Annotated in this window: 45 protein-coding genes and 1 riboswitch; of the genes, 10 read left to right on the top strand and 35 right to left on the bottom strand. The window is 50.1% G+C overall.

Annotation, left to right across the window (positions count from 1 at the left end):
• Nucleotides 1-54: 54 nt before the first annotated feature.
• The 15 genes from M3650_RS22010 to M3650_RS21940 form a co-directional block, all read right to left on the bottom strand.
• Nucleotides 55-957, bottom strand: coding sequence for a restriction endonuclease (locus M3650_RS22010; RefSeq protein ID WP_251577817.1), 903 nt, complete (start codon nt 955-957; stop codon nt 55-57).
• 179 nt (nt 958-1136) lie between these two features.
• Nucleotides 1137-1790, bottom strand: a complete 654-nt coding sequence (locus tag M3650_RS22005) for a hypothetical protein (RefSeq protein WP_251577815.1) — start codon at nt 1788-1790, stop codon at nt 1137-1139.
• Between the two features lie 1572 nt (nt 1791-3362).
• On the bottom strand, nt 3363-3959 hold the full coding sequence (locus tag M3650_RS22000; protein ID WP_251577813.1) for a hypothetical protein: 597 nt from the start codon (nt 3957-3959) through the stop codon (nt 3363-3365).
• An 853-nt stretch (nt 3960-4812) separates the two neighbouring features.
• Nucleotides 4813-6429 (bottom strand): glycoside hydrolase family 13 protein, encoded by a 1617-nt coding sequence (locus M3650_RS21995; protein WP_251577811.1) that lies wholly within the window; start codon nt 6427-6429, stop codon nt 4813-4815.
• Between the two features lie 121 nt (nt 6430-6550).
• Nucleotides 6551-8641, bottom strand: a complete 2091-nt coding sequence (locus M3650_RS21990) for an amylo-alpha-1,6-glucosidase (RefSeq protein WP_251577809.1) — start codon at nt 8639-8641, stop codon at nt 6551-6553.
• Between the two features lie 235 nt (nt 8642-8876).
• On the bottom strand, nt 8877-9701 hold the full coding sequence (locus M3650_RS21985) for a carbohydrate ABC transporter permease (RefSeq protein WP_251577807.1): 825 nt from the start codon (nt 9699-9701) through the stop codon (nt 8877-8879).
• A gap of 101 nt (nt 9702-9802) precedes the next feature.
• Nucleotides 9803-10654, bottom strand: a complete 852-nt coding sequence (locus M3650_RS21980) for a carbohydrate ABC transporter permease (protein WP_251577805.1) — start codon at nt 10652-10654, stop codon at nt 9803-9805.
• A 91-nt stretch (nt 10655-10745) separates the two neighbouring features.
• Nucleotides 10746-11984 (bottom strand): ABC transporter substrate-binding protein, encoded by a 1239-nt coding sequence (locus M3650_RS21975; protein WP_251577803.1) that lies wholly within the window; start codon nt 11982-11984, stop codon nt 10746-10748.
• Between the two features lie 478 nt (nt 11985-12462).
• Nucleotides 12463-13038, bottom strand: a complete 576-nt coding sequence (locus M3650_RS21970; protein WP_251577802.1) for a hypothetical protein — start codon at nt 13036-13038, stop codon at nt 12463-12465.
• Between the two features lie 52 nt (nt 13039-13090).
• On the bottom strand, nt 13091-13423 hold the full coding sequence (locus tag M3650_RS21965) for a GNAT family N-acetyltransferase (protein ID WP_311295118.1): 333 nt from the start codon (nt 13421-13423) through the stop codon (nt 13091-13093).
• A gap of 472 nt (nt 13424-13895) precedes the next feature.
• Nucleotides 13896-14450 (bottom strand): hypothetical protein, encoded by a 555-nt coding sequence (locus tag M3650_RS21960; protein WP_251577800.1) that lies wholly within the window; start codon nt 14448-14450, stop codon nt 13896-13898.
• A gap of 110 nt (nt 14451-14560) precedes the next feature.
• Nucleotides 14561-15343 (bottom strand): hypothetical protein, encoded by a 783-nt coding sequence (locus M3650_RS21955; protein WP_251577798.1) that lies wholly within the window; start codon nt 15341-15343, stop codon nt 14561-14563.
• A gap of 721 nt (nt 15344-16064) precedes the next feature.
• Complete coding sequence (locus M3650_RS21950) at nt 16065-16523, bottom strand: helix-turn-helix transcriptional regulator (RefSeq protein ID WP_251577796.1); 459 nt, start codon at nt 16521-16523, stop codon at nt 16065-16067.
• Nucleotides 16423-17607: a response regulator gene (locus M3650_RS21945; RefSeq protein WP_251577793.1), complete on the bottom strand. Its 1185-nt coding sequence runs from the start codon at nt 17605-17607 to the stop codon at nt 16423-16425. Before M3650_RS21945 ends, M3650_RS21950 begins: the two co-directional genes overlap by 101 nt.
• Nucleotides 17585-19411, bottom strand: a complete 1827-nt coding sequence (locus M3650_RS21940; RefSeq protein WP_251577791.1) for a sensor histidine kinase — start codon at nt 19409-19411, stop codon at nt 17585-17587. Before M3650_RS21940 ends, M3650_RS21945 begins: the two co-directional genes overlap by 23 nt.
• A gap of 861 nt (nt 19412-20272) precedes the next feature.
• On the opposite strand from M3650_RS21940, the gene M3650_RS21935 reads away from it, so the two are divergent.
• The 7 genes from M3650_RS21935 to M3650_RS21905 all read left to right on the top strand — a co-directional run bounded on the left by M3650_RS21935 (nt 20273) and on the right by M3650_RS21905 (nt 26717).
• On the top strand, nt 20273-21199 hold the full coding sequence (locus tag M3650_RS21935) for an ABC transporter permease (RefSeq protein WP_251577789.1): 927 nt from the start codon (nt 20273-20275) through the stop codon (nt 21197-21199).
• Between the two features lies 1 nt (nt 21200).
• Complete coding sequence (locus tag M3650_RS21930) at nt 21201-22148, top strand: ABC transporter permease (protein ID WP_019420929.1); 948 nt, start codon at nt 21201-21203, stop codon at nt 22146-22148.
• A 12-nt stretch (nt 22149-22160) separates the two neighbouring features.
• Nucleotides 22161-23195 carry an ABC transporter ATP-binding protein gene (locus M3650_RS21925; protein WP_251577787.1) on the top strand — a complete coding sequence of 345 codons (1035 nt, stop codon included), beginning with the start codon at nt 22161-22163 and terminating at the stop codon, nt 23193-23195.
• The gene (locus M3650_RS21920; protein ID WP_251577785.1) at nt 23176-24129 is read left to right on the top strand and encodes an ABC transporter ATP-binding protein; all 954 of its coding nucleotides are present in this window, start codon (nt 23176-23178) and stop codon (nt 24127-24129) included. Before M3650_RS21925 ends, M3650_RS21920 begins: the two co-directional genes overlap by 20 nt.
• 64 nt (nt 24130-24193) lie before the next feature.
• The gene (locus tag M3650_RS21915) at nt 24194-25852 is read left to right on the top strand and encodes a peptide ABC transporter substrate-binding protein (protein ID WP_251577783.1); all 1659 of its coding nucleotides are present in this window, start codon (nt 24194-24196) and stop codon (nt 25850-25852) included.
• Nucleotides 25853-26236 carry a DUF3899 domain-containing protein gene (locus tag M3650_RS21910; protein ID WP_251577781.1) on the top strand — a complete coding sequence of 128 codons (384 nt, stop codon included), beginning with the start codon at nt 25853-25855 and terminating at the stop codon, nt 26234-26236.
• Nucleotides 26237-26558: 322 nt separating this feature from the next.
• Nucleotides 26559-26717, top strand: coding sequence for a hypothetical protein (locus M3650_RS21905; protein ID WP_251577779.1), 159 nt, complete (start codon nt 26559-26561; stop codon nt 26715-26717).
• A gap of 494 nt (nt 26718-27211) precedes the next feature.
• On the opposite strand, the gene M3650_RS21900 is transcribed toward M3650_RS21905, so the two are convergent.
• From M3650_RS21900 to M3650_RS21840, 13 genes are all read right to left on the bottom strand, one after another.
• Nucleotides 27212-27811 carry a response regulator transcription factor gene (locus tag M3650_RS21900; RefSeq protein ID WP_019420923.1) on the bottom strand — a complete coding sequence of 200 codons (600 nt, stop codon included), beginning with the start codon at nt 27809-27811 and terminating at the stop codon, nt 27212-27214.
• Entirely contained in the window at nt 27808-28944 is a 1137-nt protein-coding gene (locus M3650_RS21895; protein WP_251577777.1) for a sensor histidine kinase, read from the bottom strand. Before M3650_RS21895 ends, M3650_RS21900 begins: the two co-directional genes overlap by 4 nt.
• 54 nt (nt 28945-28998) lie before the next feature.
• Nucleotides 28999-30066 (bottom strand): Delta(5) desaturase DesA, encoded by a 1068-nt coding sequence (desA, locus tag M3650_RS21890; RefSeq protein WP_251577775.1) that lies wholly within the window; start codon nt 30064-30066, stop codon nt 28999-29001.
• 232 nt (nt 30067-30298) lie between these two features.
• Complete coding sequence (locus M3650_RS21885) at nt 30299-31663, bottom strand: MATE family efflux transporter (protein ID WP_483311777.1); 1365 nt, start codon at nt 31661-31663, stop codon at nt 30299-30301.
• Nucleotides 31626-32537: a metallophosphoesterase family protein gene (locus tag M3650_RS21880; protein ID WP_251577773.1), complete on the bottom strand. Its 912-nt coding sequence runs from the start codon at nt 32535-32537 to the stop codon at nt 31626-31628. Before M3650_RS21880 ends, M3650_RS21885 begins: the two co-directional genes overlap by 38 nt.
• A gap of 9 nt (nt 32538-32546) precedes the next feature.
• A complete protein-coding gene (locus M3650_RS21875; protein WP_251577771.1) occupies nt 32547-33437 on the bottom strand; it encodes a CehA/McbA family metallohydrolase in 891 nt (296 codons plus the stop codon).
• 25 nt (nt 33438-33462) lie between these two features.
• Nucleotides 33463-34332 (bottom strand): carbohydrate ABC transporter permease, encoded by an 870-nt coding sequence (locus tag M3650_RS21870; RefSeq protein WP_483311779.1) that lies wholly within the window; start codon nt 34330-34332, stop codon nt 33463-33465.
• 126 nt (nt 34333-34458) lie between these two features.
• Nucleotides 34459-36183, bottom strand: a complete 1725-nt coding sequence (locus M3650_RS21865; RefSeq protein ID WP_251577767.1) for an extracellular solute-binding protein — start codon at nt 36181-36183, stop codon at nt 34459-34461.
• Between the two features lie 71 nt (nt 36184-36254).
• A complete protein-coding gene (locus M3650_RS21860; protein ID WP_251577764.1) occupies nt 36255-37226 on the bottom strand; it encodes an ABC transporter permease in 972 nt (323 codons plus the stop codon).
• A 33-nt stretch (nt 37227-37259) separates the two neighbouring features.
• Nucleotides 37260-38000 carry a glycerophosphodiester phosphodiesterase gene (locus M3650_RS21855; protein WP_251577762.1) on the bottom strand — a complete coding sequence of 247 codons (741 nt, stop codon included), beginning with the start codon at nt 37998-38000 and terminating at the stop codon, nt 37260-37262.
• Nucleotides 38001-38341: 341 nt separating this feature from the next.
• Entirely contained in the window at nt 38342-39154 is an 813-nt protein-coding gene (locus tag M3650_RS21850; RefSeq protein WP_251577760.1) for a DeoR/GlpR family DNA-binding transcription regulator, read from the bottom strand.
• Between the two features lie 35 nt (nt 39155-39189).
• A complete protein-coding gene (locus M3650_RS21845) occupies nt 39190-39369 on the bottom strand; it encodes a hypothetical protein (protein ID WP_251577759.1) in 180 nt (59 codons plus the stop codon).
• Between the two features lie 734 nt (nt 39370-40103).
• Nucleotides 40104-40211: riboswitch (SAM riboswitch) on the bottom strand.
• A gap of 13 nt (nt 40212-40224) precedes the next feature.
• Nucleotides 40225-43695 (bottom strand): DPP IV N-terminal domain-containing protein, encoded by a 3471-nt coding sequence (locus tag M3650_RS21840; RefSeq protein ID WP_251577757.1) that lies wholly within the window; start codon nt 43693-43695, stop codon nt 40225-40227.
• Nucleotides 43696-43980: 285 nt separating this feature from the next.
• On the opposite strand from M3650_RS21840, the gene M3650_RS21835 reads away from it, so the two are divergent.
• The 3 genes from M3650_RS21835 (at nt 43981) to M3650_RS21825 (ending at nt 47221) form a co-directional block, all read left to right on the top strand.
• Nucleotides 43981-44547 carry an RNA polymerase sigma factor gene (locus M3650_RS21835; protein ID WP_251577755.1) on the top strand — a complete coding sequence of 189 codons (567 nt, stop codon included), beginning with the start codon at nt 43981-43983 and terminating at the stop codon, nt 44545-44547.
• A gap of 130 nt (nt 44548-44677) precedes the next feature.
• Nucleotides 44678-46162 carry a hypothetical protein gene (locus M3650_RS21830; RefSeq protein WP_251577753.1) on the top strand — a complete coding sequence of 495 codons (1485 nt, stop codon included), beginning with the start codon at nt 44678-44680 and terminating at the stop codon, nt 46160-46162.
• Nucleotides 46163-46354: 192 nt separating this feature from the next.
• A complete protein-coding gene (locus M3650_RS21825) occupies nt 46355-47221 on the top strand; it encodes a hypothetical protein (RefSeq protein ID WP_251577751.1) in 867 nt (288 codons plus the stop codon).
• Between the two features lie 795 nt (nt 47222-48016).
• Here the strand turns inward: M3650_RS21825 and M3650_RS21820 are convergent.
• The 7 genes from M3650_RS21820 to M3650_RS21790 form a co-directional block, all read right to left on the bottom strand.
• Complete coding sequence (locus tag M3650_RS21820) at nt 48017-48457, bottom strand: OsmC family protein (RefSeq protein WP_019420903.1); 441 nt, start codon at nt 48455-48457, stop codon at nt 48017-48019.
• 558 nt (nt 48458-49015) lie between these two features.
• The gene (locus tag M3650_RS21815; protein ID WP_251577749.1) at nt 49016-50227 is read right to left on the bottom strand and encodes a VWA domain-containing protein; all 1212 of its coding nucleotides are present in this window, start codon (nt 50225-50227) and stop codon (nt 49016-49018) included.
• A gap of 1 nt (nt 50228) precedes the next feature.
• Entirely contained in the window at nt 50229-52604 is a 2376-nt protein-coding gene (locus tag M3650_RS21810; protein ID WP_251577747.1) for a DUF5682 family protein, read from the bottom strand.
• Nucleotides 52562-53665 (bottom strand): ATP-binding protein, encoded by a 1104-nt coding sequence (locus M3650_RS21805; RefSeq protein ID WP_251577745.1) that lies wholly within the window; start codon nt 53663-53665, stop codon nt 52562-52564. Before M3650_RS21805 ends, M3650_RS21810 begins: the two co-directional genes overlap by 43 nt.
• Nucleotides 53666-53749: 84 nt before the next feature.
• Nucleotides 53750-55618 carry a HEAT repeat domain-containing protein gene (locus M3650_RS21800; RefSeq protein WP_251577743.1) on the bottom strand — a complete coding sequence of 623 codons (1869 nt, stop codon included), beginning with the start codon at nt 55616-55618 and terminating at the stop codon, nt 53750-53752.
• A gap of 12 nt (nt 55619-55630) precedes the next feature.
• Nucleotides 55631-57070 carry an SWIM zinc finger family protein gene (locus M3650_RS21795; RefSeq protein ID WP_251577741.1) on the bottom strand — a complete coding sequence of 480 codons (1440 nt, stop codon included), beginning with the start codon at nt 57068-57070 and terminating at the stop codon, nt 55631-55633.
• Nucleotides 57071-57293: 223 nt separating this feature from the next.
• On the bottom strand, nt 57294-57446 hold the full coding sequence (locus tag M3650_RS21790; RefSeq protein WP_251577739.1) for a hypothetical protein: 153 nt from the start codon (nt 57444-57446) through the stop codon (nt 57294-57296).
• Between the last annotated feature and the right edge of the window lie 225 nt (nt 57447-57671).

Here is a 57671-nt window from a genome sequence, read left to right as displayed (position 1 = left end):
TGTCCGCAACGTGTAATTATCTTAATACGGACACTTCTCTTTTAAATGTTCATCTTAATCTTCAAAGAAATCAATATTAACCTTCTTCACACTATAACGTTGTTCCTCAGCAACACCGACGTCATACTGATACATATATCGTGTGAGATCAATACCATTAAGCAAGATAATCTTTTTCTCGATCCGCCGAACATACTCCAATGCTTCCTTTGTAAAGTCAGACGTTGTGATAAAGACTCCTTTTCGTGCCCGATTCCCTTCCAGGCTACCAACAAATCGTTGAATCTCAGGTCGTCCCACAACACTCTTCCAGCGCTTCGCTTGGATATAGATCATATCAAGGCCTAATACATCTTCCTTAATGATACCATCGATACCGTCATCCCCGCTTCGTCCTATCGCTCGTCCTGCATCTTGAATCGAACCACCATAGCCCATCGATACTAGCAATTCAACAACTAATCGCTCAAAGAATTCAGATGTACAAGCCATAATCCGTTCTAATAGCTCTTCACACACCTGACTCTGTACGAGCTCATAATTTTCTTCCAACAACTCACGTGGTGATAATTGCGATTGGGGAACGAACTTCTCAAGGTCATATGTTTTATTCCCCTGTTTAAATGTTAGAAACTCTTCATATCTCATCAAGTAGTTTAAGTTCAAAGAAGAAGCCTCTGGGTCAGTTAATACTTCCCTTCCCCGTTCGGTTATACGGAAAGTACCACGCTTAGGACTAGACAGCAAATGGGCTTTCTTCAAGTACGTACGTGCCCATCCAATTCTGTTGTGGTACACTAACTGTTTACCGCTTGGAATTAACTCCTCCCGATCTTCCAGAGATAACTGAAAATAATTGGCCAAAGCTTCGTATGCTTCTTGCAGTGTATGATCCTGTCCGTCCTCTAATAATTTTAGAAACGGATACATAAAAGCCTGATAATCCGGTACTGCCATCGTCTAACCTCCCATAGAGTACTATTTATGCACCTCAGCTTATTGCTTCATCTGAAATTGAAGCAGTTCTATCGCACTTTCCTCTGTTTGAGCGTTTGCTACCAGCTAAACCTTGGGAAGCTTTATTGATAATGGACTATCGTAATGAACCGAGATAATTTGATATTATTTAGCCACTCTTAACGATACGTATACGTATACTCTTCCCCATTGCAAGAAATAATGACTTTAATAGGTTTCTTATCTTTCGCTACCTCTGCTGGAACTTCGGCTAGAAAATGCAATGTGCCTGCTTTTAATGGTTCAATCCGTGTAATATTGGTATACGTAAAGTCACCACCGCCATCCTTCTCGATCACAGAAAAAGCGTTATACTCATACTTGTCATCGTACATCACTTTGACCGACACAAAATCATCTGCCGATTTGCCGACAGTCAGCAAGCTCTTCACTTTAATCACTACGTCAAAGTAGGTGTTCGAGGCGTCTTTCACTTCGTAATACGAGTAAAAGCTGTTTGGTTTGGGCGGCTCTATTTTGGTTGCGAACTTCGCGCCTTTAATGGTGAGATCGGTGAAATCCGCAATTTCCTTCGCCTTGTTTACTTCAATGATTTTGTTATCTGCTCCCGGCGCCTTAGCAGGCGGAACCTCTTCCGTAACAGCCTCTTCTTTTGTTTTATCGTCTGCATTCGCCTTCTGGCCGCCAGCATTCTTGGCTAAGTCTTCCTTGAGCTCTGCATTTTCCTTTTCTAAAGCTGCTATTTTCTGTTCCAGTGCCTCTGTCCACGTGTTGTTACTGCTGCATCCAGTTATAGATAGCGCTAATAACAATGATGCTAAAAGTACAGCTATTGGTTTCTTTCTATTTGTTTCTCCTCCTTTTATATTACTTAAATATACTATCATATGAATATATATAAATATAAAGGTGGTCAATTATTTATGAAAATTGTCTTAATTGTAACTAGTAATGCAGTCATCCCTCTGTGTTGGACAGGGGGAACTATGGCACTCAACAGCACGTAAGCATAGCATCCCACCTTTCTCGCTTTACAAGTAGATGAAACAAAGATCGAGACAAGGTGGAGATTACCATGAGTAAAAAATAGGTAACCCGAGTTCACCATAGACGACAGAAAAATGAATAGAAAAATATGAACAAGGAACAAGTTGCTAGGCGAGAAAGATATAAAGAGCACCAGTCTGCGTGAACTTGCAGAAAAAGCATCCGCACATTCAATGGAAGTGGCCCGAAGATGGATCGCATTAGGTTATCAGGTACAGAAGGTGCTAAGAGTCTGTAATATTGCTCATTGCACTTACTCTACCAGCGTCAGGTTAGTCCGAAGCAAAAGCGTTTCTACAAAAGAGGCCTTCCAGTGCCCGGGTACTCCCTTACGTTTAGAGGAGGAAAGGTGCCCGATTGGCTGATAAAGAAGCATATTGAGCATATACTAGAAGTTGAAGAGGCCTCCTACGGTACCTTAAGATAACAATACGTCGCATTCACCACATTCAGAAAGATTAACAAGTAGAAGGTTTACCGCCTGTGCAAAGGAATGGGGATACGAGAAAGGAGTCCCGTCCACATCGCTTAGCTAGCCAACAACATGGGAGACCGGGCCCAACCAATTGTGGCAGTTGGACGTGAAAGACGGATGCGTAGCTGACTTGCAGTGCTACCTCTATACGGCGAATATGATTGATGTCTTCGATCGTAAGATACCACTGGGGAAAAGACTGTACCACCAAGGATATCTTGGCAACCGCGTCCAGAAAGCGCTGCTGAGTCGAAACATCTTCTTACAATACTTTTAGTCATTCGAACGGATAACGGACCATAGTTTAAAAGCAACAAATTCAGAGAATTTTACAAGGTCGTAGAAGGACGACGTATCAATGAATAAATGCCCTCCAAAATGCGTATGTAGAGTCGTTTCACAGCATTTTGGAACGTGAATGCTTTAAGCGACATATGTTCATGAGCCTCGGGGAATCCTTTGACGCAGTGGGCCGGTATATGACTTTTACAACAACCGAAAAATCCACATGAATTTGTACGGCTATTTTCCTGTGGAAATTCTAACGAAACTCAAAAAACAAAATGAGCATTTAATATGCGCTTTATTAAGATAAGTATTTTTTATCTCTGGAAGTGTCCAAAATTAAGGACGGGTCTGATTCATTGGATTTAGAGGAGACATCATTAAGCAACGAGTCGTAGAAGTATTTCCATAACAGCATGAGAATTTATTCTTTTAGGATATGGGATTTTATTTTATCTGATCGCACCAACCACAACAACTTATTATGCATAATAAAGGTGAAAAAATTAATAAGAAAAACATGCATAGAAAAAAGTGCCGCTTAGGAACAAGCGACACTCGGCAAATATTCATATGTTTAATTCCTGAATTCACCTCTAACCTCTGTACCGTCAAAGGAGGCTTTTGGATAATAATAAATCATTATTGGCCATCCAGTGAATGAAGCAGATTTTTTCAAATTCACTGCAATTTGTTTACCATCAGATGATTCACTTACTGTTTTATTGAATATTTTTCCGATTTTCCCGTCCGATATATTAATAACTCCCAGACAGTCAACCGTAACTTCTGCTTTAATATTTCTTTTGGTATTTGTAGTATCCCATGCGGTCATATAAAAGTCCCATTCATTCTTACCAAGTACATTATGCTCGTAGTCAACATAACCTGTAAGTGCATATATTCCCTCTTGGCCTTGAAAGAATTTCCTATCTTCAGTTGTTAGGGTTGTGAAATCTTCATTTTTTGGCAGAATGTATTCTCTTACGAATTGTTCGTCTTCTGCCGAAAAAGGAACATTTACAGCATATCTATTTAAAATGTTTTCAAATTTATTAAGTATTTCTTCTTTAGACATATTGGGTTCGGCAGTAGTAGAATTGTCAGCAAACGCAGAGATTGGAAGAATCAGAAGCAAAAACGTCATGAACAAGATTATTACTTTTTTATTCATGTAAATAACCTCCAAAATAGTATATTATAACTTACAAAGGGGGTGATTTTTTGAGCTTCGTTTTTGAAAACTTTCTCTTCTCGCTCTTCATTCTTGCTGTCCTAATTGTAGCTGTCGTTGGAGCGGTAATAGTTATAGCAAAAAAAATAAATAAATAACAAATTAGATCATAACATCACATCCCAATATATGTAATATGATACAAATAAATTATAACCACCTCATTATTTAAATTCAATGTATTTTTTTACATTTCTCAATATTGCGACTAAATTTATTGAGAAATCAGTTGTAATCAACACATACAAATGTTTTTTATTTGAAGCCACTTTATTGGCTTCTTTTTGTTTGTATGGAAACACATCTTCTCGTATATCTAACTCAATGGTTCAAAAATGCTTCACCACCATAGTCTGCTTTGAGGCTACAATCATCCAATAGGTCAATCAGAAAAGCCGACTCGAACTTCCCCCTGATGACGTGAGAATTGTTTGACTTGCTGACCTAGATGATACCCCTATGAAATGAACCACTCTTCTGTGTTTGTCTTACCATTCCCAGTGTCAGCAAGATTAAAGATTATAGCGGCATGCTTCTTGGCAGATGCGGATCGAATAACCACGGAAAATTCCGTCTCTTAGCTTGAAAGCAGGAGAAGCCGCAAAATCTATTTCATTTAATTTTATTCGACTACCTCCGGCCAAGGCTTGACTCGACCCTCGGATTGCTAATTCTTTCTACCAGTAGCGTACATAAAATGATACATCAACATTTTAATCAAACTCATCTCAAAAAAACATCCCCTACCAAAGCTTCCGCCCCAGTAAAGGATGTTCTCCACTCTATTCAACTTCTACGCCAACCGATACACCCGCGCCTCATACGGCTTCAACCGCAGCTCACCTGCATTCGATTCCACCGCATAATTCCCTATAAGCAGCTCCGCTCCCTCTAATGACACAGAAGCAGGCAGTTCACACGCCACCACCGTTTGCTCCGAAATGTTCAACACAACCAGCCATTTCTCCCCATCCAACGAACGGATGTAAGCATAGAGCTGCTCATGCTCCTCCAACAATGGCTCGTAGCTGCCGTAGACCATCACCGGATGCTGCTTCCGCAGCTGGATGAGCGTCTTGTAGTAGTAAAAGACAGAATTCGGATCGGACAGTGCCGCGCTTACGTTAATATCCCGATAGTTCGGATTCACCTTAATCCATGGGGTGCCGTCGGTGAAGCCGCCGTTCGCTGAATCGTCCCACTGCATCGGCGTGCGGGAATTGTCCCGCGCCAGATGGAGCAGGCTCTCGAACACTTCCTGCGGATCGCGGCCCTTGCCGACTTCTTCCTTATATTTGTTTTTCATCGCTATGTCGTTGTAGTCATCGATGGAATCGAAGCGGACGCCGGTCATCCCAATCTCTTCCCCTTGATAGATGTACGGCATGCCGGGCAGCGTATGCAGCAGCGTCGCGAAGCACTTCGCCGACTCCACGCGGTGCGTCGTATCGTTGCCGAACCGGGTGACGACGCGGGTATGGTCATGGTTGTTCAGGAATTGGGAATTCCAGCCCTTCCCCCACATGCCTTCATACCAGCGCTTCTGAATCTCCTTGAAGCGCTGCATATCCCAATGCGCCATATAGTCGCACACTTCGAAGTGGAATAACGTATGCAGCTCGCCGCGCTCTTCGCCCACATACAGTACGCCGTCTTCCGGCGTAACGAACGGGATTTCCCCGACCGTGAAAATGTCGTAATGCTTCAGCACCTTGTCGTGCATTTCTTGCAGGTATTCATGAATACCGGGGTTGTTGCCCAAGTATGAAATGTCGTCCGGGTTCGCCGCGTCTGGGAATCCGGCCTGCTTCGCGAGCAGGTTAATGACGTCCATGCGGAAGCCGTCGATGCCCTTATCCAGCCAGAAGCGCATCATGTCGTATATTTCCTCGCGCACGCGCGGGTTATCCCAGTTCAGGTCGGGCTGCTGCACGGCGAAGGAATGGAAGTAATATTCTCCCGTCGCTTCGTCATATTCCCACGTGGAAGGGGTGAAGTACGAGCGCCAGTTGTTCGGCTCCTTCCGCCAGATGTAATAGTCCCGCTTCGGATGGTCCTTCGCAGAGCGCGACTCCGTGAACCACGGATGCTGATCAGAGGTATGGTTCACGACCAGGTCCATAATGAGTTTCATGCCGCGGGCATGCGCCTCTTTCAGCAAGTGGTCAAAGGTGTCCATCGTGCCCGCTTTCGGCATAACTGAGCGGTAGTCCGCAATATCGTAGCCATTATCCACATCCGGCGATCCGAAGCACGGATTGAGCCAGATGACGTCTGCTCCGAGATCGCGGATATAGTCGAGCTTCTGGATGACCCCCTCCAAATCTCCGTACCCATCCCCATTCGTATCATTGAAGCTTCTCCAATATACCTGATATACAACAGCCTCTTTCCACCACGTTCGCTTCATCTGCCTGCTCCTTCCTGCATCTTCTGCCACTATCCTTCTCATCTATTGCGATTATTGCGAGAATCGGCCGTCACGAAGACGACCGTTATTTATTACTCTATATACACTACTTCCATATACACTACTCTTCCACACCGGATTGCACAATGGTCAATCCAGTCGTGTTGCCAAGCACCTCGACGCTTACCTCGTCTGCACCGTCCGCCAGACGGGTCACCTTCAAGGACAGCTCGCCCGCGCCAATACGCAGCCGCTCGACCGTCAGCCCGCCAATCCCTTCCGGCAGCATCGGATTGATGCGAATCTTACCGGCAAGCACGTTCGGATTCAAGCCGAGCATCGCCTGCACGAAGGCGACCGCCGTGCCCGCCGACCAAGCCTGCGGTGAGCATGTCGAAGGATACGGCACCGGCTCGCCCAGTTCCGCGCCGTGTCCGCAATACAATTCGGGCAGCCGCTGGTACTCAAAATGCTGCGACGCCGCAAGCAATCCAGAGATGACCTTGCCCGCTTCCCGCTTGAAGCCCAAGCGGCTCAAGCCGAGCAGAATCAAGGCATTGTCATGCGGCCAGACGCTGCCATTATGATAGCTCATCGGATAATATCCAGCCGCCTCCGTGCTCATCGTGCGGATGCCGTATCCGCCGAACATGTCTGCCGCAAGGAGCCGCGCGGCGACCTGCTCCGCACGCGAACGCTCCGGCAGACCGGACAGGAGCAAATGTCCCGGATTGGAGGTGACGGACTCCACTTGACGCTGTTCTTTGTCGAGCGCGATCGCATAGAAGCCTTCCCCTTCCATCCAAAAGTCCCGCTCGAATCTGGCCTGCAGCTCTTGCGCCTCCCGTTCCAGCCTTTCCGCCAGCGCGGCATCTCCCATAGCGGAGAATACGGGAGCCAGACCCTTTTTCGCCTGATACACATACCCTTGCACCTCAGACAGCGCGATCGGTGAAGCGGCGTATTCTCCCGAAGCATGGACCATCGAATTGCTCGAATCCTTCCAGCCTTGGTTCGGGAATCCCTTCTCCGCCTCTTGATGGTACGTCACGAACCCTGCGCCTGCCAAGACAGCACGGTCGATCCATTCGAGCGCTCGCAGCATGTTCGGCTTCAGTTCCTCCGCAAACGTAAGATCGCCCGTCCAGCGCACATATTCGCAGATGAGCGCAAGGAATAGCGGTGTGGAATCGACGGTTCCATAGTAAGGGGAGAATGGGGATTGCTTCGTCGTCACCAGCTCGCCGAATCGGATCTCGTGCATAATCTTGCCGGGCTGCTCATCGCGCCATGCATCCCGAGCCTTGCCCTGAAAAGCCGCCAGCGTCCGCAGCGTGCCTTTCACCTTCTCGGGACGAAGCGGCAGCATGAACAAGGATGTGATCAGGCTGTCCCGACCGAACGGTACCGCGAACCATGGCAGTCCGGCCACCGGGGTATCGCCATAGCCGACATCGGTCATGAGCATCCGCAAATCCTGCACCCCGCGCCGATACAGCCCGTTGAACAGCTCGGAATCGGTCGTGACGCTGACCGTCTCCTCATCCCATGCCGCATAGGACGCCTCCAAGCGGCTCAGGCCTTCCTCGAACGGCAGCACAACCGCCGCCTTCTGCCCTGCCAATAACGGCATGATGGCGAAGCAGATGCGCACCGACTCCTTCGGCTCCAGCTCCAGCACGAAGCTTATCGTACCGTCTTCCTCCACGCGTCCCGCTTCCCTGTCCCACTGCACCACGGTTTCCCGCATCATGCCGTCTGCGCCCTCATAACGGATCGACGCTTGCCGATCTCCCGTCTCCCGGCCGATAATCCGTCCCACTTCCCCTGTCCGGTATTTCCGGACGAGGAACATGTCCTGGAAGTCGGCATCGAACGAGACCGCTAGCTCACAGGCGGCCGCCTTCGGGAAATAGTTCGTCACCGTCATCCGCTCATACAGCACGCCGTCGTAAATGAACCGCTCCCGCTGGAGCTCGATCGCCCCTTCGTCCTTGCGCTCCTTCATCGTCCGGATGGACGCGAAGTAGCTTTTGTCCGACGCCGAGGATAGCAGAGCAGGCTTCTCACCGTCAATATATACTTCCATGCGGCTCAAGAACCGCGTATCCTTCGTATACAGGCCATATCCGCCGTCATGTTCCGCCGCGATATCTCCGCCCTTGTCCGTCAAGTAGAACACATCGCCTTCTTTAATGACACAATAGTCCATGTTTCCGCCTCATTCCCTTGTCATTTTGCAACGCATCGGCAAGTCATCGATGCAATCCACATCCATGTCGTCTGTCTATCCTCCATTTCAATATCTAACTCCTGACTTATCATCACAATGTGTACAGGCATCCCTTCTATGCTGCTGTTAAATAACTGATTTAACTGAACTGATACAGAGGCAGACTCCATGCGGCATCTGTCCATTCCTCTCCGCTACTACTTGTACCTTTTCCTTATCCCTTGATACCGGAGCTGGAAATGCCCTCGACATACTGCTTCTGGAACAGGAAGAAAAAGACGAGAATCGGCAAGGTGGACAGCACGACCCCGGCCATGATGAGCGGAGTATTCTCGAAAAACATATCCTTGACGCTGTTGAGTCCGACGACAAGCACGTATTGGTCAGGATTGTTGGCCAGCGTGCTCGGAATGAGATAGCTGTTCCACGTGCCCGCGAATGCGAGTATCGACATCGTGATGAGCGGTGACTTCGCCAGCGGATAGACGATGCGCCAGAATGAGCCCATCTTCGTCAAGCCATCCAGTCTGGCTGCCTCAATGAATTCATTCGGCACGCTGATGAAAAATTGTCTCATCATGAAAATGTACAGACATTGATACAGGAACGGTACGGTTAACGCCGCGAACGTATTCAACCAGCCAATCTGCGCCATATTGACGTAGACCGGAATCAAAATCATCTGATACGGTACCATCATCGTCGCCACGACGATCCAGAAGATGAGCCGCTTGCCCGCGAACTCCAGCTTCGCCAGCGCAAAGCCCGCCAGCGGATTAATGATCAGGCTGCCGATAATGACGAGCCCCGTCATGATGACCGTGTTCAGGAACCATTTCGGCACGTTATACGCATCATTCGTAAAGAACAGCTTATAATTGTCTATTGTCCAATGCGGCATGCCCCCAAGCTTATTGACATCCTGCATCGTCACGAACGAGGTATATAACGTATAGGCGAATGGAAGAAAGAACACCAGTGCGAGCAAGAGGACGACGGTATAATGAAGCAATTGGGTAAAGCGCTTGTTAGCCTGCATTTGGTGTCACTCCTTATCGCCCAACCATTTTTTCTGAAGGAACGTAATGAACATAATAATGAAGAAAAATAAAACGACGGCCGCGCTTCCGTAACCGATATTCATATACCGGATGCCGTGCTGATAAAGTACGTGACGACCGTGCTCGTCGCTCCGGCCGGAGAACCTAATGCGCCGTATCGCGAGATGGCGGCGATCTGATCGTAGATCTGGAAGCCGAGCAGCGTCGCTACCGACACGACGAAGAACGTGACTGGCTTCAGAGAAGGGAGCGTAATATAACGGAACTGCGCCCATTTGGACGCGCCATCCATCTGCCCCGCTTCATACAGATCCCGCGGAATCTCCTGCAGCCCGGACAAATACACGATCATGCTGAACCCGCACTGCTGGAAAATAAACAAGATGCTGACGAACAAAAGCGCATAGCGCGTATCTGCGAACCAAGTCACATCCTCGAACCCGAATAGCGTGAAAAACTTCGTCACGAAGGTCCCCTTCTTGAACAGCATCATGAACACCGTCGTCACCGCGATCTGCGACGTAATATACGGAATGAAGAAGACCGTGCGGAATATTCCCTGGCCCTTCATTTTCTGATTGACGAGCACCGCCATCAGCAAGCCAAGCATCGTCTGCACCGGAACGGCGATAACGACGATTTGCAAGGAATGAAGCACCGCCTGATAGAATTCAGGGTCATTCAAAATCTTGATATAGTTCTGCAGACCAATGAATGTCGCATCGTTCAACGCCGTGAAGCTGACATCCTGGAAGCTGCGGAGGAAGGACTGTGCGAACGGGTACAGAAACCACCATACCCATAGCACCAAAAACGGCAGCGTGAACAGCCAGCCGACCGCAGCATCCGAATCGGCGAGCGATCGGAGCCATGACGGACGGTTCGAGCGACTGCGATCAATCATTGCATTTCTATTCTCATAGGCAGCCATTTGCAAGCCTCCTGAATGTTCAATATTAAGTCGCCATATCGGCGAATAAAGCGGTTCCCGCTTCACAACACGGAAACGGGAACCCGATTACCTACTGAAATTGTTGCTGAATGCCGTCGAGCAATTGCTGCGGCGACTGGCTTGTTCCGCCCAGAATAGCCGCTTCCAGCTGTTTCACCAATTCATCAATGAACTTCTTCGTTTCTGCCGGATAAGCGAAGTCAGTGCTATAGTCGAGCGCCTTCTCCACCGCCTTGAACTCTGGATTCTCTTCGAAATATTTTGCCGACAAGCTCGTTACCGCCGAATTAAAGCCAAGCTTCAGGAACTCGGTCTGTGTCTTGTCATTTGTCAAATAGTACGCAGCCTTGAGCGCCGCTTCCTTGTTCTTCGCGTCCTTCAATACGACATAAGCGTCGGAAATCATCGTGCCGCCATTGACTGTGCCCTTAGGCACCGGAAGCGCGACATAGTTCAGGTTCGGATTGGCATCCTTCAAATAGCCTTTGTACCAATATCCGCCCGTCGTCATCGCCGCTTTGCCGTTCGCAAATACTTCGCCATCCCAGCCGTAACCCAACGCTTTCGGTGTAACGGCTACGCCTTCTTTGTACATATCAAAAATCTTCTGCAGCGCCTGCACGTTCTCGGCCGAGTTGATCGTCTTCCCGTTGCCCCAGCCGCCGCCGTAGCTCTTGACATAGTTCGTGATATGATAGGCATCGATGTTGATTGTAATGCCGTACACGTCATCCTTCGTCAATTTCTTGGCGGCCGCTTCCACTTCGTCCCATGTCTGCGGATACTCACCAAGACCCGCTTCCTTCCACATGTCAGCGTTGATGAAGAACATCGACGGCATTGTAAGATTCGGAATGCCATACAGCTTATCATCCACCTTCCAAATATCCGCCGACGAAGCCGCGAAGCGGTTCATGTCGACATCTGACGATGCGATGAGCTCGTCCAACGAAGTGAACAGGCCTTTGTTAATATACTCGTACGCCCCTTCGTTGGAAATCTTAATGAAGTCCGGCGCTACACCCGCCGCAATTTCACCCGGCAGCACATTCCAGAACTGCTCGCTGCTCGGATACTGCTTGATTTTCAATTCCAAATTCGGATACTGATCGCTAATGGAAGCCGCTGCATCCTGATAAATTTTCAAATCCTGCGCCGTGCCCCAGAACCCCATCGTCACTGTCGCTTTTTCCTGTGACTCATCCTTGTCCGCCGCCGGGATGCCGCCCCCGTTGTCCTTGCCGCAAGCTGTAACCAGCAGCAGCAGCGACACCAGCATGAACACGGTAAGCCTTTTCATTTTGCTCATGACCTCTCCTCCAAATCTGTTCGGTTGTGAACCTCTAAATACAATGGTACCGGTTTCAGCCGGCAGGCGACATTATTGAAATGATGATTCATTTATCAGGATTGACTTTGTTTCTGGAGCTTAACAGCAGCCCTTCCAAGATGAGCCGTTTTATTTAACGCGATTGACATTTCTTTAACGAAATCGAACTATCTTATTTGGTGAAGGTCTTCGTGCCATGCGTAAGCAAGTTACACTCGATGATGTTCAGCACATTGTTAAAAAAACACAAACACCCCCCAAAGGAACACTTATTGTTATAAGTCCCCTCTGAGGGCCGCCGCTTTATATATGTTATTTTTGGACCATGGTTTCAGCAAACTTGATCAAGTCGTCCTTCGTTAATGTATTTTCCGGGTTCGCTGAGATTCTAAATGGCTTGCCCTTTTCGAACCAAAGAAGGGGATACTTTGCCTAACGAATTTTATGGTAAATAATTTTACAGGTTGTATTTTTTTCTCATTTTTTCTTTTTCGACTTCTGTCCTAGGATCATCTATAACTGACAAATTCAGCTTATCTACCACCTCGTTAACGACATCATCAATCGTTAAATCATCAACATTTATTTTGAAAGCTTGAATATCAGCTATTTCTTGTCGCTTTATACTAAATTGTTTATAAGGCCATGAGTCTGCGCCTTCTCCACGAGAACTTAGATTAATTAACAATTTTTCATTCGAAATATCTAAAACTATTTCTTTACTATCTATTCCGTTATCTTTTAAGCCTCCAAAAATTTGTTCTCGATATAACTGATTAGTTAGCGTCATTGGAACAATAATTGTTTTTTGAGGAAGTCTGCTAGAAAGCTCTGTGAGAACAGATACAACCATTTCTCTCCATGCCAAATAATGCTGAAAATCATTTTCGGCTGCCTCAGCAGGAACAACGTTCATCAAGTGTGAACCCAAATCTTCAGGATCAGATCGCATGGAATCTGGAAGCAGATAGTCGAGCTCATAAGAAAGTGTTGTTTTACCAGCGCCAAATGTTCCGTTTATCCATAAAATCATAGTTTCACCTTCTCATTCTTAATCGTCATGCTTAAATTCCCCCTAATCCTTATCAGACCAAATACATATGCTTGTCCTTATCTTTAAACCCCATTTTTTCGTACAATTTGAGAGCTTCGTCATTATTTGTTAACACGTTCAATTCCAAATAATCTAAGTTCCGTTCCTTCTGCCAATGGCTGCAAGCTTTAATTAATTCTTGAGCATAGCCCCTCCCACGAGCAACAGGATCAACAACCAAATCCATTAAATAGGCGTATTTATGAGGAACAAACATAGAATAAGGTGGTGTTTGATTTTCAACAACAAGTGCAAACCCATAGATTTCCCCCTCATCTAAAACTAAAAGAAAATCACTTTTGTCAGAAGAAATCTGTTCGGATATGAACGCCCTAGATTATTCGGCTGAATGGAAGAAAAGCGGTTGTTTCTTTGCTATACTATCTATCAGAATTTTATATAATTCATGAATACACCCAACGTTTTTTTGCTCTGCTTTAACAATCTTCATTTTTACAACTCACTTTCATCTACTTTTCCATTATTTATTATCTAGTATTGTTCAAAAAAACACAAACAACCCCCGGAGGAGCACTTATTGTTATAAGTCCCCTCTGAGGGTTGTCGCTTTACATATGTTTATTTGTCTGTTTTAGACAGCCTGCATTCAGCCGTTTATTGCGACTTTGTGTATTTATTTTCTGACCATCGTTTCAGCAAGCTTGATGAGCTTCTCCTTCGTCAAGGGGTTCTCTGGATTCGTTGTGATTGTAAATTGCTTGCCCTTCTCGAACCAAATAAGAGTGTTTCTTATGAGTTCTGGATTATTTGCGAATTTCGGATTTTTCTTTATGATTTCAGCAGATCAAAATCAAATTATTTTCCCCATTCGTATACTCCAGCTTAATTGAATCAGCTTTTGACCAATTATACTTTTTCGAATATACCTCTTTCCCTTTCTTTTTAGCCTCCGCCTTCAATTCTTTCTGAAACTGTTGATCTATTTCGCCATGGAGCTTTCCCTTGGCGAAGGTATATTCTTCCGGCATGACAGATGGCTGTTGCAGCACCGTCCCTTTCAAGGTGGACGCCTTCTTCATATAATCCGCGTATGTATTGAATTCAGGACTTGATGCCCCCATGTAAAAAAACTCCATTCCAGACTTCTTCGATTTGTCATTACTGACATAAACACAATATGTATCGTCCGGATTTTTCTCGAGTATTTTATCCAGTCTGTCCATCTCTTCTTTTTCCATCTTTTCCTTTGCGATTAATGCCTTTGCGGCGGCCGTCTTCACTGCTATATCCTTTACGATTGGGGATGGAGCTGCCTCCGCAGCTATATTCATAGAACTGAACAGCAGCATGCTGCTGATAGTGGCAATTGCCAATTTCATCGTCGTTTTCATTTGTTATTGCTCCTCTCTTGTTCTCATTACGATTGCGTCTCATTTATATAAAAATCTCGAATTGAACATTGAAGGATTCATACAAGGAATTGCAGCTACGCTTACATACGTTATTTGTTTGAAAGCACCATCGTTTTGGCCAGCTTGATCAGATCTTCCTTCGTCAACGGATTGTCTGGATTCGTTACGATAGTAAATTGTTTGCCTTTTTCGAACCAATAAAGAGTGTTATTTGTGTACTCTACTCCGAGTTTCGGATATTTCTTTCTCACTTCCTCGGCAGATTCATAGACATATCCTTTCTGTTTAACAGGTTGCTTCGGATCAAGACGCTTATATTCCAAGAACAATTGATTTTCTCCATTCGCATACTCTAGAACGATTCCGTTCGCTCGCGTCCAGTTAATCTTTTTGGAATAAATCTTCTTCCCAAGCTTCTTCGCCTCGGCCTCCATTTCTTTTGTATACTCAGTGCTGTATGGACCGGTGATTCCTGCCGTCACAAATTGATAACCTTCCGGCAGGTCAGCAGGTTGTTTCAACACCGTATCTTTCAAAGTTGACGCCTTTTTTTGGTAATCTTTATATGTATCGAACTTTGGAAAAGAGTTCCCCATGGAATAAACTTTAGCTTTTTTTTGTTTAGTTACCTCGTTGCTGACGTATACCATATACGTATCATCTGGATTTTTTTCAAGCAATTCGGCTATTCTCGCCTGCTCTTCTTTCTCTAGCTTCTCCCCTTCATTCTCAGCCTTCGGCTTAACAGCCGCCGTCTTCACCGCTCTGTCGCTTACGGACTGGGTGGAAGCTGCCTCCACAGCGAGATTCATAGAACTGAACAGCAGTATACTGCTGAGAGTGGCGATTACCAATTTCGTCGTATTTTTCATTTGTTATTGCTCCTCTCTTCTTACAAAACGAATTGGATTCATCTATATAACAATCTCAAGTCGGTTATTTGTGACATGAATCGCGGCAATGTTCAAAAAAATACAAACAACCCCAGAGGAACTCATATTGCCATCAAGTCCCCGCTGAGGGTTGCCGCTTTACATATGTCATTTTTTGACCATAGTTTCAGCATGCTTGGTCATTTCGTACTTCGTCCATGTTTCCCGGTTGCAAGAACCCGAAGCGTATGCTTTCGAAGCGAGTTTTGCTCCACAAAACTTGTAAGGAGAAGCGGAATGTAGGCCAAACTACATGAGCATCTGAAATGTTTCCGCAGGAAACATACTTCGGAAGCATAAGCTTTTCAAGGGTGAATGCAAGATTCGATGTCGAGCCTGCTTACAGTTATAACTTCGTGAGCAAAAGGGATCCCTTTTCAGCACCGAGAAGGTTGCAAGAACCCGAAGAAGGAGAAGCGGAGTGTAGGCCAGACTACATGAGCATCGGACTTCGAGGGTGAATGCAAGATTCGATGTCGAGACCGCCTACAGTTATACTTCGTGAGCAAAAGGGATCCCTTTTCAGCACCGAGAAGGTTGCAAGAACCCGAAGAAGGAGAAGCGGAGTGTAGGCCAGACTACATGAGCATCGGACTTCGAGGGTGAATGCAAGATTCGATGCCGAGACCGCTTACAGTTATACTTCGTGATCAAAAGGGACTCAGACCGTTTCTTTGCGGTACTCCTTGGGCGACATACCGACATACTTATGAAACACAATCGCAAAATGGACCTGACTGTTGAAGCCGGTCATATCCGCCACCTCGTAAATTTTGTAACGGTAATCCAGTAAGAGCTCCTTCGCCTTCTCGATGCGCACCTCATTGAGATAATCGAACAGGCCCCGGTTCACCTCCTGCTTGAACAGCCGGCTAACATAGTTCGGGCTCACGTGGAACTGCTCCCCCAAGCTTTTGAGCGAGATCTCATCCCGATAATTCGTATCGATATATTGCAAAATACCGCGGATAAGCGGACTGTATTCCTTATGCTGCTGCGATAACTTCTCCGCCAGCCGTTCATTGAACAGCGAATGATAGACAACCGACAGCTCGCTGAAATCCTCGATTTCTTCCAGCCGGTTCGCATCGCCCCAATATTCCTCGCCGTCCTTCAGCATAAAACAGCAGGCCTTGATAAATTTTGCGGACATCCTTCTCGTCCATGCATTCGCTCTGCTGCAGGAACTGCTCCCACGCGGACAGGCTGCGGGCGAATTCATCGTATTTCTCATCCTTCAGCCCGTTCTTCATCGCCGCGATATAAGCGTTCACCTGCTCCAGCGCTTGCTCGGCATCCCCGTTCCGGTGCGCCTGGGCATAAAAGATCGGGTCGTTCGGGTGATAGAACTTCCTTGCCAGCGCCTGCTGCGCCTGCATGACCGCCTGGCCGCACTCGTGATAGACTTGCACGGGCTCGCTTATTCCGAACACGGTATCGATGTTGACGAACCTTTTCAGCGCAGCGCTAATGAGATAGACGAGCTCGTTCACATGCGCGAACGAGGCTTGCACGCTCTTCGTGCCGCTATGGCTCACCAATACGGCGTACAGGTTGTCCTCCAATTGCACATACTCCGCCTCTGGCTCTTTCGACAGCAGCTCAGAGACGATGTTCCCGATCGTATTGGGCAGGATGGACGCATTGTCCTTTGTGTACCGCTTAGCGACTTGCGTGTAATTTTTAATCGTGAACAGCAGCGCATACAAGTTGCCCTCCTGCAGCTTCGTCTGCCGGATGCCGTCCAAGCTGCCGCGAACCATCTGGCGCACAACATCCTCCTTGCTCTGAACAGAGCCCCCGCTGAGGCTATGCGATCCTTCGGAACCGGACTCGGCTTCTTCCTTTAATTTGGACAGCACCGCTTCGATCTCTTGCACATTCATGCTCGGCTTATGAAAATAATCCGCGGCCCCCAGCTTCATCGCCTTTTTAACCAGGTTGAAATCGTCAAAGCTGCTCAGAATGATCACCTTCGCCGGGACGTGCAGCGCTTTCATCTCCTGCAGCACCTCTAGACCGTCCTTCTTCGGCATCTTTATATCAAGCATGACAACATCCGGCTGCCGCTCCAAAATGAGCTTTATCGCCTCCTCGCCATCAGCGGCTTCGCCTACGATTTCCATGCCGGCCGCTTCCCAGCGAATGGCCGATTTCAACCCGATACGAACCAAGGGCTCGTCATCCACGATTACGATCTTCATTGCAATCCCCCCGTTCTTCCTCTGTAATGACCGGAATGATGATTTTGGCGGTCGTTCCGGCATTCTCTGTGCTCGTCATCCACAGACCGCAGTCTGTCCCATAGTTCAGCTCGATGCGCGAGCGTATATTTTTCACCCCAATCCCGTTCATCGGATCCGAACCCGGACCGGGCTGCAATTCTTCCAGATCCGCACCTGACATGCCTCTGCCGTTGTCAGCGACAATCATAACGACATGCTCGCCCTCGCGGTGGATGCGAATGCTCAGCTTCCCTTTGTAAGGAATGCCGTCGAAGCCGTGAAAAATCGCATTTTCCACAAGCGGCTGCAGCAGAAATTTCAACGTCTTGTATGGAAGCACCTCCGGGTCAATGTCATACTCCACCTCGAATTTGTTAAGATAACGGAAATCCAATATATTCGTATAGTTCCGGATGAACTCGACTTCCTCCTGAATCGTCACCTCGTCGCTCTCTGCCTTCGCTGTAAACTTGATCACCGAGGAAAAAGCGGTCAACGCCTCTTCGATTCCGGTCGCTCCTTGAATTTTCGCCATCCACTTGATGACATTGAGCGTATTGTACATAAAATGCGGCCGAATCTGCGATTGGAGCGCCAGCAGTTCCAACCGCCGCTTCTCTTGCTCTTCGTCATAGATGCGTTGAATCAGCCGCCGGATTTCCTGCAGCATATGGTCGATCGTGATACTGATTCGGCCCACTTCCCCATGCTGAATATCAATGTTGACGTCCAGCTTGCCTTGGGAGACCTGCTTCATCTTCGCGTTCAAGTCAGAAAGCGGTTTCGTAATACTCGTCGCGATATATATCGAAGCAAGAATGGACAAGGCGAGCAGAACGAGCAGCGAAATGAAAATCGTCCGCACGATAACGTCCACGAACGAGAACAACTCCTGCTTCGGTATAACCGTCACCGCTTGCCAATTCGTCACCTCGGAAGCTGACGTGATAATGTAATTATCGGCATCTTCCCTCGTTTCGAGCTCTCCGCCGCCTGCAGGCTTCCTATTTTCCAGCACGTTTGCTGCCGCCGACCCGATATCCCCCGGATTTTTGCTGTATACGATGTTCTTCTGCTCATCAATTAAATAGAATTGCGTATGCTCCGTGAAGTGAATGCTGCTCCACAAGCCTGCCAGCTTGTCGATGCCGATGTTAAGCAGAATCAAGCCTAGGTTCTCCTTCGTATATGGGTCGACAATGGCGCGGCCAATCGATACGACCGGAGTGTCATGGAACGACATCAGCTTCTCGGGATGGATGCCGACCGGAACGACAAGCCCTTTTTGCTGCAAAATCGTTTGGATAAACGGCTCGCTGTAAAATTCCTGTTCCAAATAACGATGATCCATATAGCCGTTATTACTTCGTCCCACTACGACATGATTGGTGCTCTGATAGATGACGGCCGAGTCCAACAGATCCGTATAGAGCATCATGCTATTTCGAATAATTCCGTTCACCGTATCGAAGTCCCGGCCCCGCTCGTATAACGGATAAGGGAGCGAATCATAGTCTTTGCGCATAATTTGAAATATCGTCTGATCCCGCTCGGGGTACATCGCCAGCCGCAGCAAGGGCTGCAGGGACGTGTCGATGTTTTTGACGATCTGGTTGTTGTTGTCCACCGCTGCGTCCAAAATCATATTCCGGTTCGAATCCATATACAGCCACGACAACGTGCCGCCGATGATGACGAATGGAATAATGAGAAAGCATGAAAACACGATAATGAGCTTATGCTTCAAGCTTACATTGCGCAGCCGGTTCCTGATGTTCCGCATTCAATCCTCTCCCCGCTGACAGCGCCATTAATGCGCTTACATTGCAAAAAAACAAAAAGCCCATCGCAAGCTGGTTGGCATCGGTGCAGAATCTTAGGTGAGCAGCGTGTGGATGAACTTCTAATCTTAGTGTAACGCATGAGGCAATATACTCAAGGGACACATAATTCCATGTGCTGCGCATTTGGAAACTGATCGGCTAACGGATCGAGCGAGGCAGCCTATCTATTGCAACATGAGTTGAGAACTCTAATACTGCTCATCTTTCTGGCAAAATGAGTTCATCTGTTTCTTAGGCGCTGGTTGCTCGCGCGGTAACAGCAGCCCCCGAACAGCCCATTGGAAAACATACAGCGGAAAGCAGGAATTGAGCGGTTAAATGACAGGGAGACTGCATTTGATCCAATGGATTTGTCAATTGAACAACCAATGATAGTCCCATAAATGTCAAATAACAGAATCGCATTGGACGAATTCCAATGAAGCATCACACCATGAGGTTAGTAGGCTGTTTTCACTGTACAAAATCCAATGGATGAGGCAAAGGGAATCCCCTCCATCCTTTTGTCCTTATTTCTCTCCCCTCTCTATTGAAAGCGGAACCAACCTTATCTCTACCTTCACTACTAAGAACACCTTCCATTCTCGTAATATCCTAAACTGTAAAATTTACATATTCATAAGTTGACATCTCCCCGGTTCTGTCCTATTATTCATACTATTCCAATCAGATTTAACTATTTTAATTTAATTAACAACTCATCCTTTTAATAGGATAGGGGGATATCTCTTTTTTTAAGATATATACCTACTATTCAGATTACGTTACTAAGGATTATACAGACAGGAGAATAAACGAATATGTATGTGCTAAAACGGCTGTTCACCATGCTGGTTACCCTGTGGATCATCGTCACCTTAACCTTTGTAATCATGCATATTATCCCGGGCGATCCTTTTGCTACCGATTCCAAGGCCATCCCTGAATCCGTCTTGGAAAATATGCGGGCCAGGTACAACTTGGATAAGCCATTGCCCACTCAATATATATTGTATTTGAAAAGCTTGCTTACCTTGGACTTGGGGCCTTCCATTCAATCCAAAACAACAGATGTGAACACTCTGATTGCCAGAGGCTTTCTCCCATCCGCCATATTGGGCATACAGTCCATGCTCTTGGCGCTTGTTGCCGGAATCGCCTTGGGCACTATCGCGGCGCTGAACCATAATCGCACCTTCGACTATATATCCATGTTCGTCGCTATGATCGGCATCTCCATTCCGAGCTTCATCTTAGCCCCGCTGCTGATTAAGTATATGGCGGTGAAATGGGGATTGCTCCCCGTCGCATCTTGGGGAACATGGAGGCATACGATCTTGCCGTCGTTGGCGTTAGCCGTCACTCCCGTGGCAATCATCGCCCGCTTCGTGAGGACCAGCATGCTGGAGGTGCTGCATCAGGAATATATACAGACGGCCGAAGCCAAGGGCTTGTCCACTTGGAAGATAGTCGTTCGGCACGGGCTGCGGAATTCATTGATTCCCGTGTTGTCCTTTATGGGGCCGCTGTTCGCCTCGGTCATCACTGGCACCTTCGTTGTCGAGAAAATTTTCGCTATTCCGGGCATCGGCAAATATTTTGTAGACAGTATTTTCAACCGGGATTATCCCGTCATTATGGGCACGACGATTTTTTACAGCGCCGTCTTGGTGATCACTTTATTCCTGATAGATATGTCCTATCGGTTCGTCGATCCGAGAATCAAACTAGCCAGCAAAGGAGATTAGCATGAAAGCATCATCAGCCGAATTGGATCATCTGTTTCACCCCATAGACCGGAGCAGCATGGCAGATCAGGTCCTAACCCGGCCAAGCGTTCCCTTATGGAGAGACATGATCCGGAAATTATTGAAAAACAAACTGTCAGTGCTGGGGCTTGCCCTGCTGCTATTGATTATATTGCTCGCGGTGATAGGCCCGTCCTTGCTCCCCCATTCGCCGAGCACACAATCTTTGACGCGAACGAACCTGCCCCCTTCAGCCGAGCATTGGTTCGGCACCGATGATCTGGGGCGGGATGTATGGGCGCGGACCTGGGCCGGTGCCCGAATCTCGCTTACGATCGGCTTTGCCGCGGCGGCCATCGACTTGGTGGTTGGAATTATGGTGGGCGGCGTATCCGGTTATATGGCGGGGCGGGGACGCCTCGGCGATCGGGTGGACAGCATTCTGATGCGCATCGTTGAGATTTTGTACAGCATTCCTTATCTGCTCGTCATTATTTTGCTGCTTGTCATTATGAAGCCCGGAATCATCACGATGATTGTCGCGCTGTCCATTACGGGCTGGGTGGGAATGGCGCGGGTAGTGCGCGGCCAGATGCTGCAGTTGAAGCAGCAAGAGTACGTATTGGCAGCGCAAAAGCTGGGAACGTCGCATGCACGCATTATTTTCAAGCACCTGCTTCCGAATGCAGCAGGCATCATTATTGTCAATTTGACGTTTACGATACCGGCGGCCATCTTTTCCGAATCGTTCCTCAGCTTTCTCGGTCTGGGCGTTCAAGCCCCTGCGGCCAGTTGGGGCACGATGGCCAACGATTCACTCGGGGTCATCCTGAGCGGGCAATGGTGGCGGCTGTTTTTCCCCGGATTAATGATTTCGCTAACTATGTTTGCGTTTAACGCATTTGGCGACGGGCTGCAGGATGTTCTGGATCCCCGGTCGCACAATTAAGGAGGTGCGCGCATGAATCATTTGCTGGAGGTTCGTCATCTGAATGTTGCTTTCCGCTCCCGTGAGAGGGAACTTCAAGCCGTGCGTGACGTGTCCTTCCATATCAACGAACAGGAAACATTGGCGATCGTAGGCGAGAGCGGCAGCGGGAAGAGCGTGACGGCCCGGGCTATTATGGGCATGCTTCCCTCTCCCTACGGCTCGATTAAAGGCGGAGAGATTCACTTTCAAGGCCAACCCATTACAGGTCTTAACAAAAGAGCGTTGCGGAAAATAAGGGGCTCCGAGATTGGCATGGTGTTCCAAGATCCAATGTCGTCGCTCAACCCTACCATGAAGATTGGCGCGCAGATTGGCGAGGGATTGCTGCAGCACCAGAAGCTTACCCGGGCCGAGGCGCGGCACAGGACCATCGAATTGCTGCAGTTAGTGGGCATCCCCGACGCAGCCAGCCGGTATCACCAGTATCCGCATGAGTTCAGCGGAGGCATGCGGCAGCGCGTCGCCATTGCGATTGCGCTTGCCTGCAACCCGAAGCTCCTCATCGCAGACGAGCCGACTACCGCGCTGGATGTGACGATACAAGCGCAAATCATGGATATGCTGACCAACTTGCAGGAACGCATGGGCAGCTCCATCCTGCTCATCACCCATGATTTGGGTGTCGTGGCTGAAGTGGCCCATCGCGTTGCCGTGATGTATGCCGGAATTATTGTGGAGACGGGTACGGTAGAAGATATTTTCGAGCGCCCCAGACACCCTTATACCTGGGGGCTGCTGCAATCGACACCGAAGCTGGACGCGCCGGATCAGGAGCGCCTCGTACCGATTGAGGGATCTCCGCCCGATCTGTACTCGCCGCCACAGGGATGTCCGTTCGCACAGCGATGTCCTTACGCGATGGAGGTGTGCGTCCATCATCTGCCTGAAGCCATGTCATTCACTGATAACCATAGTGCGCGGTGCTGGCTGAACGATCCCCGTTCCCCTGCGGAGCACGCGCCTATCGCAGCAAGGAGGAACGAATATGCCGGAGCCCATTCTTGAAATTCATGAGCTGCGCAAGCATTTTCACATCGCTTCCGATCGGGTCGTGAAATCGGTTGACGGAATCAGCTTAACCATCCAACCCGGAGAGACGCTCGGGCTCGTAGGGGAAAGCGGCAGCGGAAAATCAACGCTTGGCAAAACAATCGTGGGACTGCTCGACGCTACATCCGGAAAGGTGGTGTTCAACGGCAAAGACACTGCTCTGGCCCGAGCCAAAGAGAAACGGGAACTGAACCGCAATATGCAAATGATCTTCCAAGACCCGCATGCCTCCCTTAATCCCCGGCTGAGAGTCGGAGATATTATCGCGGAAGGGATTGACGCTCATCGGCTGGCAAGGGGGCAAGCCAGAAAAGATCGTGTCGCCGAGCTTCTGGAACGAGTCGGTCTGCATCCGGATCACGCCTTGCGATTCCCCCATGAATTCAGCGGCGGACAGAGGCAGAGGATCGGCATCGCGCGTGCATTGGCGGTGAAGCCGCAGTTCATTGTCGCTGATGAACCGATATCTGCGCTCGACGTGTCGATTCAAGCGCAGATTGTCAACCTGCTGAAGGATCTGCAGGCGGAAGAAGGGCTGAGCTATTTGTTCATCGCTCATGATCTGGCCATGGTCAAGCATATTAGCGACAGAATCGGCGTGATGTACTTAGGTAAAATGATGGAGCTGGCCGACCGCAGCTCACTGTTCCGTGAACCGCTCCATCCTTATACTCAAGCGCTTCTCTCGGCAATACCTGCTTCGGATCCTTCCGTAAGAAGGCTGCGCGAAAGAATCGTGCTGAAGGGAGATCCGCCAAGCCCGATCTCTCCGCCAACGGGATGTCCGTTTCACGCCAGATGTCCCGCCGCCACGGATGTGTGTGCGCATCACATGCCGGAAGGCAAGGAGGTACGCCCCAACCATTGGGTCGCTTGCCATTTATATTAGTTTTTAGAGGTTGTTCAGAAAAGGCCCCTTTTGATCACTTACTTATATTAACGGAGGAAAGACAATGAGAAAATGGAACGTAATGATAGCTATTCTACTATTCGCAGCAGCCGCCTTGGCTGGGTGCGCAGGCAAGGATAACAGTGCCGCCAATCCGTCCGGCGCAGCGCAAGGAACTGCCGAGACCGCTGCTGAGAAGATTCCGCAGGTGCTGACCACGAATCTGTCCGGCGGAGAACCGTATACACTGGATCCTGCCTTCGCATCGGACACGACTTCGTATTTTATTATCGATAATCTGTACGAAGGGCTCTACACCTATGACAAATCCGGAAAAATCGTGGAGGGCGCGGCCAGCAAGGTAGACGTGTCAGCCGACGCCAAGACATACACCTTCACCATCCGCGATGGAGCCAAATGGTCCAACGGCGATCCGGTAACAGCCCAAGACTTCGAGTACTCTTGGAAGCGTATATTGAATCCGAAGACGGCCGCTTATGACCCTTCCTCTCTCTACTACATTAAGGGCGCCGAGGAATATAACACGGGCAAAGGGAGCGCGGAAGACGTTGGCGTAACGGCCAAAGATGAACATACGTTAGTTGTGGAATTAAAAGCGCCGCTCAGCATCTTCCCTATTATTGCGGTGGGACATGCCTATCTCCCCGTCCGTTCGACGGTCGTAGACAAGGACGAGAAATGGGCAGCCGAGTCCAACACGATTGTCGGCAACGGGCCTTACGTTCCACAGGAATGGAAGCATAACGAACAGATTACGCTGGCCAAGAACGATCAATATTGGAACAAGGATGCCATCTCGATGGAGACGATTCATTTTAAAATGGTGCAGGACGCAACGACCTACTATCAAATGTACAAAACTGGCGATCTGGACATGATCCTGTCCTTGCCATTGGATACTATTGATCAAGAAAAGCAAAATAAAGAATATTTGTCTCATCCTTCTTTTAGCGTCTATACGTATTCGTTCAACGTGAAGGAAAAACCGTTCACCAATCAAAAAATTAGACAAGCCTTCGCTTACGCCATCGACCGTGAGTCCCTTACGAAAAATGTGACGAAGGGCGGGGAAACGCCTGCTCTCGGATATGTGCCTTATGGGCTGACCAATCCGTCTGGCAAAGACTTCCGCGACGATGCTCCAGAGAAATACTATGAGTTCAATGCTCAAAAAGCGAAAGAATTGCTTGCGGAAGGTTTAAAAGAAGAGGGCTTGACCCAGCTTCCGCCGGTGTCGTTCAAGTACAACACGGCGGATAATCACAAGAAAGTGGCGGAAGCTCTACAGGAAATGTTCAAAGAAAATCTGGGCGTGGAAATCAAGCTGGAGAATCAGGAATGGAAGACCTACATCGATACGTTCAAGCAGAAAAATTTCCAAGCTGCCCGGATGGGATGGGAAGGCAACTATTTGGATCCGTTGGGCGTGCTGGGTCATTATACTTCTAGCAACTCCAACAACTTCACGAACTGGAGCAACAAGGAGTACGATAATCTGATCGAAAAGTCCACATACGAATTGGACCCGAACAAGCGGGTTGAATTGCTTCAACAAGCGGAGAAAGTGCTGATGGATGACCTGCCGATCATTCCAATCCTGTTCTCAGCAGACACTGCATTGGTAAGTCCTAAGGTAACAGGCATCATATTCGATGCTCGTTCCAACCCTGATCTGCGCTTTGCCACACGGGTCGAACAATAAATGCTCAAGCGTTATATTGCAGTTACCTTCATGATGGCGGGTATGCTCTACATCACATATTCGCCATCTGCCTTCGGCAATGCCGCAGACATTGCCATCGTCAATCAGCTATTCTTGTATAGCTTGATTGCGTTGGTCATAGGCGCTAGCAGTTATGTGTTGCACACCGGATTCTTGACACCTGTCTTGCGGGGGTTCGCGGGACTTGGATCACTATTCGTTCAAAAATCAAAAGCGCTGCGGGAAGAAAACGAACGGCTTCAATCCGATAGCTCCCTGCTCGCTTGGAAAGTCTCTATTTCCCGCAAGTTGGCAGCTTACGCTTTGGGCGGCGGCTCCGGCATGCTGATCGGGTCTGTAAGTCTCCTGCTTTTCTATTTTTGAATTTGCCTCATCATATGATCTGATCATACAGACAGGCTATCCTTTGCGTGGATTTTGTTCTACAGTAGGGATAGCCTGCTGCTTTCTTCACTGCTAATCAAAAGGCTGCGTTAATCCTTAATGTTGATATCTGATATATGTGAACAATAGTTGGGATATCCCATTACCGTTTCAAGTCTGATGGGAAAGCTTGGTTCCGTTACTTAGACAGCAAGGAATATGAGAACACAATCACAGAAGATAAGCAGGAGTTATTATCGGTGCTCCAGGCACTTGAGCAGGCTTGTTACTCAGGCTAGAAGATTACAAACCATGAAACCTTTTGAATATGCCGTTCGCGACAGAGCGCATTCAGACTGACGGGGACTGCTTCATTCGTTCCTTTGCTTCACTCTCCCTATCCTTCAGAAAGAGTACGGCCAAGAGTCGCTGGGCAACCGGCGTCACCATTGTCCGCTTTATACCGACGCTGGGCAGCTGACATCACCATTGAACGCTTTATGCCGACGCTGGGCAGCTGACATCACCATTGTCCGCTTTATGCCGACGCTGGGCAACTGACATCACCATTGTCCGCTTTATGCCGACGCTGGGCAGCCGACATCACCATTGAACGCTTTATGCCATAGCATCTATACGAATCAGCATATGCCATATCCGCGCCAACATCCTTTCTGACTGTATGGGAGAGTGGGCAAAGGATACGAAAGGTCATACCACGGTAGGTGCAACCTGAATGACAGGGATAGTGAGTAGAACGTGCAATAGAGCAGCCCCATTTTGGGTACAGTCTCCCAATTTCGGTCATATGTGCATGAAGCATGAAGTTACTACTGACGCAAAAAACCCGCAAGCAATGTGCGGGATACGAATGGTGTATATCTGGCCCGGACTAGATGTATCAATGATGCGATGCGAGCCGCAGGATTCGGCACCGGCCAGGATGCGCTTCTAAATGGATGTCAGCGGTATTCGTTACTTGAACCATCCCTTTTCCTTGAACCGCGTGATGGCTTCAATCCGATTGCTGACATTGAGCTTATCGAGGATAACGGAAATGTAATTGCGGACGGTCCCTGTTGTAATATACAGCTGCTCGGCGATTTCCTTCGTATTTTTACCGTCGGCGATAAGCCCCAGCACTTCCTTTTCCCGCTCGGTCAACGGATTCTCTTCACTGTATGCCTCATCCACCAGCTCCGATGCATAGATGCGCCGGCCGGCCATAATGCTGCGTATCGAATCAGCCAGTTCCTCACTGGGACTGTCTTTCAACAAGTAGCCGTTCGCACCCGCCTTCAAAGCCCGCTCAAAATATCCGGCTCTGGCAAAAGTGGTTAATATCATCACCTTGCAACCGCATCCCTTTAGCTCCTCGGCCGCGTCTAACCCGCTTTTCCCCGGCATTTCAATGTCCATAATGCAAATATCCGGCTTATGCAGGTGAACCAACTGTACGGCCTCCTCACCATTGCGTGCTCTGCCAACGACACTCATATCCTCTTCCAGATCAAGCAGGGAAGCAAGAGCGCCCAGCAGCATCCGCTGATCTTCGGCGATTACAATTCGAATCATATTCCCACCTCCTTTTCCGGTTGCTTGAATACGTTCGGCACTTTAATTACGATCATCGTTCCATTGTTTGATACGATTTCCATACTTCCGTTCACAAACTCAAGCCGTTCTTTCATGCCCCGCAGCCCATTTCCTCTCGCGTAGACGGAATCCCCTGCTATGCCGATCCCATTGTCCTTCACCTTGACACTCAGTTCGGTATGTGATGGCTCAATGACGATCGAGCAAGACGAAGCATTGCTATGCTTCACGATGTTGGTCACCGCTTCCTTCAGGCACATGCTCAACACATTTTCGATCAACAGAGAGGTGTTGGACAGCGTTTGGTCGCCTTCCAAGGTGAATTCAATTTCTGCCGCCTTCAAAATCTGCTTGATTCGAAACATCTCATCCTCTAATCTCGTACCCCGCATTTGGGTGACCATTTCCCGAACTTCCTTTAATGCGCTTCTGGCCGTTTGACGGACATCGTTGATCTCGGATTGGGCTTGGGTCGGGTTCTTGCTTATTAATTTGCCGGCTAAGTCGCTCTTCAGACCGATTAAGGAGAGCTTCTGACCAAGTGTATCATGGAGGTCACGGGCGATTCGTTGGCGTTCTTCCAGCTTGACCAGTTCGGAAATCCTTTTATTCGCATCCTCCAGCTGGTCCTGTAGTTTTTCTCGCTTGTTGCGGTTGTAAGTAGTGACAGGAAGGAGAATCACGCCGATCAGACTGACAAGGACAAACGGCAGCTGGGAAATCAATACAGGGTTTTTCGTTACAAAGCCAAAGTTGATCGTTGCGATCGTGCTGACGAGATGGATGGTGTATAACGTAAAAAATCCAATCCGGTGTTGGATATTCCCTATAAAAAAAGCTAAGAAGAGTGAGAAATACACATAGCCGAACCACAAGGTCATCGTAATGGAAATCAATATTTGCACGGATGTCCAAAAGTACATCAGCCAGCCTTTCGAAATAAAGGAAAGCACGTAGCAAATAAAGAACATCAGAATCATAACGATGCCAGTTACAACTTCGTACGTGGAAGAGGCGCGAAATATGAAATAAAACGGGAGGATGTAAAAGACGACCCACACATACGGACTAAGACCCGTGCTTTTGTGAAAAATCTGATACCACTTCTGCATGGTCGCCCCCCCTTTTCTTCGCTGAACTATTTAATTGTATATTAACACAAACGTTTATGAACGCGTATATTTTCCCTGCACGCTTGGGGTGCGGGTTTTCATCGTTTCGGCCACAGAATTAGGCTTGCGCAGCACATGCTTGATATCTTTAAAACCGACAAACGTTTTATTTTGTTCATCCCACAGTCGAAAACGGAGCGACTTCAGGCTAGTCCCGATTGTAATCGTCGTTGCTTTCTGCAGGGGTGGAGTTGCATTATGCGCCTTCTCTAGGTTATAGTTTGGCACTTTGGGGCTCAAATGATGAACGTGGTGAAAGCCAATATTACCGGTTACCCATTGCAAAATCTTAGGCAGCTTATAATAAGAGCTTCCTTCCACGGCAGCCTTCACATAGCTCCACTCATCTTCGTTCTCGAAGTAAGAATCCTCAAACTGATGCTGGACATAGAACAACCAGATCCCCAACATGCCAGATAAGAAAAAGATCGGTCCCTGGACCATGACAAACGCCTGCCATCCAATGGCCCAGCACAGCAGCGCGTACAGAGCGACGATGGATACATTCGTTACGTAAGTGCTGATTCGCTCTTTCCGCTTCGCACCTTTGTGGTTAAAGCGGTATGAAAATAGAAAAATAAAAATCGGTCCGAGCCCCAGCATTACAAATGGATTCCGATATATCCGATAAGCAATTCGCTTCATTAAGGGAGCTGCGGCATATTCGTCTATGGTAAGAACCCACATATCTCCGGTTCCCCGTTTATCGAGATTACTGCTCGTTGCATGATGGATTGAATGGCTATTTTTCCACTGTTGATACGGAACGAGTGTAATGACACCCGTGATGGTGCCAAGTATATCATTGGCTAGGCGGCTTTTGAAGAACGATTGATGACAGCAGTCATGGAAAATGATAAAGGTCCGGATAACAAACCCTGAAGCGACGATCGCAATGGGAATGGTAAGCCAGTACGATACAGAAAGGCTTAAATACGCAGCATACCAGAGCAGCACTAAAGGCACCAAGGTGTTAATAATTTGCCGAATGCTAGATTTCATATCGATTTTTTCATATGGTGCGACATTTTTCTTTAAGCTGGATAGTTTGGATTGAGTCATCGTATGTTTTTCCTCCTAGGGTATGACACTTGGGGAACATATCCGAACAACAACGGCAGATTCCTATCTTCAGTATAGAAAATACAACCAGCTTGTTGTAGTCATAAACGTCAAGTCGAGAGTATGACAAATGTCATATAGGGAGGCGGAGCATACGTGATGCATCAGCATTTATTTAGGTTCATGCCAAAAGAGCCATGGGACTCATCCCATGACCCTCTCATCCTCCTGATTACGCTGCTAAAATGTTCAAGCGCTGCCAAGCGCGCTTCCTCCACCTGCTCAGCATCACAAGCGCCCGCACCCATTCATCAATGGCGAACGCCAACCAGATACCTGTCAGCCCCAGCTCGAATACAATCCCGAATACATAGGCCAACGGCACGCTGATCCCCCACATGGACACCAAGCCGATGAGCACCGGAAACTTGACATCGCCCGCCGCATTCAAGGAACTAATGAGCACCATGTTGCAGGCACGGGCTGGCTCCAGCAGAATGGACAAGAGCATGAGCTGCTTGCCGAGCCGCATAATTTCCGGAGCGGATGTGAAGAGACCGATCAATAGATCGGACAGACTGTACAGGAGGATGCCCACAGCAAGCGACACAAGAACCGCCAGCTTCAGATGGCGAATGCCGGCTTGATAGGCATCATCCTTGCGCATGCTCCCAATCAAGTGGCCAACCATAATTTGCGTGCCTTGGCCAATCGCCATTGAAAAGACGAAGACGAAGGACGTAATGTTCTGCGTATAAATCTTGGTCGTCAATGCTGCCGCGCCCAATAAGGCTACTAAATACGTGATGACCACCTGGGACAGATTATAGGATACGTGCTCGCCTGCCGATGGTATACCCAGCTTGAAGATCAGATGAAGGTTCCCCTTTCTCATATGAAAAGGATTCATCAAGCGCACCGGCTGCTCCAGCCGCCGATTGCACACAGCCCAATAAGCAGCCAAAGCGATAGCCCGGCTGATCCAAGTGGATACAGCCACGCCGCCCACGCCCAGAACCGGCATCCCGAACGGCTCCATTAGAACCAAATAGTTGCCGAGAATATGCAGCAGATTGACGCCGAACGAGATGACCATCATGTCCTTCACCATTCCCCGGCAGCGCAGCATCGTACCGAGCGTCATATTAATGGCGATCATGAACACGGAGCTGCCGACGATGGACAAATAAGCGCTGCCTTCTGCCAGCAAATCAGGAGGCAGCTTGAACAGGAGCAGGAACACATCCGCGTACGCACACAATCCCGCGCTGAACAGAAGACCGATCATCAAATTCAACGTGAGGGCCGTTCTGCTGATTGCATCCGCTTCGTGCAGCTTGCCCGCGCCAATCCATTGATTGAGCACGACACTCGTGCCCACGGTAACGAATCCGAACATAAGGCCGACTACCGTCAGTATCTGATTGGCTACGCCAACGGCCGCCACAGCTCCGTCGGAATAGCTGCTCAGCATCATCGTATCTGCGGTGCCGAGCAGCATCCCGAACAGAGACTCCATGAAGATCGGCCATGTCAAGGACAGGATGCCATAGCGAGAGCTATACGCTGTGCTCATATCTGGCAACACTCCCGTCATCCAACCGGATCCATGTCTGGAAACGGTGTTGCCCCTCGAGCAGGCGAATAACACGGGCTCCCCGCTGCAGTGTGCCGTAACCGCCGTATCCTGTCACTCTTCCGTACCCGAGCCGAATGCCGTGCAAGACACCCACATAATCGTTATCGTGATCATGGCCGGCGAAGGCTCCCATAACATCTCCCTTCTCGGCCATCGCTGTGAACAGCCCGCTGTTCAGACGGGGGCAGCATACGGCTTCATGCCTAATGCCTGAGGCTTGACCGGATTCCCAAGCTTCCTTGTACTCCGGTATCGGAATATGGAAGAAGGCCAAGCTTGGCAAGGGGCTGCCGTTCTGCTGATGATAACGAAGCGACTCCCGGCGATACCAATCCACTTGATCCGGACGAATCCATGCGTATCCCCCGATAGATGCGGGAGCCATATCACCCGAATCGAACAAATACAGCAGGGCTGCATCGGATGAATCCGCTGACGACTTCACCGTAAGGCTGTAGTTGCCTACCCCGTGAATATCCATCGGCCCAGATTCCGATATCGATAGTCGGCAAGCCGCTATCCCCTCCAGCAGCTGCTCTCGGGTCGCGCTGCTCTCCGCGTCATGATTGCCGAAGATGACGGCAAATGGCACCTGCCTCCGCTCCGGAACTGCGGCGATCCGGCGCAGCACGGCGATGGGCTGCTCCACTTCCTTCCCGTACAGCATATCGCCGGAATAGACGATCAGATCGGGCTGCTCCGCCTCGATGATGCGCTCGGTCAAGGCCAAGGTGCGAGCGTCCTCTTCGTCCTTGCCGCCTCCGACATGCAGGTCGGTGAACTGAACGATTGTAAATGTGCCGTCTGGGCGAAATTTCAACGGAATGCTCATCTCAATAAGTCACCCCTGTTCCAGGAACAGCGGCTGCGAGAACGCACCGAAGCCCCCCTCCAAATAGACCGCCATCCGCACATACCCTTCATCCCCCTTGCAGTCGTACACAATCTGCTTGAACCTGCCCGTCTCCTCATGAAGCACCCTTCCGTTCTGGCCGATGAGCGTTGCGTACTTGTACATCCCATCCAGATGAACGTCGGACGGCAGTTCTGCCACGATGGTCGGTCCTTCCGTACGGATAGACTCGAAGCCGTATCCGGTAGACACGTAGAAGCTGCCGTGGCGAATTGCGCTCAGCACCGCTTCTCTGGTGTTCTCGCGGGCGTACACCATATTCCACGCTCTGCGCTCTTGGCCGTACGCATGGAAGTCGTCGTTGCCGAAGCCCCACACCTTCCGTCCTGAGGATAGCAGGGCGTCCCACTTGTCGAATGCAATGTCATATTGCGGATGACCGTCGCCATTGATGACTTCGATGCCTGTATAAGACGACAGTCGGAGCATATCTGTGAACTTCCAGTATTGGGAGAAATACCGGTTCGGATGGACCAGCACCGATATCCCGCCGTTCTCCAGACACATTGCAGACAGACGCTCGTAATTGCCAATCGTGAACTCGTTCGTATAATCGTCCATCAGCGTATCCGGCGGCTGCACCAGCAGCATGTGCGCCTGCGGGCTGCTCACCTCGATCGCTTCGAACAGGGTCGGAGTCGGACTCTCGTCCGTATGCGGCGTAATCTGATCATGATCGGAAATACCTAGAAAATCATAATCATTGTACATCCGGTATACCGTTGCCAAAGGATGATGACCGTCGCTGTTCGTCGTATGGTTGTGGAAGCTTCCCCGCAGCCACAGTCCTTCTTGTGCATATGGATTTCTAATGTTCATGCAGCCAGCCTCCTGTCCAAATCTTCTATTCCTTCATCGAGCCGATCATCACGCCCTTGGCAAAATACTTCTGCAAAAACGGATATACGAGAACAATCGGCGTAATGACGATAATGATGGTCGCCATTTTCAGAGATGTGCCGGTAACCTGCATCTTGTCCAGCATCTGCATCTGCAGCGAACCCGCCGAGCTCATGAGCGTCTCGGTCAGCACCTGCTGCTTCGTGAGCATTTCCTGCAGCAGCGTCGACAATGGCTTCAGGTTCGGATCGCGCACATAGAAGGCGCCCGTGAACCAATCATTCCAGTGCCCTACCGCGTTGAACAAAGAGATGGCGGCAATGACGGGCTTGCTCGTAGGCAGAATGACGCGGGTAAATATCCCGATATCGCTGCAGCCGTCGATCCGCGCCGCCTCCTCCAGTCCTTCCGGCATCTGCTGAAAGAACGAGCGCATAATCATCATGTTCCATACACTGTACAGGGCCGGTATGACGTACACCCATATGCTGTTGGTCAGATGAAGCTCCTTCAGCACGATGTAGTAAGGGATGAGCCCGCCGCTGAACAGCATCGTAAAGAACACGAAGAAGGTAAGCTGCTTCTGGCCTGGCAACGTCTTGCTCTTGAGCGCGTAAGCCGCCATCGCCGTCAGCAGCACGCTTAGAAAGGTGCCTAAAATGGTGCGAAATATCGAGATGAAGAAGCCGTTCACGATGTTGGATTGGCTGAACACTTCCTTGAAGTTGTCCAGCGTGAACTCCCGCGGCCAGAAGTAAATGCCGCCCTTGGCCGCGTCCGTCCCCACATTCAACGATAGCGCCAGCACGTTCAATGTTGGCAAAATAATGGACAAGCACAACAATACAAGCAAGCCGTAATTCAGAAACGTCATGAGCCCTCCGAACGTTGCCGGAAGCGGCGCAGCCGTCTTTCTCATCATCGTCCCTCCAATCATTCATGGATAGAGAGCCCCCCACCCAGCGGTGGAAGGCCTCTCCTCTTGCTCGCTTCCTTCCAATTAGAACAGAAGCTTCGTCTTCGGATCTTGCTCCTTCTCTTTCAACAGCTTGATATAATCTTCAAGTCCAGCCGTCTTCAACTGCGCCGCCGCGCTGTCGAGAATTGCTTTCGCTTCGTTCAGGTCCTTCGCATAGTACGCGCGGATTAAGCTTTCCTTGTACTTGTCAAGCGCCATGTTCAACTGAGTTCCTTTGCCGAACTCGCCGATGAATGCCAGTGCGGCATAGCCGTCCTTAATGTTCGCTTGCTGCTTTTTCTCGTCGTAACGCCAATACTGCGCGATTTCCAACGGACCTTTGTTCACATCCGGCTTGGCAGCTTCTCCGTAGCTCGCTTCGCCGAAGTCAGCCAGGTCGTTCAAGTCCGTGCCGCCAAGATACCAGCCCCAATCATTGCCTACACCGGCGAAGCCGAGTTCCTTCGCCTTGACTGGATCCATATCCAACAGATCGAGCACTTCTTGCTTCGGCACCGGATTGCCCTTCGCATCCAAGTCATAGTCGCGGCCTTCCAGCCCATACTTCCAGAGCAGCTTGCCTTCACGGCTCGCCAGGAAGTCGGCCAGCTTCACGATATCTTCCGGATTGTTCGTTGTCTTCGGAATAGACCATGCGCCGTAACCGCCCTTATACGTCAAGTTCATCTGGTATGGGCCGTCCACCGAATTCAACGGTCCGAGCGGAATATACCGGTTGTCCTTGTTCTCGATGACATAGTTATGCATGTCCCCGATTATAGCGAAGGAATCGTTCAGTACGCCCTCTTTCGCCCGATTCTCTTCCATCGAGTAATATTCGGGGTGCATCAGCTTCTCACGGATGAGCTTCTGCACGAATTCAGCGCGCTTCAGACCGTACTCCGTCTGGCTTTCATGCAGAATGACGCCATTCCCGTCCCGCTTGAAGCCTTCACCGTTGAAGCCTGTCCACACCAAGTCGTTATACAGGACATCCCGGTCAATGCCTCCCCATACCGTCGGCCCGATTGGATAAATATCTTTGCCGTTCTTGTCCTTGAAGTTACCGTCCTTAATCTTCTTGGCCAATTCATAGAGCTGCTCCGACGTCGTGATAGAACGTGGATCTACGCCGAGCGAATCGGCAATATCCTTGCGGATATAGGGACCCGGTACGTACTTCCGGACCTCATATCCTCCCTCACGCGGGATATTCAGATGAATCGTATAGGCCGATCCATTGAATTCCGGCCGGAATAGCACGCCGTATTTTGTATCAAGCGGCAAATAGTCGTCTTCTGTGTATTTCTTGTATATGTTCGTGTCCTTCAGGAAAGGCGCCAAATCATGGAACATGTCCTCGCGAGCCGCCTTGTTCACAAGCTCCATCTCCGGACGTCCGCTATGGTTCAGATAGTATCCGATGAAGTCCGGCAAGTCGCCAGCGGCCAGTCCTGCCGCCAGCGCTTTCTTCGACCCGTCATGTCCGACCGCCTGCAATTCCAGTTCGATCCCGGTCATTTCTTTCAATTTCTTGGCAATGTCCGGGTTCATACCTTCGGTAACATCGCTGCCCATGAAGATAAGACCCTTAATCTTGCGATCGGCTATCCACGTAGAAGGCTTCCCTGCGGCTGCTTCCTTCTCTGTGCCGGCCTCCTTCGCCGAACTTGGTTCGCTAGACCCGCCGCATGCCGTCAACAGGATGGAAAATACAATCGTCAGTGCCGTCAATTTGGACCAAAGATGCGTTCGATTCAATGTCATTTCTACTCCCTCTCCTCTGGGTTGAATATATGAATAGCTAATGGAATGAGACTTGCATCCATCCCCTCGGCTTACCACAACGATGATTGGAACCATTTCTTGGCCACCTGGTTCACAGTCAGCACGAGAATCAAGCCGATGACGCCCTGCATCATGCCAATCGCCGTACCAAAGCCGAATTGGCCGCTCTCCAATCCCATATAGATGATGTAAGTATCCAATATTTCCGAGACATTCATATTCCCCGGTGTCTTAAGCAGATAGATCTGGTCGAACCCGGCGGATAAGATATTTCCCAACGACAAGATGAACAGCACGATAATCGTCGGCCGGATTCCAGGCAATGTAATGTGCCAGATCTGGCGCCACTTGTTCGCGCCATCCATCTTCGCCGCTTCGTATAGCGCAGGATTGATGCCCACGATTGCCGCGTAGTAGATAATTGAGCTCCACCCGACATCCTTCCATATATAGCTCCAGAACATGGTCGGATAGAAGGCGCTCTCTTCCATCAGGAAGAAGGTGCTGCCATCACCGCCCAGCCATGAGATTACCTGGTTGACGAGCCCTGTATCCGGCGCCAGAATGCGCTGTAACATCCCGACGACGATGACCCATGAGAAGAAGTGGGGCAAATAAGCGATGCCTTGGAACAGATTCCTCAGTCTGGAGTTCCTGACCTCGTTGAACATCAACGCCAATACAATCGGGAAAGGCAAGGCCAGAAACACCTTCATGGCGCTGATGATAAGCGTGTTCCGAATAAGCTGGATGCTCTGTGGATCCTGAAAGAACATTTCAAAGTAGGTCAGCCCAATCCACGGGCTGCCGAATATTCCCTTGTTGAATTGATAATCCTTAAAGGCAAGCACAAGCCCGGCCATGGGAATGTAAGAGAATATAACGAAGAACACGATACAGGGAAGCAGCAGCAGGTACAGCTGATAATGGCGCCCCATCCTTCTCCATAACCGCGACCGTTCGCTGGCGCGTCCGAGCCCGCTTAGCTCCGCCGCATTTATGACGGATGTGTTCCGCTCCATGTCTCTTGCACCTCCCTCACGGAAATGATCTGTTTATGCCTCATGCTGTTCGTCCACCTTCCTTAACCGCATCAGTTGTTCCGGCATCATAGTCGTGATGCTGTCTACTCTCATATCCATCAAGCTGCGCATCATCACAGCCTCATCTACCGTATATACCGATACCATCAGGTCAAGGGAATGAGCGCATTCGACGAATGCCGGACTGCACATCGAATAATGAAGATTGACGCCGCTGTAGCCTTGCTGATTGGCTTCCTCGCATACGCGCCGGATAAAGGCCTCGTCTGTCCCTGCATCCTCATCCGTCGATTCCGGGGCATTCAGCAGCAGCGATATCCCCTCCGTATCGATCTGAATTCCTTCCGTGCAGCCTGTGACATACACGAGCCGTTCAGCATGGAGCGCCTTGACGAGCCGGAGTGTCGGATTGACGCTCTCTGCATTCTTGATATCCAGGTTCAGCTTCATTCCGCGCCGCTTCGCCTCTTCAATGACATCTGCGAGCAATATCAGCCCATGCTCGCGGTGCGGCGGTCCGAGTCTTGCTCTGGCCGGCATGCGATTCAACTGCCGGGCGTCATATAGCTCAAGCAGGAGCGAATGATCATGAAGGAGAACGGGCTCCTCCTTGCAAGTGATGCGGATATCCAGTTCAGCGATATCCGCCCTCATGGCCACCACTTCCATGAATGACGCCCACGTATTGGCGGGCGCTTCGCCACAGCCAGTATGAGCGGTGACAAGCGGGCGTTCCTCTCTGTTCAACAACATGCTCACCTCGATTATGATTAGCCGCCGCTGATGAATGCGGACTGCTGATTAGCTTTAATGTGCTTTTGATTGCAACGTTTGCTGTTGATTAGCTTTGATGCTGCTCTTGCCGTAACGTTTGCTGTACGTTCCTTTTGTTTCTTTTCTGTTGTTGTGATATGTATACTATAATTAATGAATGTTTTCGTGATATGAACGGGATATTAACGTTTTTTTAAGCCCGATTGGACGTATTTTGAATCGCCATGACAGGTTGTAAGGAGCTGATTGGCAGTCCTGTATCAACAAGAATGTGGTTTGTTGTGGCATTTTCTACCTGAGAACAATAAAAAGAACCGGATTTAAGTCCGGTTCTTCGTCTCCACCATGCAATTGGCAACAATCCATGTAATAGCTTTGATTTCCAACTTTTGCGTCCATGACGGCGGATGCGCTTGATCACATACGATAACGTCGATCTTTTCCAGCGGTGCAATATGGCAGAAGGCCTGTATGCCGATCTTGCTGTGATCGGCAAGAACAATTACTTCCTTCGCGTTCGACGTAACCATTCTAGAGATGACGGAGTCATTCATGTCATAGTCGCTAATTCCCGTCATGATCGACATCCCGCCTACCGAGATGAACGCCTTGTCTACATAGAAATTACCCAGCATTTCCTGACATAGATGTCCGCTGACAGACTGCTGCTCGGGCGAGATCTCACCCCCTAGTATGATGACTCTTCCGCTGAATAGGCCTTGGGATAATGACTCCCGCAGCAGACTGGCCACCGTCAAGGAATTGGTTATGACCGTTATCCGTTTCTTCCCCTTCAGGGCCCGGGCCAATTCATGTATCGTCGTCCCCGTATCCATATATACAGTGTTGCCGTCCTGAATCAGCTCCGCCGCCCGCCAGCCGATCGCTTGCTTGGCTTCATGGTTGAGGATTTGCCGCTGCTGATACGGTGGCTCGCCCTCATCATACTGCACCTTGACAGCTCCGCCGTATACACGCCGCAACTTCCCCTCTTCCTCCAGAACAGCGAGATCGCGGCGAATCGTTTCATTGGAGACATGCAGCTGCTCGGCCAACGAGATGACGCGCACCTTGCCGCCCGCATCTAGCTGCTCCATAATGTGCCGCTTGCGTTCTTCCGCTAAGAGAGACATCGACATCACTTCCTCATTTCCATCATGGAATCATCCTATTCGAGATTAAAGCGCTCTTGAAATTGAAACGGAAGCTGAAAGCAATCATACGGCCCAGTCAAAATTTGAAAGTCCGGATAGGCGGGCGCCGCGCATTCGGCTAGGCGCTCCACCCATGGCGAGAAGGTCCGGAACGAGATCCGGTTCGCCCGCTCGTCGAATTCGGCCAGTCTCATCCAGCCGTTGACGCTGCGGGATCTGCATCATGCGTTCATGCTGCATCGCATGCCACCATCACTCTCAATATCTGCCTTGCCGTCCAACCGTGTCTTGTCCATGAAACATGCTCTTGCTTCCGGCCAGTTGTTCACCCGCACAACCCCCGTCTCCCGAACATATACCACTCCACATGTGTTGCCGCCGTATCGGCCATCACTTCATCCATATCGATTGCGATGCGTTCCACAGCGATTCCCTCTTATAACTGTCATAAAAACAAACAACAAATCAAATAAACATTAAAGAAACAACCGGATACCACAATCATAGAAGGAATATGTTTTCATCAGTTTAATCCGCTGTAAAAGTATTGTAAAAACGAGGATAATCAACGCGAATACCCGAACGAATATCATTCGTTCGGGTATAGGAAACATCCGTCATGCCAACGAACGACCGTATGTGTCTCCCTACTGTACTCCTGTTCGAGATTTCTCGTTCGCGCAATGGCGCGTTTAGACTGACGGTGAATCGCATCATCCGCCCCTTTGCTCCATTCTCCCCTTCCATCAGAAAGTGGAATTCTCAATGGCCACTCTGGTTAACTGCCATTATACTCGGCCGCTTCATTCCATGGTATACGAGGCGGCATAGGCCTAATCCTCGATGTTATCTATCCTTCCTGACTGTATGGGAGAATGGACATAAGAGCCTTTACACGGAAGCCCGACAATATATTCTCGGTTATGCCGATTTATCTCTCAAAATAATAAACCTTCCATAAAAATCAGCACCGTGTACTCTACTGATAAGGTTGCCGGACGTCATAGGTCCTTCCCTCAGTCACTCTTGATCAGGTCAAGAGATTACATCTAACATCGAACCTTGCCCCGCGCCAGCTCCACTTCCGGGTATTTGCCCGCTCCGCCACCGGGGAACAAGGACGACGGTTTGCCCTTTATATAGTGATCGAAGAAGTCGAGCGCAAAGTTATGAATAACCGCGTGTGTGCGGCGAGCCGCAAGGGCTGCGGCCGAATCATCCGCTGTCACGGCCAGCGTAAAATCAGTGAAGCTCATATGGTTCGCGGATTTGAACTTGAGCGAATAGTGTCCGTTGGCGACGACGTGATCATGACGCCCGAAAATTATAGTTAATTCCTTCACAGCTTCTTCTCTGCTTATTCCGAGCTTCTCATACTCCTTAATGAGAGTCTCTAAATTGTCTCGTGAGAACGCCTTCCCGTCATACATGTACAAGAACGGGCGGTTCAAGCCAGCAGCCGGGATCGGATGACCGTAGAAGGCGCCGTCCATATTCAGCCCTGCCTTGAGCCTTGGGTCCTGCATAATCGCTTGCGCCGCTGTCGCCCCGCCGAAGGAATGGCCAAGTATGCCGATGCGGCTCGTATCGATTCTGCCGGCAAAACGGTCGGCATCGTGTCGGGCGAGCCCCTCCAGCCGATCGAGAATGAAGCGGACATCCCGTGCCCATACGTCGGCCGCTAACTTGTTCATGACCTTTGTTCCTTGGCTGCCCATATCCTTGAACTTCGCAATTCTGCCATCCGGAAACACCGTAATGGAGCAGTTATACGTGTGATTGATGCCCAACACGATATACCCTCGGCTCACCAACTGTTCCACCAGGAAGGTGGATGAATTGGCGAGCGCGCCGAAGCCATGCGAATAGATGAGGACGGGATATTTCCGTTTGCCATTGGCCAGCGGCGCATCGAGCACGGAATTCGTCAAGATAGCGCCGAGCTGGATCGCCAAATGTAAAGGAAGCTGCAAACTTCTATTGAGCGCTCCGGCATACAGAGCAGGGTCCGGAAAATAAGGCTGCCGCTCGCCGCACATCTCTTCGTCTGCCGGATACCATATTTGCACCATCAGCTCGCGCTTGTCGCCAGGCCTCTCCGTCAGCGTCTCCTCACGGGTACCATCGACCCAATGATAGGAGACTGTTCCTACCTTATAAGGACCTGCCGGCTCTTGAAAGTCCAAATCGGTCTGATCATCAGCACCGCTCTTAATCCGATACTCCTTAGGCGGCTCGACACCTAGCAAATGCTGCACGAAGTAGTCCCATTTGCGCCGGATGAAGTACGGATTCCTGTCGATGCTATGGCCGACGTTCGGCATGACGAGCAGGTCGAAGTCCTTGTTGGCGTGAATAAGCGCGTCGACGAGCCGCAGCGTCTGTGCCGGATGAACGTTGTCGTCCATATCCCCGTGGGCGAGCAGCAGCTTGCCCTTCAGATTGCCGGCCAGCTGCGCGTTGTCTTGTGTGGCATAGCGCTCGGGATGCTCGGGATCGACCAAGCCCTGGAAGCGCTCGCCCCACATTGAAATGTAGGTGAGTTGGTTGTGATTGCCGGCCGCAGAGACGGCCACTTTGTACACGTCGGAGTGCTGCAGCATGGCCCGGGCTGAGCCGTAACCGCCCCCGGATACACCCCAGATGCCGACACGATCCTGATCGATGAACGGATATCGCTCCGCCAACTGCCGGATCGCCCCGGCGTGATCCAGCAATCCGGCCGCTTCCTCCAGCTTGCCGTCCGATACGTCATGGAACGCTTTGGAGCGGAACGGGGTGCCCATGCCGTCCATTATGATCGTGACAAATCCCAGTTGGGCTAACGATTGAGCGCCTCCGGAGAAGTCGACCCCCAGCAGGGCTGCGTCCCAGATGAACGATTTCGGCGTGTTGAGAAGCTGCGGGCCGCCATAGAAATAGTCGATTAGCGGGTAGGGTTGCTCTGGGTCAAAAGAGGCAGGCCGCACTAAAATGCCATACAGATCGGTGACGCCGTCACGCGCCTTGACGGTAAACCTCTCTGGTATTTGGTAGCCCTCTTCCAGCAGCAGCTCGATGTCGGCTTGCTCCAGCTCCCTTACGATGCCCCCATCTTCCTCACACAGGACGGACACAGGCGGCTGATCGACCCGCGAGTACGTATCGATGAAATAACGGAGATCCGGCGCGAACGCGATTTTATGGTCCGCATCTTCCGGCGTCAGCAAGTTCAAGCACGTCCCGTCCAGACGAATACGGTACAGGTGCTGGTAATACGGATCGCGTCCGGTCTCGCGTCCTCCGGCCGTAAAATAAATCCAACCTTTACACTCGTCGACAGCGACCAGACGTCTTACGTTCCATTCGCCTGACGTGAGCTGGCGGACAAGCTGCCCCGTAACGCTGTCGAACAGGTACAGATGGGCCCGGCCATCACGTTCGGATAGCCAGAGGACGGTATCATCCTGCAGCAGTTGGAAATTGGGCTTCACGCGGATATGAATATCCAGATTGCCGAAGTGATACAAGTCGATAAATAAAAACGTGTCGCTCCGTTCCTCAACCGCTGTGCGGGCCGCCCCCGTCTCCGCATCCGCCACGAGCAGCTTGGCGGAACGGTGGTCGCGCGCCATGTCCATATAGTACGCCTGCTTGCCGTTCAGGCTCCATGCCGCTTGGGGCGCGAGTTGGCTGAATAGGGTGTTGTTGCCCATCGTCATACGCGGGGCATCTACTTTAATGGATTCCTGCCGATCGATGTCACAGATGACGATGTCAGCCTGCGCCACATGCTCGTCACCAGGGGAAGCATAGCGTTGGGTATGGAGGACAGGCCGCTGATCTTGCTCATTCGCTGGCACGTTCTGCACTAGGTGCAGTTCACGTATCAAACGTTGGTCAAGCCGCTGCGTCAACAGCTTCTTCGAATCCGGTGACCATAAAGCGGCCGGAGGAAGCTGAACGTTGCCTCTTGCTATCTTGTTCGAGACTTCTGGCTCGGAGGCATAATCGTAGTACGCTTCCCCATCATTCGTCAGCTGCCGGACTTCCCCCGTCTCCATATGACGAATATACAAGTTGTATTTCTCTGTATAAGCCGCCCATTGCCCATCGGGTGACAGCAGCTCGTGCATGGCTGGCTTCAGCAGCGGCTTCATCTTCGCACACTGATAGCTGCACAGATCACACTCCCACCGTTCGCCCGCCGCTTCGAATCGGATAACGTTCTCATCTTCATGGAATTCCAATTCATCAATCGGAAGATGATACGGAGTCACCCTCTTATAGAGCACAGCGCTCAAGGAGGAGGCCAGCCGTTCGTGATCGAAGACTGGCTTGGATGTGCCGTTCGCCGGGTTCACGACTATAAATTCAGTGCCTTTCTCTGTGCCGAGCCGCACATCGCGGCGGTACCAGAACCGATTCGTGCCGCCTATCCATTGGGGCACGACACGTCCGTTGAATACATGCTTCATCCAATGCGTATACAATAACTGCTCGGCACGTTCATACTGCTCGCGGGGCATCACTTTGTTCATTCCACTACCACTCCTTGCTTATATTGGATCAGATTACATATCGATCATAAGGAGGAAATATGAACGGAGTGTGAATGATTGGAATCATATGGGATGGCGTATGATTGTGTATTTCTCGTGAATTAAAGCAATTATTTGTCACAATATGGAATATATAGGTTATACTGAATTCACATCTATGCACCTTGCCTGCAGCGGGCGTCCTTGTCGGCAGCCAGGTTCATCTTACATGGAACAAGTCGTCGCCCCTTTCCTATTAAAAGAGAAGAATGGGGGTAACCGTATATGGGACAGTGGCTGTACTTGCTGCAGAGAAATGTGATGAACGCCGATACCGATGCGCAGGAGCTGGTCTATCATTCGTTCCGCGAACTCGTATACCGTGATATTTATAAGTTGCTGCGAGATCACGGGTTAACTGAGGATGTCATTCAGGAATCATTTATCAAAGCGATAGCAAAGGGTCCAGAGGTAAGACACGCTCCCGTCATGAGAACGTGGATTAGGCGCGTCGCCCGCAATACAGCACTGGATGTCATTCGGAAAAACCGCAAGCATCGCCAGATGATAACCACAGAATTTTTCCATAATCCAGCTATCTCCATCCTCCTTCCCGACACCGAACCTAGCATTGCCAATCTTGTTGAAGATAAATTCAGAGACAACCTGCTGTATCAATCCATTCGCGAATTGAAATCTGACTATCAAATGCTGCTGCTCCTGCATTATTTCGAAGAGAAGTCTTACAAAGAGATGTCTCAAGAGCTCCATCTGTCCGAACAAGTGATTAGCCAGCGGCTGGCAAGAGCGCGCAAGAAGCTGCGGCAGCAATTTATGAGGAAATGGAGCTAACCGTCATTTGATGTCGGATTGAATGAAATATTGTCCGTTAGATTGTAGCGCGTGGATACGTCGTATATAGTGAGACCGCTTAAGTTGTGGTTAAGAGCTGTCTCCATTATGACGAGAGGGGTACATATTGATGAAAAAGAAGATGTCCATCTTAACCATTTTGAGCCTCGTCTTGCTGCTTGTCTTTCAGGTCAGCGCATTCGCGGCCGACGGCAGCACCCTCAACACCGGGCCGGATATGACGGCGGACCAGGCACACGTCACGACTGACACCGTTCGCGTCTTGCACGCAGAGGAAGAGATCATTGACCAGCTGACGAAGGCAGGTCCTGCCGCCGGCATTGAGTACGCAGAACGGCATACCGTCACGTCTCCCGTTAATTTGCATGATGCCGCTGCCTTGCAAGCCAACCTCCCCGATTCGCTGCGGGCGTTGGCCCAGTCTTCAAGCGCGACGGTAACAACCGCCACCTATTCGGGTGTCATTCCGAAGGAAGGCGAGGCAGTTCATCTGTATCCTATCTATGTGAAGCCGGGCGATATTTTGCAAGTACAGCTGGATCCGCCGCTGTCGCAACAGCTTAATTATGACTTGTACTTGTATGAATTCGATATGACGACCGGGAATCTGATCACGACTCCTATCGATTACTCCGTATACGGAACGTACTTCAACCAGTACACGGACGGAATGCGGACGTTGTCAGAGAATGTAGGCACGAAGAATGCTACATCGGCCGATAAAGCGTACCTGATCGAGGTTCACGCCAAGCAGGGCGGCAGCATTAACGATCCGTTCTACGTCACGCTTGCGACAAGCACAGACTATGACGCATTCGAGACTGACGAGAATGCCTTCCACGCTTATAGCTTCACGGTAGCCCCGGGCGGTTCATCGCTGAACAGCCGTTCCATCAGTTCTCCAATCGATAATGACTGGTATGTCATTACAGTGCCGGAGAACCGCAATTATGACGTCATGAACTTCTCCTTGGACAGCGCTTCTGCAGCCAAGGGATATAAGGTGGAAGTGTACGGAGTGTTAGCTGACAACCAGATGAAGCTGCTGTCGACAACGGACAACAATGTGCCGCTCGGAACAGGCAGCTACTACGTCCGCGTCTATACGACCGGCCAATATGACACAACCAATTACACCTTGTCGATTAAACCAGTGCTGCGCGCGGACAAAATTGTCATTAACGGATATAACTCCGGTGGCGGCCCGAATGACTATCCGTCCTACCGGTATGGCCGCTATTTCCGAATTATCAACAATACGCTCACTGTCAATGGCGTAGTTGCTACCTCAGACAATTATGCCGTAGCCAACGCGAAAGTAGACGTCATCTGGTTGAATGAAAACTGGACGGAAGGAAGCGGCAACCGCACCCGAACCGGATCCGTCTATACGAACAACAGCGGACAGTTCTCTGTAACGCTCAGTCTTCCGTCTTCGACGGCAAGCATTAGCGAGTTTTTGCCGGGAGCGATTAACTTTACACATTACTACGATTTGAGCGGAGTAGTGGCCAAAGTCGCCGATCGCCCGCATGTGAGCGCAACGGATATTCTCTATCATTTTGCTTATAGCCTGTACGGAGGAAGAGGATAATATCGTCCCCCCATACCATGTGCGCATTCTGCTTTACGCGCGCATGGTATATTTTTTTACTGTTTTGGATCATTTGAGTAAAAGAAATTGAAATATTGGTCGATATAGTAAATATCATCCTGAATATAGAAAATACGACCATCATGATGCGGCCCGAAAAATCTCGAATTCATCACACCGAGGAGGTATCACATGAAAGTCAATAGCAGCACAACACTTGATCCGAAGCTATACAACCTGAGTGAGCAAGGGCAGGTCAACAAACAGCCGAAGATGGAAACGGGAACGATTCCCGGCTTGAAGCACGATACGGTTGATATTAGTCCGACGGGACGCCAATTGGCGGTCGGCGCGATTGAACATCATGTGGCGACGTACTATGGCAATGCCGAGATTAACGATTCCCTGAACCGGATTCTAGATGGCAAATCCCCTGAGGTAAGGACAGCCGTGTATACAATCATCCAGTCCAATCTCGTCCCCGATGGCACCGTGTCGGACAATAAAGAACGGGCAGCATTGCTGGAGCTTGGTCTGACTCAGGCGAAGTATATCGCGGACAACTATTTCAAGGATGGCGAAGCTGCCGAAATGCTGAACACAATGAATAAGATCGCCGCAATGACCCATAAGGAAACTATCAATCCTGTTGCAGGCAACGCAGCCTACATCCCCCCTTCCCAGAAGCCGCAAGGCGCACCCGATGACTATGTGAACATCACCGATTTGATGAAAAGGTTCGAGCCGGAGAGCCACGGCCAGCTGCAGGAAGCGATCGTGAACGGCGGTGACTGGTCTGGTATTCTGATGAAATTCGCGCACAAAATACCACAGAACAAGGAGTGGCTGGACACCTATCGCCAAGAAGCATCCCAGCCTATGAAAGAGGCACCCGCTGCGAGAATAGACAGCCGCTTTGACGGCGCGAATACCGCGGCCATGGCCGCATTTGTGAAGGACCTTCAGAGCATGATTCAGAAAGCGCAGTTGGCCAATACGGACTTTCTGAGCAGAAACATCGATTATTTCGCCCACGTGCTCGGGTATAGAGCTTCATAAGGTACGGTTGGGCCGCCTACATTCAAGCCGTGGTTCCTATTCGAAATGGGCCACGGCTCGGCTTTCGTCGCTTGGCTTCATAGAGGAGGTAAGTTGGTGAGTATCGTTTGGGAAAACATCGTATTTGTACTGTTGCTTTCTATTGTTCTTCTGGCAGCAGCTGCAGGAGCGGTATATCTCATCATGAAACGGTTGAACAAATATTAATAAGCTATCGGTCCGCCCTCTTCCTGACGTATTCGGGCGAATCGAGAAAATCGGCGGACGTGCAGTGGCACGTTTCAGACTGACGGTAATTCGTATCAATCTCCCCTTTGCTTCATTCTCCCCTTCCATCAGAAAGCGGCACGCCCAATGACCACTTTAGTTAACTGACATTATAACCAGGTGCTTCATGCTATGGTATAAGAACCGGCATCTGCCTTATTCTCGACGTTACCCTCCTGACTGTACGGGAGAATGGACATAAGAGCTATTTCAAGGAAGCCCGACAACATATTTTCGCAAAAAGAGTGGGGGAGCTGCCATTCTGAATGATGGGGAGAGTGGAGCAAGGGAGGAAACAGGCATGCCTTTTCTAGGAAGGGGAAAATGACTATATTCGCTTTATCTTCACAGAATTAAACATTCTTTAAGAATAAAAAGACACTTGCCGTTTAAGCAAGTGACTTATTCATTATCAGCAGCTATCCTATTTTTATACCATAGGCTGAATGCTAGAAGAAGCAGTTCATGTTCCATGCGCCTGATATGCAGAAGTACCGTTCCCTATATGCCTGGGTACTGGTATGAAGCTTATTCAAGGATAATTTTGTTCAAGACAAGATTAACTGGATTAATGATTGTATCACCTACAGGACATGTGCGCTCAATGAATTGCACGAATTCCTCAGCCTGTTCGCGCGAGGCATTGGATTTCATGTGAATGTTATATCGAATGTCGGAGTAGCCTCGGCGCACATCGGATTTATTCATGAAGCCGTCTGTATCAAGGTCCCCCTCAACCTCAACCCAAAATTCCTCTAAACGAATTTTAAATTTAGGAGCATATACTCTAGCTACGATAGCTTGGCAAGCACCCAAGGCGCACAGCACCAATTCAACCGGATTCATCCCTGTATCGGTACCGCCTAAATATTTTGGCTCGTCAACCGTGATCTCGAAATTTCTGGACTTTGCCTTTACAACCATTCCTTTTTGCAAGTGTGCAGTTGCTTTAAATGTCTCAAGTGGCATGTTTGGTCCTCTTTTCTTCGAAGTAGTGTGGAGTATAGTATTCATAGAAATATGATTCTATCTTACCATAATTCCACAAATCTCTGTATGACATTTCCAACAAATAAGGCAAACGGCTTATTGAGATTTTTAAATTGTGTCTGTGGATGATTGGGGGTTAAAACGATTGCCATATTGCAGCTAATACTTTTTATTAACTCTTTATTCGATGCTGTAATGTCGTCTGGATAATTAAAAGAAAACGGTGTTCCACTTCAAAAATAAGAGAAGCTGCCGCAAACATATCGATTTAAATTTCAATATCCAAACGAACATCCCCTTTCCTTGCAGGTTACGCCAGCTGATACTTCTATTATTCGTATATTTCATTACTATTCAAGCGAATTTCAGTAAGTGGTTGTTTCTCAGAGATAACTGGTTACATACACTCCATCAATTTGAATGAATCCTGCTCCGATATTATAAATCCATAGCGAAATAGGGGGCATCATCTGCCCCCTTCCTGTTCTTCAATATGATGAACTCCGCATGAGTCAAGTCTTCCAAATCGTACTATACCTATTTCATTCCCACTCGCTTCGCCAAGTCGAACAGATCAAGCCCTTTTAACGCGCCTTCCACTAACTCAGGCAGCAAGGCAGGCGTACACGCAAAGCAAGGGGTTCCATCCCGCGATAGAACCTTCGCAAGGTTCTCGTCGTAGAACGGCTGACCTTGATCGGACAGCGCAAGCAAGCACATCGTTCTGACTCCCGCTTCCCGCAGCTCGCGCATACGGCGGATTAGTGCCCCTCGATTACCGCCCTCATATAGATCAGATACGATAATAAATAACGTCTTCTTCGGTTCTTCGATGAACTGCTCGCAATAGGCAACCGATTTGTTAATATCCGTGCCGCCGCCAAGCTGAATCCCGAACAGCATATCGACAGGATCGTTCGCGCATTGCTCCGTCAGATCGACGACTTCCGTATCGAACACGACCACGCGGGTGTTCAGCGACGGGATGCTGGCGAAAATAGATCCTATAACCGAAGCCCAGATGACTGAATCCGCCATCGATCCACTCTGATCGATATCCACGATAACCGTCCATTCTTTGCTCCGCTGCGCGCGATCGAAGAAGTAGAATTTCTCCGGAATGATCTGGCGCCGCTCCGCATCGTAATGCTTCAAGTTGCGCTGAATGGTCCGCTTCCAATCGATCCCGCTCACAGACGGAAGCGGTGAATGCTGCCTGCGATTCAACGCCCCGGTTACGGCTCGGCGAATATCATTCTCCAGCAGCTTCACGAGGTCATCGACGACCGCCTGCACGAGCATGCGGGCGGTATCTTTTGTTTTTTCCGGAATTTTCCCTTTCAAGGACAGGAGCGTGCCGACAAGTTGAATATCCGGCTTTACTGTAGCCAGTACTTCCGGCTCGAACAGCAGCTGCTTCCACCCTTTGCGTTCCATCGCATCGTTCTGAATGATAGAGACGACATCATCCGGGAAAAAGGTGCGCACATCTCCCAGCCATTTCGATAGACGCGGTGCCGACTTGCCTAGTCCTGCCCCTCTGCCGCTCGCCGCAGAACCGCTGATGTTGCCATCCGTTCCCTCGCTTGTATCGTCATATATTTCGGCAAGCGCTTGATCCATAATCAGCTCTTCCTCGGTCAAGTCAATTCCTCCACTGGCGCAACAGCTTGCCAGCTGTTGTTCAGCAGATTGACCGAGAATAAGCCGCCAACGTGAGACTACACTTGCTTCCACAGGTGCACTCATGTCAAAAATCCTCAAAATCAAAATCATTCAATTCGTCGATCATCTTCACTTCGTCCTCCTTCAATTCTCCAGCCAGCATCTCCTCCGCTTGCTCGGTATGCACGCCCCATAATTCGCCAAGCAGCTCGGCGATCATCGTCTTCTCGCGGGGAGCGAACGAACTGAAGGCACGCCGCAAAAAGACGAGCGCACGCACAAATTCATCGTCCTCGAGAGAAACGATATAGTCGTTCAGCTGCTCCCATAGGCTCATCCGCGACAGCAGCGCATACCGATTGCGGAGCGACAGCCCTTCGAACCAGCCTGCGCCGAGGTCGGCGGGAATGCCTGGAGAGAGGCGCCGCGATACTTCTTCCGCACATTGCTGCGCAGACATCGCGTTGCGTTCCATCAATATCGCGCAGGCAAAGCCGGAAAGCCGCGGATTGCGGTCATCCCGCTCCGCCAGATGCAGCAGCTCTTGCAGCCATAGCTGTTCATCGACCTGTTCACTATGGTCCAAAGCTATGCCGTTCAGTTCATTCATCGCCGTAATCATCGCATGGGCCGCTTCATCGTTGCAGCCGCTTGCATCCAGCAGGAACAGACAGGCACGCATGAACAACTGCTCCAGCAACGGCAGGAGCGGCGCCGTATCGATCCGCCTGATGTCGCCATAGCTTATAATCGTCGACAGCTCCCGTGCCGCCGCGGCTATCTGCACGACATCGCGGCTATCGACGGCCAGCCGCTGCAGCGTCTGGCGCGCCGCTTCCATCTGCGCCAGCATTCCGCATTCACAGGCGATGCGGATTAACTTGGAGGCTTCGGCAATCGTGCCGCATCCTTCAAGCTTTTGCTGCAGCACATAAGCTGTGGCGATTTCGACCGTCTCGCCCAGCAGCGTTGACTCCACAACCTCGATTTCCACTTCCGGCGACCATTGGATGACCCAATGCTCTGCCCAGGTTGCTCGCTCTTGTCCGCTCGGTCTCGCCTTCGCCAGCGTGATGCCGAGCAGTGTTAACCGATGGAATAGCAAGGAACGGTTCAAATCGAGAAATGCTGTTTCTTCAGACTTTACACGCCGATTCTCACGCAGGTCCAACGATAGATCGGTTGCGACCGCCGTCTTGTATTTCTCAAGCTTCAGCTGCTTCAGCAATCGATTCAAGTCGTCTTGAATCGGCGTCTGGCTGACACCGTCCGCAAGCGCCCCGATAGCCGTCCCCACATCCGTCCGCGCCAGCGCTTCGGCTATGGCGGCCAGGTCGCCGCGTCCCAGCAAGGTTTGCGCCGCATCCCGCAGATCGCGCAAGGTCGGCGCGCTGCCATCGTGCAAGGCAGCCAGTGACTCGGCCAGTCGAACCGCTTCGATCACCTCGGCTGTCGAACGATGAGTGCCCGAATCCCGCATTAAGCGAGCAAGGGTCGATAAATAGTATTTCGGCAGCTCATCCAGCGTGCCGTTCACCATTCGCTCCCACATCATTTCATAATAGTTGGGCGCATTATTGCCTGCTCCATAGCCAGACATCGAGGACAGCTTGTAATAAGAGTACGGCATGAGCGTCAGCTTCGTGCTGCGCGATGGCAGCCCTTCCAGCTCCTCATCCGTCATCGCTGATGTCAGATCAACGAGCGCTGCCGCATGATAAGCCCCGCAGACGACAACGATTTTGTCCGGTTCGTGGCCAGATGCGATCGTCTCCTGAATTTTCCGCCGCATATAGGCTTCTCTTACCGCGTTATAAGCGTACTCGGTGCGTTCATAACGCCTCTCCTTCTCCTCGGATAGCTCCCGCATCTGCGTGGAGAAGGCAATAATCGCTTCTTGATACGCACCGGCATTCAGGTTGTGCTCGTAATTCCGCTCCCAATACATGTCATAATCGTGCTCTCCGGCAAGCTCGGCAATACGGCTGTAGATGGAACGCTCTCCACGCGTCTCCTCCAATGGCCGTTCCGGTGAAGCTGGACTGCCTTCCTCTTCCTCAGCGCCCGTATTCATCCGTACGTCCTGCAAAGCAAGCGCCGCGGACGAAGGCAGATCGATAAATGCAGCCATCGCTCCATTCTCTTCCGCCCACTTCATCGCTTGGTATTCCGGAGAATAAGCAGCGAAAGGCCACAGCACAGTACGCACAGGCAAATCATCTGTAAATGCCAGTACCGCAACCGGCGGCTTCGTCACCCGATTCGTCAGATGGCGAATTTCCGGCGTAGCGTCGGCAGGACCTTCAATAAGAACCGCAGTCGGCTGGATATCATGAAGAAAGTCCAGCAGATGCTTCGCGCCGCCGGGAGAAAGATGCCGCACCCCAAAAATATGCACAGCCGCAGCAGCAGTCGCACTCACTCGTTCATCTCCCTGCAAGCCGTATACAAGCCGCGCCATTCCGCCCCGCGCTTCTTCATCACATTGTCGAGATATTCCTTCCAGACGAGCTTATCTTTGACGTCATCCTTCACGATCGCCTCTTGCAAGCCTGCAGCCAGATCTTCATCGGTCAGCTCTCCGCTGCCGAAGCTAGCGGCCAGTGCCATACTGTTCGTCAACAGCGAGATCGCTTCCGCGGTCGAAATGACACCTGCAGGCGATTTTACCTTCTCCTTCTTGTCGATCGTCATCCCGTTACGCAGCTCGCGGAATATGGTGACAACCTTGAGCAGCGCCTCATCCGCAGGAACAGCAGCCTGCAAATCGTAGGCCGAAGCAATCTCTTGAACCCGCTTCTTCACAATTTCGACCTCGGTATCCATATCAGATGGGGTAGGCAATACAATGATATTGAACCGCCGCTTCAATGCGGCCGACATTTCATTCACGCCGCGATCCCTTGTATTGGCCGTGGCGATAATAGAGAACCCTTTGCGGGCGCTCACTTCCTTGCCGAGCTCAGGCACCGATATGGTCTTCTCGGACAGTATCGAGATGAGCGCATCCTGAACCTCGGACGCACACCGGGATATTTCCTCGAAACGCGCGATCCCCCCCGCTTCCATCGCCCGCATAATCGGGCTTTGCACCAACGCTTCCGGTGTCGGCCCATTCGCCAGCAGCATCGCATAGTTCCAGGAGTAGCGCACATGCTCCTCGCTCGTTCCAGCCGTTCCTTGAACGACGAGTCCGGAATGGCCATATATCGCTGCCGACAGATTTTCAGACAGCCATGATTTGGCGGTGCCCGGCTCCCCGATTAGCAAGAGCGCCCGATCCGTCACTAAGGTCGCGATCGCCATCTCGACCAGTCTTTTATTGCCGATATATTTAGGCGTAATGACGGTTTTCCCCGCTTTGCCGCCGGTAATGAACGTGAGTACCGACTGCGGCGACATTTGCCAGCCTGCCGGAATCTTTCCTTTATCCGCCTTGCGAAGCGCTGCTAATTCTTCCTCGTACAATCGCTCCGCCGGCAGTCGCATCATATCTTGCAGCTGTTCTTGGCTAGTGGTCATCTGCTCATCTCCTTTAAGGTGTATCGCACGCTCTATCGTTCTGATTATCGTGTTGTATGTCCTGCTCCTGCTCTGTAGGATAGGCTATACAGGCTTCGACGTGTTCGCCGCGCTTTCAGCAGCCTGCATCGTCTCCACTACATATCGGAGCTGTTCGCCAGCGGTATATTTGAACTTCGGCAATACAGCCGCCAAGCGGTCGCAGTACGCCGAAGGAAGCTGATATAGCTGCTCCAGCACGTGGCCTTCGAATACGTAGCAATTGGTATTCCGTTTATCTTCCAGCGCTGTCACAAGCGCTTCCCAGCGAACGTCATCACTGACTCCCGCGCGTTCCAACCCGCTTAGTAGCATCCCTGCAAAAGCATTGCGGAACTCCGGATTGCTTTCTAATTTACCAATCATGAACTGCTTGGCAGCCACATGTCCGGGATGCGCGAATGCGCACACAAGCTCAAGCGCATTCTGCTCGATCAACCAATCCAACCAGCGATGGTCCCACTGTGCCGCAAGCTGTTCCAGCGGAAGCATCACAACCGTGGAAAGCGGTACGGTCTCATTGGGAATGCTCCACAATATCGGATAAGGTCTATACTCGCGCGACATGACTTTCTGTTCTATAGACGAGAGCAGCTGCTTCTTCCGCTTAGCCAGATCCCTGTTCGTCTGCAGCTTCCATTTGTTGCGCATCGACTCGACGTATCGTTCATATAGCTGCGTTGGAGAGAGCAAGCGGAACGACGAGCGGAACGAATGCGGCATATAACGGACATTGTGCTGTTCCAACTCATGCAGCAGCGCCAATGCTGCTTCTGTATCCGTTTGTTCCAAATAGTAAGCGGCGGCGTCAAAAAGCTCCAGCCACCCCAATGAGACAAAAAATGAATAATGGTTCGTTACATGTACAAATACGTCATAGAGCGCTTCACTCCGCTTTCCGTCCAATGCCGTAAGGAAGTGTTGGATCTTCGTCCATAAGGCTTCTATTTTCTTCTTGTCTTCCTTTTCCTTCACCTCAGAAGCTTGCTTCAGTTCAAGGCCCAAGTCCCGCACCAATCTTTCGGTGAGCTCACCCGAATGGCACTTGAACGATGCCTCTGCCGCCAACTCTATATCTTTACTGGAAAAGGCTTCATACAGCCGATCGACCGCACGCGCCGATCCGCCTGTAGCCAAGGCATGATAAGCAGCCTCGCGTATCGCCTTCTTCTTATCCTTCGTCCAGCCTAGCAGCGCTTCTTCATATTGCTCACGGCCTGCCAACAGTTCAATTGCCGTCACCCGCACATCGTCCGAACCGGATTCCGCGGTCTGGTAAATCAGATCGGCCACTTCTTCTCCGCCCACTTGTCCGATAACGCGCAGCTTTCTCGTTTCCAGCTTGCCGCCGGAAGGATTGAACACTTCGATAAGATGGGGAACGATCTGCATTCCATAAGAAGGCAGTATGTGTGTCACCGCATACTCAGCGATATCGACATATGGATCGTTCAGTGCCGCGATGGCGTGCTTCAGCAAGCGGAGATCTTGGAACATCCCTGCTTCGAACGCTTGCACGATCACCTCGTAGCGGCCGCTCCCGGTAGTCGTCAATGCCTCTTGAACCGCTGCCAGCTTACGATACGACAGCTTCGTGGACAAGGAGTTCGGGCGGCTCTTCACAGCCGTCAGCTCCCCCTCTGGCGAAATGGTTCCTTGTGTGCGAAGCACCGAGCTTAGCAGCAGGCCCAGATCCTGCAACGTCTCCGCCGAAGTCTGCGTCTGTTGAGCGGATGGCTCTATTAGAGCGGCAATCCCTTCTCCCAACCGTTTAAATACGGGCGCCCGTTCCCCGAGCTGCTGGAATTGGGGCAAGAGACGCTTCAAGCGAAAATCTCCGGCTGCCAGCTCGCTTCCTGCAATATAAAGCCGTCTCACTTCTTGATGAAGCTCTTGCAGCAATGCTGTACTCATCGCCGATCCCCCTTAATATAAGAGGCGGATCATGTCCGCACCCTTAATGATAGTCAATGGTTGTGCGACGAGCCGCCCGCTATCGAGACCGTGCTCGAACATAACCAGCATCGTCGTGTCCGTCAAGCTTGCGGCAGGAACGTGCGGCAGCAGCGGCACCGTCGCATGACCGAACGTGAACACATCGTCCAGCGCCAGATGCTGTCCCGCAGCATCGGTAATGGCGAATTGGCCTTGTTCTGTCTGCCGAACCTCTGCCACATGAAGCAGCATCACTGGGTTCTTGTCGCCGAGCGGGTTTTTCAGCTGGTTCTTCACCTGCTTCACGACATCGGCATAGGAACGATGGGCCATCGTTGAAATAGGTTCCAGATCATGCTGCTCCAGCGGCCGCGAGGTCATTTCTTCCCAACGCACTCTTCGGTTCATATCACCGGGATAGCGGTATAGCGACTTCACATGCGCGACATCGAAGAAGCTGTCGTCCTCTCGCATATGCTTGGCTGCCCTGTAAGGCCGATATTGAACCGTTCGATGGATTTCCCCGGTTGCTCGCTCCAGCCAATAGCCCTGATCGACATATTCTTGTCTGGCCTGATCGTCATAGCTCAAAAAGGCGAGCTGAATCAATTCGACCTGTTCCGCCATCAGGCCGCAATCCTTCAGCTCCGCCAGCTGCCAAGCGTGACCTAGCCATTCTTCTATCGTCGATTCATGGTCCAAGGCCAAGTCTGGATCAGCGAGCTTCGCCGTTAAATGAGCGCGCCCTTTCTTAATAAACGCATGAATCAGTGTTAATTGCTCGACGGCATATGTATAGATCGCTTCCCGATCATCCGCATTGGAGAGCAACAAGGCTAATCGACGCAATTCCGTCTGCGCCCCGGTCAAATAATAGTTGCCCATCTGCTTCACATGATCCTGGATCGTCTTTAACACTTTTTTATCGATCGTGGCCAACCCTCCGCGAATCAGCGACAAGGTCAGCTTCTCCAGCAGCTCCAAGCCCTCAAGCTGAGCCTGGATTTTTTTCTTCAACGCCGTTTTATTCACTTTTTTCGGCTTGGTCTCTGCACCTTCAGCGGCTTGCTGCGATTTCTTCTCTTCCCGCTTCTCCGCCTTCTCCCGCTTTGCAGTGATATCCTCAGGCACAGCAGCGGTGAGGAACGTCTCCCCTCCAATATAGGCATACAACAAACCAAGCGCGTGCTTGCATGGCAATTGCCGGCTTGGGCATGAACAGCGCAGCACCGGCTTCTCCGGGTGGATAAAATCTGCTGAGCATTGATAGTTAGACTTGCCGCTGCCGGAACACTCCCCGAATAGAAGCGCATCATCCTCCGAGCGGTTCAACTGCACGAAGCTGCGTTTTTTAACAAGCCCTTGCGCATTCTTAATGGCCGAGCTGTTCGGTGCCAGTGAATCAACATATGATTCTGTTATTTCGATCACGCGACCTTCCCTCCTATCTCTCCTGCTTTTCTCTCATATTTTCATGTGAAATCTAACACTATAGTAAAATGATACCTAAACCAATATTCATATCACACCATCTAAAGTCCTATTTCAAAGCCACGACTACATGAGCATCGCACTTCGAGAGTGAATGCAAGATTCGATGTCGAATCACCTCCTGAATGGCTTCGTGATCAAAAGGGGGCTTTTTGATCTTCCTCTATAACCATTGTCCAAAATAATCTTGGACCGCCTGCTTCGAATACCCATCCACCCCCCGCCAATTCACAATGGCGCAAAAGTCGTTCTTCCCGCCTCTTCCAGGCCTGTCTTCCTCTGCGGTCAAAATTCTGGCATACGCCATTATTTCCATCAGAAAATCTCGCTCACTCTTATTGGACGGCAAAATGCCATTCAGCCTTTTCTCCAGCTGACGTGCGGCATCGGCAGGAGCACAGCTTGTAATGGCAGCTATATAAGTTGAACAAAAGAATTAGAGGATTATGGTAAGGAATTTCAACCCTGCATGTCGAATAAAGAAGGAAATAGAAGAAGATAGGCAGGAAAAGAACATGGAAAACACAACGAAGCTTGAAGA

Origin of the sequence: Paenibacillus sp. MER TA 81-3 (assembly GCF_023713585.1) — a bacterium.
GTDB classification, from domain to species: Bacteria; Bacillota; Bacilli; order Paenibacillales; family Paenibacillaceae; genus Paenibacillus_B; species Paenibacillus_B profundus.
The sequence above is the reverse complement of the archived record's forward strand: the minus strand, read 5'-3'. Positions and strand labels throughout refer to the sequence as shown.

Excerpts from the sequence above, each read along its gene's own strand:
- M3650_RS22010 (WP_251577817.1), bottom strand. The coding sequence starts at position 957 with ATGGCAGTACCGGATTATCAGGCTTTTATGTATCCGTTTCTAAAATTA.
- M3650_RS22000 (WP_251577813.1), bottom strand. The coding sequence starts at position 3,959 with ATGAATAAAAAAGTAATAATCTTGTTCATGACGTTTTTGCTTCTGATT.
- M3650_RS21995 (WP_251577811.1), bottom strand. The coding sequence starts at position 6,429 with ATGAAGCGAACGTGGTGGAAAGAGGCTGTTGTATATCAGGTATATTGG.
- M3650_RS21990 (WP_251577809.1), bottom strand. The coding sequence starts at position 8,641 with ATGGACTATTGTGTCATTAAAGAAGGCGATGTGTTCTACTTGACGGAC.
- M3650_RS21985 (WP_251577807.1), bottom strand. The coding sequence starts at position 9,701 with ATGCAGGCTAACAAGCGCTTTACCCAATTGCTTCATTATACCGTCGTC.
- M3650_RS21980 (WP_251577805.1), bottom strand. The coding sequence starts at position 10,654 with ATGGCTGCCTATGAGAATAGAAATGCAATGATTGATCGCAGTCGCTCG.
- M3650_RS21975 (WP_251577803.1), bottom strand. The coding sequence starts at position 11,984 with ATGAGCAAAATGAAAAGGCTTACCGTGTTCATGCTGGTGTCGCTGCTG.
- M3650_RS21970 (WP_251577802.1), bottom strand. The coding sequence starts at position 13,038 with ATGATTTTATGGATAAACGGAACATTTGGCGCTGGTAAAACAACACTT.
- M3650_RS21960 (WP_251577800.1), bottom strand. The coding sequence starts at position 14,450 with ATGAAAACGACGATGAAATTGGCAATTGCCACTATCAGCAGCATGCTG.
- M3650_RS21955 (WP_251577798.1), bottom strand. The coding sequence starts at position 15,343 with ATGAAAAATACGACGAAATTGGTAATCGCCACTCTCAGCAGTATACTG.
- M3650_RS21950 (WP_251577796.1), bottom strand. The coding sequence starts at position 16,523 with ATGCTGAAGGACGGCGAGGAATATTGGGGCGATGCGAACCGGCTGGAA.
- M3650_RS21945 (WP_251577793.1), bottom strand. The coding sequence starts at position 17,607 with ATGAAGATCGTAATCGTGGATGACGAGCCCTTGGTTCGTATCGGGTTG.
- M3650_RS21940 (WP_251577791.1), bottom strand. The coding sequence starts at position 19,411 with ATGCGGAACATCAGGAACCGGCTGCGCAATGTAAGCTTGAAGCATAAG.
- M3650_RS21935 (WP_251577789.1), top strand. The coding sequence starts at position 20,273 with ATGTATGTGCTAAAACGGCTGTTCACCATGCTGGTTACCCTGTGGATC.
- M3650_RS21930 (WP_019420929.1), top strand. The coding sequence starts at position 21,201 with ATGAAAGCATCATCAGCCGAATTGGATCATCTGTTTCACCCCATAGAC.
- M3650_RS21925 (WP_251577787.1), top strand. The coding sequence starts at position 22,161 with ATGAATCATTTGCTGGAGGTTCGTCATCTGAATGTTGCTTTCCGCTCC.
- M3650_RS21920 (WP_251577785.1), top strand. The coding sequence starts at position 23,176 with ATGCCGGAGCCCATTCTTGAAATTCATGAGCTGCGCAAGCATTTTCAC.
- M3650_RS21915 (WP_251577783.1), top strand. The coding sequence starts at position 24,194 with ATGAGAAAATGGAACGTAATGATAGCTATTCTACTATTCGCAGCAGCC.
- M3650_RS21910 (WP_251577781.1), top strand. The coding sequence starts at position 25,853 with ATGCTCAAGCGTTATATTGCAGTTACCTTCATGATGGCGGGTATGCTC.
- M3650_RS21900 (WP_019420923.1), bottom strand. The coding sequence starts at position 27,811 with ATGATTCGAATTGTAATCGCCGAAGATCAGCGGATGCTGCTGGGCGCT.
- M3650_RS21895 (WP_251577777.1), bottom strand. The coding sequence starts at position 28,944 with ATGCAGAAGTGGTATCAGATTTTTCACAAAAGCACGGGTCTTAGTCCG.
- desA (WP_251577775.1), bottom strand. The coding sequence starts at position 30,066 with ATGACTCAATCCAAACTATCCAGCTTAAAGAAAAATGTCGCACCATAT.
- M3650_RS21885 (WP_483311777.1), bottom strand. The coding sequence starts at position 31,663 with ATGACGGGAGTGTTGCCAGATATGAGCACAGCGTATAGCTCTCGCTAT.
- M3650_RS21880 (WP_251577773.1), bottom strand. The coding sequence starts at position 32,537 with ATGAGCATTCCGTTGAAATTTCGCCCAGACGGCACATTTACAATCGTT.
- M3650_RS21875 (WP_251577771.1), bottom strand. The coding sequence starts at position 33,437 with ATGAACATTAGAAATCCATATGCACAAGAAGGACTGTGGCTGCGGGGA.
- M3650_RS21870 (WP_483311779.1), bottom strand. The coding sequence starts at position 34,332 with ATGACGTTTCTGAATTACGGCTTGCTTGTATTGTTGTGCTTGTCCATT.
- M3650_RS21865 (WP_251577767.1), bottom strand. The coding sequence starts at position 36,183 with ATGACATTGAATCGAACGCATCTTTGGTCCAAATTGACGGCACTGACG.
- M3650_RS21860 (WP_251577764.1), bottom strand. The coding sequence starts at position 37,226 with ATGGAGCGGAACACATCCGTCATAAATGCGGCGGAGCTAAGCGGGCTC.
- M3650_RS21855 (WP_251577762.1), bottom strand. The coding sequence starts at position 38,000 with ATGTTGTTGAACAGAGAGGAACGCCCGCTTGTCACCGCTCATACTGGC.
- M3650_RS21850 (WP_251577760.1), bottom strand. The coding sequence starts at position 39,154 with ATGTCTCTCTTAGCGGAAGAACGCAAGCGGCACATTATGGAGCAGCTA.
- M3650_RS21845 (WP_251577759.1), bottom strand. The coding sequence starts at position 39,369 with ATGAGACTGGCCGAATTCGACGAGCGGGCGAACCGGATCTCGTTCCGG.
- M3650_RS21840 (WP_251577757.1), bottom strand. The coding sequence starts at position 43,695 with ATGAACAAAGTGATGCCCCGCGAGCAGTATGAACGTGCCGAGCAGTTA.
- M3650_RS21835 (WP_251577755.1), top strand. The coding sequence starts at position 43,981 with ATGGGACAGTGGCTGTACTTGCTGCAGAGAAATGTGATGAACGCCGAT.
- M3650_RS21830 (WP_251577753.1), top strand. The coding sequence starts at position 44,678 with ATGAAAAAGAAGATGTCCATCTTAACCATTTTGAGCCTCGTCTTGCTG.
- M3650_RS21825 (WP_251577751.1), top strand. The coding sequence starts at position 46,355 with ATGAAAGTCAATAGCAGCACAACACTTGATCCGAAGCTATACAACCTG.
- M3650_RS21820 (WP_019420903.1), bottom strand. The coding sequence starts at position 48,457 with ATGCCACTTGAGACATTTAAAGCAACTGCACACTTGCAAAAAGGAATG.
- M3650_RS21815 (WP_251577749.1), bottom strand. The coding sequence starts at position 50,227 with ATGAGTGCACCTGTGGAAGCAAGTGTAGTCTCACGTTGGCGGCTTATT.
- M3650_RS21810 (WP_251577747.1), bottom strand. The coding sequence starts at position 52,604 with ATGGCGCGGCTTGTATACGGCTTGCAGGGAGATGAACGAGTGAGTGCG.
- M3650_RS21805 (WP_251577745.1), bottom strand. The coding sequence starts at position 53,665 with ATGACCACTAGCCAAGAACAGCTGCAAGATATGATGCGACTGCCGGCG.
- M3650_RS21800 (WP_251577743.1), bottom strand. The coding sequence starts at position 55,618 with ATGAGTACAGCATTGCTGCAAGAGCTTCATCAAGAAGTGAGACGGCTT.
- M3650_RS21790 (WP_251577739.1), bottom strand. The coding sequence starts at position 57,446 with ATGGAAATAATGGCGTATGCCAGAATTTTGACCGCAGAGGAAGACAGG.